Source organism: Motilimonas thetidivivens (assembly GCF_046452435.1).
GTDB lineage: Bacteria > Pseudomonadota > Gammaproteobacteria > Enterobacterales > CBDFNC01 > Motilimonas.
The window spans coordinates 1-57671 of sequence record NZ_JBKFDK010000006.1 but is presented as its reverse complement, the minus strand read 5'-3'; the positions used below and the strand labels follow the sequence as shown (position 1 = coordinate 57671).

Here is a 57671-nt window from a genome sequence, read left to right as displayed (position 1 = left end):
CCAAGGCATACATACCGCGCTCAGCGGCTTCGGCAATCAAACGGTTCACTTGCTCGGTATAACCTTGTGGGTCGGTTTCATAACCGCCTTCTTGTACATATAGCGATATCCGTAAAATATCAGCCTGCCAATCTTTAGCGAGTGCGTCTAAGGATTTCTCGGTTAAACAGTTGTTCCAGCCGTACCATTGTAAGCCGTGACTGCTCATGCCTTTTAACTGGATTGGTTGCTGCTTTTCGTTACAGAGTTTAGTGCCACAAACTGACAACTGACCATTAATTGCAACGGGCGTGTCTGTGGTATTGCCACCGCCTGTATCGCCGCCACCGGTATCTCCCCCGCCAGTGTCGCCACCACCTGTGTCACCGCCGCCCGTATCTGTGCCTGTTGAGCAGCTACCTTGCTTGCTCCACACTTGCCATGGGCCTGAGTTTTGCAAAGGATCGGCGCCTTTCGTCCACCAGTTAGCTTTATAAACTTGGCCTTGATGATCAATTAGGCTGCCACTGCCATAAGCCACATTCGCTTGCCAATCATCGGTGGCATCACAAGATGGGCCGCTTGTGTCAGTACCACCACCTGTATCTGTGCCGCCGCCCGTATCTGTGCCACCACCTGTATCCGTGCCACCACCTGTATCCGTGCCACCACCTGTATCCGTGCCGCCGCCCGTATCTGTGCCACCACCATTATCCGTGCCGCCGCCTGTATCTGTGCCGCCGCCGGTATCCGTGCCGCCGCCAGTATCCGTGCCTGCATCGCACGCACCTAGATCGCTCCAAGCACCATCGGCCGCCCAGCCGACACCCGGCTCATAAGGGCCATCGAGTGCGCACCAGCCCGGCACTTTACATTGGAATTTATTACCTTGATGGGTAACTTGTTGGCCTTGGGTATATTCGCCCTTACCTTGGTAAGCTTCAACACCCGAGCAATCTGCTGCGGCGACGCTGTGGCTAAATGCCATAGCAACACCGAGTGCAATCAGTGATTTGTTCATACATTCATCCTTGAATAAAATACGTTTTAAGTTGCTTTATTTTTAAGCAACACCATCAGTTTACGAAGGATCAAAAATTAATAAACAACCAATGATGGGATATGCGATCAGTCGCATAATGTGGATCTATCTTTGAATAACCAAATCGCTTAAATAGCAAACGAGTCATTGGGCCCCAAGCCATTTTTATATGGTCAATCTCACAAGGATGAAAAAAAATACCCACCACAGCCAATATGCACTTTATTGCATATTGATTTTGCGTATCCTAACCAAACTATTTGACACCTTTGGGCAGGATCATGGGTATTACCCGCTCCGTTATTTTTATTGCCGGTGGCCTTCTCAGCGCAAGCGCAGTGGCACAGCCGAACTTAATCAATAATCCTTGGCTAATATTTAGCGAAGACTTTGAACAACAAGCCGATTGGGTGGCCGGTTACCCCAACCCTAATGGCGTGGGTCTGCGCCCCTATGCCAATCCAGCTCCGCCGGGTTGGACCATTATTCGCACCGACCCCGCCTATGCCCCCTCTATGGGGGATACGGATCGCCATGAATCTATTGAAATCGGCGCTTTTGCAGGCAAGGCCCGCAGCGGCGAGCGCTCTGTGGTGTTTTATCGCGATGCTAAATCCGAGCCCAATTGGAAATGGTGGTCCGATGGCATCTTGGCGAAAAAATTCGACCAAGAATACGAAGAAATTTATGCCGAGTTTTACATTAAATGGGCACCCGAAAGTGACCATCCAAAGTCGTTAACCAAACTATTTCGCATCCTTTATACATGGGGTGAAGGCGGAGAAATTTTCAAAGGCTTTCGTGATGGCTTTAACGGCCCCATTGCGGGTTGGAACTATGTGCACAATAACTATGGCCTGCGCAACACCATCTGGCTGCGCGGATATCCGCCCGCAACCCATTACTACCTAGAGAGTAACCCAGTAAAAGGGCTGCCGCGGGAAATACTCAGCGGTGACATGAGTTTAAACTTTGACAATAACCTCACCGACTTAAATCAAGATCGCGTTATAGATAATCCTAATATCAAGCTAGTAGGCATGAAGTCGGGTTTGCTACTGCCTCAAGGAGGTGAGCAAGGCATGATCCATCCCACTGAATTTTTTGGTGATGAAACCATCACCGGATGGCGCAAAATGGCCTTTTACGTGAAGATGAATTCAGCCCCCGGTGAGGCAGATGGCCACTATGAACAATGGATTGATGACCAGCTGGTGTTTGCCAATTATCAAATTGCTTGGGTGGGTGCCGACGCAGACAAGATGGTGGGCTGGAACGCCATTAAGCTCGGCGGCAATGATTATATCGACAAAACCCTACCCGATAGCCTGCGATATGAAGATTGGTATGCCATGGATGATTTAGTGGTGATGACCACACATCCCCATACCCCAGCAGCACCCAGCCAATTTAGTGTAACCCGACAGCCATAAGGATATGTTCATGCCAACTCATTGTATTTTGCGCCCCGTGGCGCTTATTAGCCTAAGCTTGGCCTTAATCGCTTGTGGTGGAGGCGGTGGAGAAAGTAATGACTCCTCAGCTAACGATGGAACCAGCCAGCCAAGCATTACGCCTTCCATCACACCTTCATTAGCGCCATCGGCAGAGCCCAATTTGTGTGAAGGATTACCCGAAGGTGAGCTGCAAAGTCGCACCCGCTATCAAGCCCCTGTGGTGATTGCTCCTGAAGTTTGCCAAAGTGAGCAGCAAACGAGGCTATGTGAGCAAGGCGCGTTAACACCTTGGACTGGCAGTTTTGAATTTAGCCACTGCGAGCAACAGCAGCCCGACAATGCCAGCTTACCCTTGTGGCAAATCAGCGACATGCAATACCTTGGCGGCTTTCGTTTATCATCAGGTAAATTCGGCGACTCAGCTTACCCTAACTTGAACTACTCGCCAGCGGCGATTGCATTTAATCCCAACAATCAATCCCTGTTTGTGGTCGGTCATGACTATGAGCAAGGCATCGCCGAGTTTGCCATCCCCGAGGTGGTAAACAGTCGCGATCCCGCCGACTTTAATGTGGGCGATCAAGCGCTGCAAAATTTCGCCCCCTTTCATAATACCGACCGCGTCGATACCGGCATCGACAACTGGTTTAGGGTCAATGGCATGTATTTACTCGACGGTCAGCTCATCGTTAATTACATGAACTGGTACGATGCCGGCGGCGGCGAAACCGACACTTCGGTGCGCTTTGTCGATGCCAGCGATCTGGCCAATAGTGAAATGCACGGTCCGTATCAACTTGATGGCGCAGCCCATGTCGCAGGCTGGATAACAGATGTGCCCGAAAATTGGCAAGCTGACTTTGGTGGCACCCATATTTCAGGTCATGCCCACGGCTCTATTCACAGTCGTTTGTCGACTGGGCCATCGGGTTTTATTTGGTCGCCCAGACAAACCATGCTGCAACAAACCAATGGTCCTGTTGCCACCGAAGCGGTGCTCGATTTTCCTCATCGACGTGCGCAAATGCTTTATGACAAGACCATTTATGGTGATATGAGCATCAGCGTGCAGGATATTTTGTACAACGAAGACAGACAAAATCAGCTGTGGACCGCACTCAGTGAAGCCGCCTTTGGTGTCATTATTCCCGGTACCAATACGTATCTCACCATAGGCAATTCTGGTGGCCATGAGTCTGGCATCGGTTATAAAGCCACCCAAGATAACGGTAATTTATGCGGCGGACCTTGTAGTTTGGCCGCCGCTGATAACTACAGCTATTACTGGCTGTGGCGCGTCACCGACATGCTAAAAGTGAAAAATGGTGAAATGGAGCCTTGGGATATGCGCCCATATGACTATGGCAAACTCGACAGCATCGGCCTGATTAACCTAAAAGGAGGCGCTTATGATGCCGAGACAGGCAAACTCTATGTCGCCTTTAAAAACGCCGACACCCTCAACAATTATGCTCGTCCACCGCTCTTTCTTGTTTATCAATTACACCAGCCAGGAGGCTAAATGAAATCCTTATCTACTCTATTATTGCCACTGGCACTGCTAATCTTAACCGCCTGTGGCGGAAGCTCGAGCGACAGCGATGAAAAAACCGGTGAAAACACACCTACCGTAGCACCGACGGTAATAACAAGCGTAACGCCTTCGGTATTTCCGACCTTAACACCAACACTTGTTCCAAACGTGACACCGAGTATTGCCCCAACTGTGATACCTACGGTAACATCAACCCTGGCACCAGCCCCAACGCCTACAGTAATACCAACCGTGGCACCAACCCCAACGCCTACAGTAATACCAACCGTAGCACCAACCCTAACGCCTACTGTGACACCCTCCCTAACACCTACAGTTACGCCGACAGTGGCTCCAACTCAAGAGCCTGATACACCAGCAGTAACCGAGCGTTATTTAATTGAATGGCAAACGCCCGATTCACGCATTGATGGCAGCGAACTGTTGCCCAGTGATATAGCCAGCTACACCTTGCGCTGGACCAACAGCCATACTCAAGCCTCGGGGGAAGTGAGCATTGCAGGCGATCAAACACAATGGCAAATCGAGCTGCCCAAAGGTGACTATCAATTTGAAATAGCTAGCCTTGATAGCAATGGCCGTATCAGCCAATTTGTCAGCGCCCAATAACGAGGTAAAGCGATGCGATATTTCATTAGTTGTTTGCTGCTCATTACCAGTCTAAATGGTTGGGCTGCGCCAGCCCCTCATTTAGCCTTTAGTGATTTAGTTTCAGGGCCCAATGCAGGCTTAGGCGACGGTTTGGGAGAAGGGGCGATCGTGACGGTGTGGGGTTATCGTTTAGGCGATAATCAAGGCACCGTCTCGATCGTTGACCAACAAGGTCAATCTCACCCCGCCGCACACATCTACTACTGGAAAAAAGCCGATGGCCAATTGCCCAGTGGCCCAGCCGATTTATGGACATCGCATCAACTGTATGAAGTCGCTTTTTCGATTCCCACAAGTGTAGGACTTGGTGAAGCAAGTATTCGCCTTGTTGATGAAGCGGGTATTAGCAGTGACAACACCCTGCCCTTTACCGTACGTGAAGGTAATATTTATCATGTAAAGGCGGGCGGTAATAACCAAAACAGTGGCAGCTTTGACGACCCGTTTCAAGTGATTAATGGCATGACCTATGGTGCCCGCGCGCCGGGTAATCGTTTATTACAAGCAGGTGATATCGCTTATTCCCACGGCGTAGAAGAGATCCAAGAGCAACACCCTCTTAGCGGCGGTCAGTCCCTTGGCGCAGGCCTTTGGTTAGTCGGCCTTGAAGGCACCCAAGAAAAACAAATCGCCATTGCTAGCTATCCCAACACCCAAGCCCTTGCATCTGGGCCAATGAGAGGCATTTACCCGTATTTAAGCCGCGGTATCGTTATCTCCAAATATAAGGTGCTGGCAGGCAACCAAGAAGACATGGGCAAAGGCGCGCCGTATCAAACCGTGCCTAACCCGCAAAATTCCACCTCACAGCTATCAACCAACCAATGGGGACGCGCTGTGGGTAACGCCATTGGTGAGCGTGACGGCACGTGTTCAAACGGTTGGTCGGGGGCTATCGTCGGGGGCGGCGCAAGCAACGACAACTTCAAAGCCTTTGGTAATCAAATCACCGACATTGGTTGCGATCAAACATCACATTTTCAGCACACCACTTATTTAACCATACGTACTCCAGCCGAGGGCAACGAACCCATTAGTGGCTGGGAATTTGGCTGGAACCACTTAAACGATAACAAGGCCAAATTTGGTCTGCATTTTTACGATCAACTGAACTATGGCTATGATCTCTGCCGCGGCTTTAAACCCGGCAGCGTGCTAAAGGCGCACAACAACTACATAGTGAACCAAAAAGGCTCGGGGATTAACATTCACACCTACAGCCGCACCTACACAGACAGCAACGGAGTACAACAGCGCCCTGCTTGTTGGGAGGTGGATGCACAGGTGTATAACAATGTCATCATCAACGCAGGCCTTGGCCCCGTGGCAGAGGAAAACAATGGCACCTCTCCTTACGGCATCACCTTAGGCGGGGGCATCAAGGGGCACTTTGATGTCTACAACAACACCATTTATGATGTCTCCGATGAGTCCTCGCGCACCTATATCCGCGGCGGCAAACCCAACCATGTTGAGCCTAAAGCCATCAGCATGGGCACCGACCAAGGCGCGACCTTTAGTGTCAGCAACAATGTTATCCGCGTCAGTCATCCCATGCCCTATCTCACTTACGGTAAACGCGGTGATGCGCCAAGCTGGATAAAAGTAAGCAACAACTTACTCTATAACACCACCAGCGACAGCTGGAGTGACAAAGATCGCGCCCACTTTACCGAATGGCTGGATAGCAGCGATGAAATTGCCGATCCACAAATTGCCAGCTTAACCCCAGCCAGCCTAGAGCAAACCTCCCCCGCGCTCACTGGCGGCAGCGATAGCGTAAACCTTAGCCATGACTTTCTCGGTCAACCCGTGGCCTCGCCAATCCATCGCGGCGCATTTGCCTCGTTTGTACTGGCGCAACCAAACCCGCCAAAGCAAGTGAGGGTTACCAAGCTGTAGAAGTTAAGATGAGGAGGGATCTGCTGCTTTGTGGCAGACCCAGTTTTGTCAGAGCTACCGTTTTGTGGGAGCCGCAGTCATGCGGCGATTAATTACCAAAATCGCCCATTACTGGGGCGCCTACAAGCCCCACACTAACAAGACACCTTCCTATTGGGGAAAACAAAAAAACGCCAAAATTAAGCTTGGTATTTTTTTAACCACCGCTGTAATCGAGACTCCAACGAGCGAAACTGCTTCACCAGTGCCTCATCGACATCGACTTTAAGCCGTTTTTTCTCTTTAACTAAGTGTTTCAGCCTTTCCTTAATATGCGCCACGATCAATGGAGAGTTACGAGCTAGGGAACAAGATTCAGCGATATACTCCTGCAAGAGGTTGTTTTCCAGCCAATCGATCGGCTGCTCATTATCTAGAAATTCAACAATGTCACCCGACTGGGATGCAAGGGCAACCTTGAGCGCCTCTAGATGCCAATCGGTTTGATAACAACTTGCAAAGGCAGTGATATCATTGTGCTGCGCTGCTTGTAAGGCACATTCTTTAGGGCTGAGCTCATCATAAAAGCCTTGGGGCGCGACAACCTTAGCCCCATGCTGTTGCAAATATTCACATAACATTCGGAGGTGGGGGTGTTGCCATAACGGCGAACCATTCGGCGTGACTGAGGTTATCTGATCGGGAAAGTGCTCAAGCAATAAACGCATCTTGCGATAGCCATCGTCGTCACAAGCTTTTAAAGCATAGTTAAATACCGACATCTCGGGCTCTCGAGTAAATGTGGTATAGCCCGCTGCAATAAAGTATTTAAGGGCAGCTACACTGCCTGAAGTGATTATCTGACTAAAATGATCATCGCCTTGATCGTATCGAGTATTACGAAACTCTGGAATAACCTGATGTTTAACGAGGTGGATCAGCAGATCACTATGCGCATGCGTGTTGATTAAGCAAGTTCGCCAATTATCTCCATAAGTCATGCGTGAATAATCCACATGGGGCAGGTAGTCGTACACCTTATCGAATTCGTATGCCTCTAATAAGCGCAAACATTCCACCGTAGGGTCGGCCACCTTATGCTTTTGGTAGAAAGCCTTAAATTTAGCGGCGGTTGTCTTTTTGCCATCCAGTATGTATTGATTTTTTTCACGATAACCATCAGCAAAGGTGGTCAGCTTTATGCCATGACTAACATCAATTTGAGTTGGCTTGACCACTTCAATGAGTTCATGCATAGGGAATTTCGAGCCCAAGCAATTTATTTCTAGCTCATTGGTGAAACAATCAAAACCTTCAATATTGATGTCTTGATCGCCGGTCGCATTATGACAATCAAATAACTCTGCCAACACGTCACTTAAGTACTGACCATGGCGCTTTGGGTTTAGCTGATAAAGACGGGCTGCATCGGCAGGCTCGGGTAGCAAAATATTCACTTGGTAATAATTCATAACACATCCAAACATCACTCAAACAAGTGCGACTATCGCGCACCGTTAAAGAAGCACCATAACAAAGCTTCTGTCCCTAGCAGCAGAGTAAAAACGAAAGCTAGGGGCAACACAACAACAAAATGATTAAAATTTGACACCTGCCCAACTGTGGCAGCCGCAGTCATGCTGCGATTTATTTAGCCCTTTTTGCTTACTAGGATGTTTACGCCTGACACAACCTAGCAAAAACGAAAAGAGAGCTTGTTATGACCCCTGCTACCAACCGGATTTTTACCGTCTCGGCTTTGTCTTTGGCTCTTTGGGCTTGCGGCGGTCATACCCCCGCTAATGACAATCAATCAAATAACGCTAACCCAGCTCATGCTGAACCTGCTCATGTTGAAAGCAAAGAGACCAAACAACACAATGAAGATCAACTGGTCGAAGGCATTAACACCTTAATCGACATAGCCTCACCAATCATGACAGCCAAAACCAGCCATCTGGCCATTCAAAAAATGCCCATCGCACCGGATGTCATACCAATGGCAGAGCAAAATAGAGAAAATTACGCCTCACAAGATGAGCAAACTGTTAAACGCGTGGCCGATGAGCCTGTATCTACCTTGTCCACCGATGTGGATACCGCCAGCTACACCAATGCGCGCCGCTTTTTGAACCAAGGCCAACTCCCACCCACCGACGCCATACGCGTCGAAGAGTTTATTAACTACTTTGATTACGGCTGGCCACGCGCCAACAGCCTAGCCAAGCCGTTAGCACTAGACACCGAATGGATGCCAACGCCTTGGAATGCCGACACCCAATTAATGCGGGTGTCGCTGCAATCCTACCAATCCAGCCTCGATCAACTTGCGCCGATGAACTTAGTGTTTTTGCTGGATGTGTCAGGCTCCATGAGCGATCCCGATAAACTGCCCTTAATGCAACGCAGCTTTAACCTGCTGGTGGCGCAATTGCGCCCACAAGATCACGTCAGCATAGTGGTTTATGCGGGCGACAGTGGCGTGGTACTTGAGCCCACCTCTGGCGATCAAAAGGCCACTATCAATGCCGCGATTAATCAGCTTAAAGCTGGCGGCAGTACTCATGGCAGTGCCGGCATTGAATTGGCCTATGAACTTGCCGCCCAGCACGCTAAGCCAAACAGTTTAAACCGGGTGATAATTGGCACCGATGGCGACTTTAACGTTGGCACCACAGGTATTGACGCCCTCAAAGATCTGATCGAGCAAAAACGCGACAGCGGCATCTGTTTAAGCGTGCTGGGATTTGGCACTGGTAATTACAACGACCATCTGATGGAAACCTTGTCAAATCATGGCAACGGCAATGCGTTTTATATCGACAGCTTTAATGAAGCCAGACGCATTTTTGCGGACCAATTAACGGGCACCCTGCAAACCGTGGCCAAAGATGTCAAATTGCAAGTGGAGTTTAACCCCGCTTATGTCAGTGAATATCGCTTGATCGGCTACGAAAACCGTGTGTTAGCCCAAGAGGACTTTAACAATGATCGCGTGGATGCTGGCGATATGGGCTCAGGTCACAGCGTCACCGCGTTGTATGAAATAGTGCCAACCGCAGGCAATTTCCGCTTTAACGATCCACTGCGCTATCAAAGCCAAGAAAAAGCACCGTCTCAAGGGCAAACTAATGGCGAATGGGCGCATGTCAAAGTGCGTTATAAACAACCCGATTCAACTCAATCCCAACTGATCACCATGCCCGTGCATGCTCCTACTCAAAATCCAAGTAAGGATATGCAGCTGGCAGTGCACGTAGCTGGCTTTGCCCAGTCACTGCGTCACAGTCGTTATTTAAATGATTACACCCTAATGGATGCGCTAACAGGCGCGGAGCAAGCAGTAAAGGGGCACGAAGATAAGTGGGGATATCGCCAAGAGCTGATCCAACTGATCCGCAATGCGCAGGCGACTCAGTAAGGCCTCAATCGTTATTAACCTGACTTTCTAGGCCAGCCTTAGTCACTATGACTAGTCGTTGGCTTAGTAAGGAATTTATTGACTAATACATACGGCAACAAACTCACGAAGCAAACGAGCAACATGTGCCAAAATGAGTCCCAAAAAAGATTGCGCCATAGCCAATTTATACTCAATAAAAACATATCGTTTCATTGTGAATTGATTACTCGCTTTTTACGCAGGATCTAAGGTGATCACCAATCGCTTTTGTCCCTTTTTCAGTTGTGGCGAACGATGCACCACGCCCTTGGCTGGATTGTCGTGCCAAGCTTCCCCTTTGAGCAATAACACGTCACCAGGCTGAGCCGTGTAAATATCACTTGGTTGTTGAAGTAATCCCGATTCCTCGTCGCTTAAGCCCTGACTGCCCCAACCTAATTTGCTGCGATTAAGACAGGCATTGTCTAACCATTGCGTGCCAAGCTCGGTGTAACTTGTCACTAAGCGGCATTGCACTTTATCGGTATGAAACCTTGGACACATCGCCGTTGCTAAGGTGGCCAAGCGCACCCCTACGTTGTCGCAATCCATCAAACAACTAAACATATCTACTAATAACGCGACGTCAGCGCAAAATGCTTGCTTACCTATACCGTCAGGTAGCGCCTGCGCGAGTGTGGACGTTACCTCATCTGGACTGAGTGTTCTCGCAAAATTAATGTTGAGCTGATTAACTTGATGGGCATAACCTTGTATTTCTGCACTAAGCTGACGCTGCCAATTAATCAAGTTAAATTCTGGACAAAACAGCTGGGTCAAAATGTCAGGAGTGACACCTTGAACAAAGCTTGTCTGAGGTAAATGTTCTCGATTAGATAGCGCCATTTTATTGCTCCATTTGGCTTAATGGCGCTGGCAATAACGATGATGACAAATGCATATTCATAACGTGCGCAGCAATTAGGAAAATTGAGCCAATAACCGTAAACACTAACTCCATTGGACCATGGACAAGCGCACTTGCCACTAATCCCATGACACCAATACCGGCTATCCCCATTAGTAATACACTGCCCGTTTGCCGCCACGTTTTAGGGAAACTTAATGCCGCCATTAGCAAGGCAAAAACAAGAAACACTCGGTGCGGCCATTCCGAGGCTAATGCAAAACCAAATACTTCTGAGCCAACCAGCAAGACCAAAGCAGGCGTCAGTAAACAGTGGCCTAAACATAAACCCGAAAACATCATTCCTAATTTATCCGCCAGAGACTTGTTTATTTTTCCGGATGTGATTTTTGCTGTTTGGTTGTCCATGATAAACCCGATCAATTGATATGTTATAATATAACAAAAACTCTATGTTAATTTTGGCTTATGATCAAGCGTTACCATCAACAGAAATAAACGATGCAATAAAGAGGTGCGACCTAGCCAACAGCAGGGCAAATTCAAGCAGAAAGGGAATATAAACTAAGCGCAAAATCTGCGTCTAAAGACACATCCACTACATAGATGTTCAGCTACACTAGAACAACTAAATGGAGGAACCAACCTATGTTAACCGATAAATATGTTTGGCTTGCTGCTCTGATAGGCATTTTTGCTGCTGTGGTATTTCACTTTTATTAATTCATCTCTACTTTGGATTCATCCCCCTTGCGCCGCACATTAAGGCGCTCTGCATAAAGGTGTGGCGTTAAGATATGCCATGGCTACAGCCTCGTGGTAAATGTAAAGTTAAGTCAAACTGGTGGTGAATATATTTATCTCAGGCATAATCAAAACTTTATTTATTTTACCAACACTCATGGATGCATAATGAAACCGATTACTAAATTAAGTTTGGCCGTGTTATTTGGCGCCACACTGGCTGCTTGTAGTGAACAACCTAAAACAGCAGAGACCGCTGCAGAGAATGCAGTGACAGTAACCGAACAAGCTTCTGAAGCGAAGACTGAAGCGCCGACAGCAGAGCCAACAACTCAACCTGAAGCGGAGCAAACTGAGTCAAAAAATGATGCTGAAAAAGACGAACACGAAGGCCATGCTCATAACGAAGAAACAGTGTTAACCGAAGCCGCCATCGCGACTGCAAACGACCCCTTCCAACAAGACGTACATTATCGCGTATTAGAAACCGCTATTGCTGCGCAACCTAATGAAGTATATGAATTTTTCTGGTATGGCTGCCCAGCCTGTAAGGCAACCGAACCTTTAATGTATAAATTAAAAGATAACGAAGCGCTAAAAGTCACAGCAAACGCCTCATTACTGAACCAAAACTGGGTATTTGATGCCGTTATTTTCCAAGCATTTAAACACTTTAATGTACTAGAAAAAGCACACCCAGCTTACTTTGAAGCGCGCCAAAATGGCACAGTGAAAGATCAAGCCAGCTTTGAAGCCTTCCTTGCCGAGCAAGGTGTTGATAAAGCAAAATTTGAAGCCTACAGTCAATCTGATGAACTAAAAGCGGCACTCGATGCGTCTTTTGCTGTTGAAAGTAAGCTGCAAAGCACAGGTGTACCCACACTTGTGGTCGGTGGTAAATACGTTTTACTTAACCGTGGCTTTGACAGCATAGAGCAAATGGAGCAAGCCATTGTGTGGTTAACTGAAAAGTAAGCGACATGAGTTAAAGCCTATGCTCATATTGCATAGGCTAATGCTTCAATAGCCCTGACACAAACAGGGCTAAATTCACTCATAACGAGACTTTGTTGCCTCTTCTACCGGAATAAAAATTATCCCATCCATAATTCTTTGCGGCGGTGTTTTTTCTGGATACCCCCCGTGGTAGTAAAAATAGAGTTTGCCTGAAAATAGTTTGTTCCCAATATTAGTTTCATCAAAATCAATAAATGAGTTAGGTAACTGCATTTTGCCTAAAACACCGTTTAGGCTATCCGTCGAATGATTAAACTTATAAGTATCAACTTGCCATTGTGTATGATCGGGCGTATATGGGGCATATGTACCACCGTTATCAATAACGCCTATGCTATAGGTAGATAAGTTGGGCTGATTAACCTTCATGGTCTCAGGAACCGTATCTGCCACCTTAGAAATGTGAATGTTATGACCCCAGATGGCAGTTTGCTCTGTCGCACCAAACCAAACCTCTCTTAACCAGCGCACATTATCTGCTGAGCTAATATCAGCAATAGGATAGTAAAGATCATTATTTTGCATTTTGGCATGACCCTGCATCCCCTTCACTATTTGTAACCAAAAGCTTGCATAGTCACGGAAATCACGTGGTTGCGTAGGGTCATAGGGGGGGATCGTTTCATTGGCAATCTGAGAAGTTAACTTAGCTTGTAATGAAACTAAGGCTGATATTAGGCGACGATGCAAAGTTACGTTTCCGTTGTAAACCACTTTTGTATACCAAGGACACATCATCAGTGGAGCAATTTCGTGAATAGTCGCCATATCCTCAGTATCAATTGCTTTATCCGTTAAATAATTTTCTAGCTCGTTTAGCATGACGCTGGTACCTAGCTCAGGCTTTACAACACAAGCGGGATCACTGTTAATTCGAGCATCGAAGCCAACTAGAATAAGCGGGTCATTTACCTGATCTAAGTCATTCACATAATTTACGATTTGAGAAACACCAAGACTATGACGATGCATAAACATATAGTTGGCATCGGGACCAGTGATAGCTTCGATCAAAGGCTGCTTACCCGTTAAATAATTTTCCCATGCGACAAGCCCATCATAAAAGCCAGCTTCAAACACGATCATGTCAAGCTGCCCCTGCTGGTGTAAACCCTTTAATAAACGGCTTTTTAAAAAATGTACCACAGAGCCACTATGTGAAGGCTCACCTAAACTGACTACATCATAATTTTTAACTCTTTCTATAATAGGAGAAATATCGGTTGGATCTGATTCAATATGAGTACTAGTGAAGGCGGTGTATTCAGGTAGTTGATAGCTGTCTAACTCCCCCGAGCCGCCGCCACAAGAGCAGAGCAAAACAATAAAGCTTCCGATAAGCAACAACTTCATAACTTTAGCCTCAATCATGTGAAAGAAAATCAATATAGCTAATAAAACAACACAAAAATGTGATTTTAATTTGATACAATCACTTTTATGCTATTGATTTATTTAATTTCGATAGTTTTTTATTCGCATTGATTTGTTTTACCTTGTTCCAAGCAAGAGCTTATCCAAGCGCTAATCACGAGATCTAGATCACATTAATATAAGTAACATTCATATCTAACATTAATCTAACCCTATTCTCTTATCGGACTGTTCTCCCTAAACTGCCCCCATCAGCTCAAACGCGCCACTTAGGCTGCGAGTTACTGATTCACAATAAGAATATAAAGGTAGACAATGAAAAAATTATCTCTTGCAATCGTATTAGCTTTAACTTCAGGTGCTGTATTAGCGGGTAACCCTTACGTTGGTGGTGGTGCGGGTTTATCTCAACACGAAGACACCTGTGACCAAGTGAATGCCGCATCTTGTGACGATAAAAGCCAAAGTTTCAATGGCTTTGCGGGTTACCAATTCAATGATAACTTCGCTATTGAAGCGGGCTACAACCACTTAGGTAAAACTGAGCTACCAGGCGAAGACAGTATTCTTCAGGGTATTAACACCTCTATCATTGGTCGTTTACCGCTTACTGAAAATGTTTCTCTATTTGGTGAAGTGGGTGCATTCGGCTACCGTTCTGACTCGCTAGGTCACCGTGATGAAGGGCTATCACCACTAGGTGGTGTAGGTGCGACTTACCGCATCAATGATACCTTAGACGTACAAGCACGCTACCGTCGCATTGAAAATATTGGCCGTTCACATAACGTAAAAACCGACGTGAACAATTTTGGTATTGAGTTGGTTGCTCATTTTGGCCGAGGCCAAGAGCAAGTGATAGCCGAGCCATTACCTGTCGAGCCAGAGCCAATTGAACCATCACCCGTTTATGAAACGCGTGTTAACCAATATGCTGACGCTGTACTATTTGGTTTTGATTCTTATGCATTAACTGACACAGCAAAACAACAGCTAGACCAAGCAATTGAATTCTACCGTGCTAGCGACACCGCTAAGATCCGTTTGATCGGTGCAACAGACCACTTAGGTAATAAAGAGTATAACGAGCGTCTATCACAAGCTCGCGCCACTTCAGTACAATCTTATCTAGTACAACAAGGCATCAAGCTTGAAGACATAGATACCAACTGGAAAGGCGATACGGATGCGAAAGGCGTTGCCGAAAGCGAACGCGCCCAAGATCGTAATGTGATCATCGATATCACTGGTGAAACACTAGTTGAAGTAAAATAATTTCGATAATAAATGACGCAGCGCGGTTTCAGCGCTGCGTAAATTAAATGAGTTTATAGAATTCCCCCATCACCATTTTACTGATATGTTACCGGCAAATACCCTAATTATGTCGGAAATGAAAAACGATCCTGCCGCGCTAACCAGCTTACACCAATCAAATCTAAACTTGCTTGTTAACCTTGCAGTGCTACTCGATGAAGCTCATGTCTCGCGAGCTGCAGAGCGTCTAGGCATGACCCAATCAGCCATCAGTCATGTTTTGAATCGAGCGAGGGATTTATTCGATGATCCCTTACTGATTAAAGGCAGTAAAGGCATGATCCTGACCAATCGAGCACACTCTCTAAAACGTCAGTTAACTGAATTTGCTCAAGTAACTAGCCTTGTTTTTCAAGGCGCGGAGTTTGACGCCAGCCGCGTGCGCGGGGTGATCCGCTTTAGCATGAATGATTTAGCGGCTAGCCTTTGTATACAAGCATTGCTAAACACATTTGCAGAGCAGGCTCCATTTTTAGAGCTAGAGTTAGTCTCTCCCAGTGACCAAATGGCAATACAACTCAGTAATGGCAGTTTAGACTTCGCCATCGGCGCGTTTAGCCAATTACCCGATAATTGTCACAGCATCGCCATAGGTAATGAGGCTTGGCATCTATTGCAAGGCCAACATGCCATGACAACCACAGAGCTGACTCATGCCAGCTATGCATTAGCGGAGGATCTGGACTTTACTCAAGCAACAAAAGCTAAACAAGCGGTCAGCACGACCGGCTTTCGCTCTAGCTCGTTACTGGTCATGTTAGCTGCGCTAAAAACCGAGTATTTCAGTGCCAGCGTACCAAACTCATTACTGCACTTGTTACTGCAACAACCAAACCAAGCCAACTATCACCATCGTCCTATGGGTTATGTAGAAAATTTAATGGTTTGGCCACAGCATCTTACTCACCAGCCGATGCATGAATGGGCTCGCGCCATTTTTTTAGATATCTATCAACAGCACGTTTTGCTTGCACCACTAAAGGAAGCCAATGCTCAAATCTGATTTATTATTATTGCAGCAAACAGATATGAATCTACTGGTTGCTTTGGCCGCTCTCTTAGAAGAAAAACAAGTAGGTAAGGCCGCCGAGCGGCTACAATTAACCCAGCCCGCCATGAGTCAACGCTTGGCAAAGCTGCGCCAAATATTAGATGACCCGATTTTAATTCGCGCCAATAAACGATTTGAATTAAGTGCTAAAGCGCTTAAATTAAAACCCCATTTAGAAAGTAGTTTAGCCGTTGCACAAGATATTTTGCATCCACCACCGTTTGATCCAGCAACTGCCAGTGGTATGTTTCGCTTTAGTGCCATTGATCTTGCTGCATCGCAATTCTTGCCTGAGGTGTTAACGCAACTTCGACAATCAGCCCCCAACCTTGCGGTTGAATTTGTTTATCGACCCAAAAACATCATTGAGTTACTAGAAAATGGTGAGTTAGATCTTGTGCTAGGAGGTATGTTTGATGCGCCTGCCAATATCCACGCAAGAAAAATTGCCAGTATTAACTATCGTTTTTTTGTAATGGCAAGTCACCCATTAGCCACAAAAACCAACCTCACTTTAGCTGATACGGCTCAATACAGTCACATTCGTTACAGTCCTACCGGTGCCGTTGAGCCCATGGTGGACAATCTCTATAAACAACACAAACTGAAGCGACAAGTCGCCTTGCATACGAGCTCTATGGCAGTGTTAATTGCTGGCCTAGAAGCAGGTAAGCATATTGCGGTATTGCCCAATGAGTTCACCACTCATGCAGCAACCAAACAAAGCTTATGTGCTTTAGACATACCTTGTATTGCCGCTGTCGATTTGATGCTTTACTGGCATAGTCGAAGTCATAAAGACCCATTACATCGCTGGTTTCGTCAACGTTGGCTAGAGGTCATTAAACAATATTGCTAAGACATTGCGAATGCGAAAAATGCGAAAAACAGGTATAAAAAAACCAGCCGACATGGGCTGGTTTTTCGAACAAGCTGACCGATTAAAAAATAATGTCTTTTAATGCTTGGTCTTTGCGATCGAGATAGTGCGTTGAATGAATTCGACGTACAGTTCTTGATTTACCGCGGATCACTAAGGTTTCCGTTGTTGCCAAACGGCCTTTCACCGCCACACCTTCAAGTAAATCACCTTTAGTGATACCGGTTGCCGAGAAGATAACGTTATCGTTTTGCGCTAGCTCTTCTAGGGTCAATACTTCTTTAACTTTAATGCCTAACGCTTCACAACGTCGTTCTTCTTCTTCGCCAATGCGAATGTTTTCTTCCGTTGGCTCTTTCACTAGCGGGCGAGGTAATAAACGCGCTTGCATGTTGCCATCTAAGGCACGTACCACTGCCGCAGAAATAACCCCTTCTGGCGCGCCGCCGATACAATAAAGTAAATCCACTTCATTATCTGGCATACAGGCCATCACAGAGGCCGCCACATCGCCATCTGGAATAGCAAAAACACGTACACCTAAGCCTTGCATTTCTTTAATGGCTTTATCGTGACGCGGCTTAGCCAAGGTGGCACACGTTAACTTGTTCAGTGGCTTACCTAACGCAAATGCGATCGCTTTCAGGTTTTGTTCAAGGGAGCGATTTAGATCGATAGCATCTTTAGCATCTGGACCAACAATTAGCTTTTCCATATACATATCAGGCGCTTTTAGGAACATGCCCTTTTCTGCCACGGCAATCACCGCAACCGCATTGGATTGACCCATCGCTGTCATGCGCGTCCCTTCAATCGGGTCAACCGCAATATCTACTGCATCACCTTTACCACTACCCACATGCTCACCAATGTAAAGCATGGGGGCTTCATCAATTTCGCCTTCACCAATAACGATTTCGCCATCGATATCAATTTGGTTCAGAATGTGACGCATCGCTTCCACTGCCGCGCCATCTGCTATGTTTTTATCGCCCCGACCAACCCACTTATACGCAGCCAATGCTGCTGCTTCAGTGACTCGGGAAATTTCGATCGCTAACTCACGTCTCATCTTTCACTACTCCAAGTTGCCGCGGTCGCGATATTAGCACATAACGACCTTATAACGGCATAGTATTAGCTGCTATAAATACAGTAATAAGTCTTTCAATCTGCTTAATTCGTATAACAGCTGGATTAATCTGTTTTAACAGGCGTATCTTATACCCAAATGACGCCAATATGATCCTTTTGCGATAAATTATTGGCGATAATCTACAGTGTCTTGACCTCGTATCAGCTAAGTTAAGACGAAAAGTTAGTATATGTTAAGGAATATCTATGGCAGGTTTACAACACATGATTAACGCCGACCAAGCTTTACCCGGTCGCCCACAAGCCATTTACACTCCAAGCGAACATTTTGTTTTTAATACACAATTACAAAGTGTAGCCGATTTTAAAAAGGTCTGGTTTGGGATGGGTTGTTTCTGGGGCGCGGAGCGCCTTTTTTGGCAACAAGCCGGCGTGAAATATACCAGCGTAGGCTATGGCGGCGGTTTTACTCCCAACCCGACCTATGAAGAAGTATGCTCCGGCATGACTGGGCATACCGAGTTAGTAGAAGTGATTTATGATCCTAACGAAATTACCCTATATCAGTTATTAACCCTGTTTTGGCAGCAACACAATCCCACCCAAGGCATGCGCCAAGGTAATGATTTAGGCACCCAATACCGCAGTGCCATCTATTGTGATAATGATGCCGATTTGGCTTTGGCGAAACAAAGCCAATCCTTATTCCAGCAAGCCTTGCAAGAAAAAGGTATTAACGCTCCTATTACCACCGAAATACTGCCTTGGCAGAGCTTTTACTACGCCGAGCAATACCACCAACAGTATTTGGCGAAAAATCCCAATGGCTATTGTGGCTTAGGGGCCAATGGAGTGTGTTTGCCGCCGCAACTTTAAGGTAATCATCTCGTTATTGGGTTAATAACTTAATTAATACTGAGGTATCCGAGCGCCCTTCGCCGCGTTGTTGTAGTTCGCTGTAATAGCTATCAACTAACTCGGTGACGGGTAATTTAGCGCCATTGCGCTTGGCTTCTGCAAGGCAAAAACCCAGATCTTTACGCATCCAGTCAATGGCAAAGCCAAAATCAAACTGATTAGCATTCATGGTACTGGCGCGATTTTCCATTTGCCATGATTGCGCGGCGCCGTGGCGGATCACCTCAATCACCTGCTCGACATCAAGACCTGCCTGCTGCGCAAAATGGATGCCTTCCGACAAACCTTGTAATAAGCCCGCAATGCAAATTTGATTCACCATTTTGCATTTTTGCCCTGCGCCATGCTCACCCAGCAAGGCAACACTTTTACTATATGCTGTAATAATTGCTTTGATCTGTTCAAATTCGCCCTGCTGCCCGCCGCACATCACGGTTAAACAGCCCTTTTCAGCCCCGGCTTGACCACCGGAAACAGGCGCATCAACAAACCCAATCCCTTGCTCTGCACAAGCTAGCGCTAGCTCTTGAGCTAATTCCGCGGAAGTAGTGGTGTGGTCGACCAAGATAGCCCCCGTTTTACAACCCGCCAAGATCCCTTGCTCGCCATATACCACAGAGCGTACATCTTGATCATTACCCACACACATCAAGATCACATCGGCATCCGCAACGGCTAAGGCTGGTGTAGCTGCGTTTGCGCCTTGGTATTGAGCGCTCCACGCTTGTGCTTTCGCCTGAGTACGATTGTAAACAGTGACTTGATGACCGGCCTGCTGTAAATGCCCTGCCATTGGGTAACCCATTACCCCCAAACCAATAAATGCTAATTTCATTGCGACCTCCCGTTCATTGATGTTATTGACTATAACCCTTCAGCAATAAATCAACAGCGAAAAAAGCTGCCATTGCCACCCCTAAGGTAATACAATTTTACAAAGCGTATTACCTTAGAGATTATTTATGAGCTGGTCCCCCACGCTAACCTCTTCGCTAAAGGGCTACCGCCAGTTAGCCGAGTGCATAATTAATGATATACACGCTGGCATTCTAGCGTCGGGACAACCCTTACCTGCTATCCGCCAATTGGCCAAGCAGCTGACGATAACCCCCACCACGGTTGGTCGCGCTTATCGTTTAGTAGAGCAAAAGGGCTATCTTGTCAGTCGCGTCGGTAAAGGGACGTTTGTTGCCGGTCAGCAAGATTTGAACAATGTGATCCAAACCGGCCAACAAAGTTGTAATTTGTCCATTATTCAGCCATTACCTGAGCTCGTTCAGTCTGACTTTGACCAAGTAATGGCTAGCTTCGCTACTCAGCCCATGGCCACCTCGCTGCTAAACTATCCCGATGAGCACAGCCTAGCCCCTTATCAACATATGGCTTGCCAATGGTTACAAAGCCTTGGCGTGAATGCAGACAATCCCACGCAATTGGTTTTCAGTCACGGCGCGCAGCATGCCTTGTATTTGCTGATTTCAACCTTAACCCAAGCCGGTGATAAGATTGCTTTAGAAAAATGGGTTTATCCGGGGGCCCTAACTATCTGCCAACAGCTTGGTCGCCAAGTGGTGCCAATAGAAATGGATCAACAAGGCATGTGCCCGACTAGCTTGGCCAAGACGTGTGAACAGCACAGCATTAAACTGGTGTTAGTGGTGGCCAGTTACCAAAACCCAAGCACCGCTATCATGTCACTCAAGCGTCGCCACAAGCTAGCAGCGGTGGTAAAAAAATATCGCCTATGGCTACTTGACGATGATATCTATGGTTTTTTGAACAAGGGCCAATATCCGCCCTTGTACAACCTTGTCCCTGAACGTTGTTTTTATGTTTCCAGCTTATCTAAAGCCATCTTACCCGGCCTTAGAGTCGGCTTTATTTATGGACCTGCGCAATTTACTGCGCAGTTAAACAACCAAGTCCGCCATCAGATTTGGATGAACAACGGCCTGAGTCTCGAGTTAATGGCTCGGCTCAGCCAGCAAAGGCGACTAGAAAAAATGATGGCTCAGCAAATATCACAAGCCGAGCAAAGACAAAAAATCATGCGGCAAACCTTAGGCCAATGGCATGTTGAATCCCAACTACGCAGCTATCATTGTTGGCTGTATCTACCTGAGTATTGGAATAGTGAATCATTTCGCCAAGCTGCCAGAGCAAACGGCGTGATAGTAAGCAGCGCTGCGCATTTTAGCGTTGATAAACACCAAGCCGCCAACGCGGTTCGATTGTCATTAATGGCACCCAGTAGCCAACAAGTGCTGCGCCAAGGACTAGAAACCCTAAATCAGCTACTTAAAAATCCTCCATCCCTGTAAACACTGTTGAACTTTTAAATTGATGTTTTTGTGGGACCTGAGCTTGCTCAGGGAATAAGCGATAATTATTCGCCGAGCGAGCTCGGCTTCTACATCTCAAAATCCCCCTAAGAGGGGGCATTTTGATTGTCTGTACTGTGAAAAATCTTATCAGCATTGCCTTCAACAAAGCCGCGATATAGCTCGCCATTGGGCAAAGGATAGCGCTGGGCAAATTCATAAAAACAACTGGGTATCACATGTGTTTCATCCAGAAAGCTCACCTTGGCACTATCCGCTAAAGTGGCAGATTGTGCTAAATAAACCTCTGCCCCCCCTTTGATTTCTCCTCCAGTCGCATTCAGTGCAAAACCCGCTTGATGCAATGCTTGGTTAACCTGAGCGAGATCCGAAAACCCTGTTAAGGCATTAACGTTCACCGTAAAATGATTGGCGCGATAACCCCAAGCCGCCAGCCAAGCTGCATATTCACTTTCAGCTAAGAGCGCCTGATAACAATGATATTGGGTGCGCCACAACGCACCGCTATAGAGCATTTCGGCGGTTCCTAAGATGGCAGGATCCAGCTGAGAAACCAGATCGCGAATAATGGCTTGCACCGTTGGCGAAAACTCAGCCACCTTTAGCTCACTAATAAACACCAACGGCACCGCAGGATCGGGGTGGGAAAAATGCTGAGCATTAAGCTTCTTCTGGCTAAATTGGTAACACTCTTTGGCTTCATAACCCAAAGCCAACCAAGGTTTAGCCAGCACATTTAAATTCACCTGAGGTAAATCAAACGTACGCAATGCAATATGGTCATTTTGTAGCGGGTGACCGCGCCCAAGTAATTGATGAATTTTTTCGGCGCTGGGGGTAACCGCAATAAATTGCTGCCAAAGCTGATCGAATAAATATTGCAGAGGGCGTTCCATAAAACCTCCTAAACCACAGAAAAAAGCCGCCTCAGTACAAGGCGGCGTTGCTCAAACGCTGAGTCCGGGCACCAAGGAGTTGGGAAGACTGAGTTGCTCAGCTTCAACCGATGCCACAGGATAAGAGCAATAATCAGCAGCATAATATGCACTGGGTCGATGATTCCCGCTGGCGCCGATACCACCAAAGGGGGCGGTGCTACTTGCTCCGGTTAAGGGCTTGTTCCAGTTAACAATGCCAGCACGAATATGCTGAAAAAAAGTTTGATATAGGTTGCTATCATCTGCTAACAAACCGGCAGATAAGCCAAAGCGCGTACTGTTGGCTATCGCAATAGCTTGCTCAAAGGTTTGATAACGAATGACTTGTAGCAAGGGGCCAAAGTACTCTTCATCAGGAAGCGCCTTAATGGCGGAGACTTCAATTAAACCAGGGCTAAGTAGCCCAGTGCCTTTTCGTAGTAAAGTCATGGGGACTAAAGCCTGTCCACCCAGCGATAACAAATGTTGTTGTGCGTCAAATAATTGCTGCGCCGCATCAGCGGAAATCACCGCGCCCATAAATGGCTGTGGCTGCGCATCAAAATTGCCAACCTTAATGGTTTTAACCGCTTTAATTAATGCCGCAAGGATATGATCGCCTTGTTCATTATTGGGGAGCAGCAAGCGCCTAGCACAAGTACAACGCTGGCCTGCGGTGAGATAAGCACTTTGAATGATGTGGTAAACCGCCGCTTGTATATTTGCGACTCCGGCCACGACCAAGGGGTTATTTCCGCCCATTTCTAAGGCCAATATTTTTTCCGGCTGATGGGCAAACTGTTGGTGAATGAGATGCCCAGTTCGACTGCTACCGGTAAAAAACAAACCATCTATATCTTGATGGCTGGCCAAGGCTTGGCCTGTCGCCGCATCACCTTGTACTAAGTTAATCACCCCTTCAGGAAGGCCAGCTTGCAGCCATAAACCTAAGGTAATTTCTGCCGTTTGCGGGGTTAACTCTGATGGTTTAAATACCACGGTATTGCCTGCCAACAGGGCTGGCACTATATGACCATTGGGTAAGTGGCCGGGAAAGTTATAAGGGCCAAATACAGCCACCACACCATGGGGCTTGTGACGGACAAAAGCTCGCCCATCGGGCAGCGGATTTTCAACCTCGCCAGTTCGCGCCTTGTGTGCCGTGATCGAAATAGCTATTTTGCCTATCATGGCTGATACTTCGGTTTCGCTTTCCCATAAGGGCTTACCGGTTTCCTTAGCAATAACATTGGCCAGCATGCCCTTGGCTTTGGTTAATTTATTGGCAAATTGGGTGAGTAACGCTTCGCGCTCTGCGAGGGAAGTTTGTGACCAGGTTAAAAAGGCTTTACGAGCAGCCTGCACGGCTTGATCCACCTGATCGGCATCGGCAGAGAGATCTTGCCAACAAATATCGTTATTGGCAGGATTAACTGAGACAATAGGCTCGCCACGCCCTTCAAGCCATATTCCGTTAATTAAATGCATCATGCCTCCTTGAACTCACTAGCGAGAATTCAGAACATTGATTGCGCAATTAAAGCGGTGCTACAAGGATAAAACCCGCACCGTATCGCCAGCCACGACTTGCAAAGCTTCGGCGACCTCATTGTTTAGCACCGCTTTATGGTGTTTCAATGACACACTAATTGAAGCCACCGTTGCACGAAAGTTTCGACAAGAGATATTACTGACGATATATTCAGCTTGGTCTATTGGCGCGCCAATTTCCACCTGCAAACGCAAACATTCTCGCACCGAGCGAATATGCTCAATGGGGCATTCAACGGTGGGGCCAGCATCAAAAATGTCGATATAACCATTCCTATGGAACCCTTCACTTTCAAGTAACTTAAGTGCTGGTAAGGTTTTTTCATGGACTTGGCCGATCACTTTTTGTGCTTGTGGGCTAAGTAAACTGATATAGATAGGGTATTTGGGCATCAATTCCGCAATAAATTGCTTGTTACCTAATCCAGTTAAATGATCGACGGTAGGAAAATCGACCGAAAAGAAATGTTGCTCTAGCCACGCCCAAAACGGCGAACGCCCCTCTTGATCACTGACACCGCGCATTTCCGCAATCACAGTACGAGCAAAACGAGCTCGGTGCTCTGCCATCAATAAAAAACGACAACGAGACAGTAATCGCCCCGCATGACCGCTACGATAAGGCTCACGTAAAAACAGCGTACAAAGCTCTGAAACACCAGTGTAATCATTACTTAAGGTTAAAATCTCGACGAGATTATAAACCCCTAAGGTCGGTGACGAGTGCACGACTTTTCCAACATGGTAATTGTAAAATGGGGCATTCATTCCCACCGCAGCTTCAATCGCTGTGGTACCGACAATTTCCCCAGAAACGCTATCCTCAGCGACCATCAGATAGCCTTGATCACCGGCTTGTTTAACTTCCTGCTCAAACGAGGCCATAGAATGGGTAATTTTGCGTTGTAGCAGGGCTTCATTAACGGGAAGGGAGGTAAAGCCAACGCCTGATTCTTGCGCCATCACAAGTAGCGCGGCAAGATCTTCAGATTTTATAGGACGGATCACGAGCATACACTGTACTCCATCTTAGACACTGCTGATAAAAATCAGCATGCACTGCAGCATGCGTAAAATAGGCGCCGCGGATTTAGGCGGCGCACTGCAGATTATTTGCCTACAACCTCTGCTATCGCGGTTTGTAGACGAGCAAATCCCAACTCAATCTCTTCATCACTGATGTTTAATGCTGGCGCAAAACGCAGCACATTAGGGCCAGCAACCAATACCATTAAGCCAGCACTCGCAGCCGCCACTAAAATATCACGGGCTTTGCCATGATACTCAGTCGTTAGTTCGGCGCCAATTAACAAGCCCTTACCACGAATATCAGCAAATAAGTTAAATTGCTCATTAAGTTTGGCCAAATGGCCTTTAAACACTTGCTCTTTTTGTTTGACGCCAGCGAGCATGGCTGGGGTGTTGACCAAGTCAAATGCCGCTTCGGCCACCGCACACGCTAGTGCGTTACCGCCATAAGTGCTGCCATGAGTACCCACTTTTAGGCTTTCGGCAATCTTAGTGGTGGTGAGCATAGCCGCAATAGGGAAACCGCCACCTAAGGCCTTGGCACTGGTCAAAATATCTGGCACAACCTCGGTTCCCATATAAGCATACAACTCACCAGTTCTGCCTACACCGGTTTGCACTTCATCAAAAATCAGCAAGGCATTGTGTTTATCACATAGCGCACGCACGCCTTTGATAAACTCAACATCCGCATTGATAACACCGCCCTCACCTTGCATTGGCTCAACTAACACGGCACAGGTTTTATCGCTGATTGCCGCTTCTAATGCCGCCAAATCATTGTAGTCAACATGGGTAATGGCGCCCGGCTTAGGACCAAAGCCATCAGAGTAAATCGCTTGGCCGCCCGCCGTTACCGTGAAGAAAGTACGACCGTGAAAGCCTTGGTTAAACGCAATGATTTCAACTTTATCTTCACCAAAATGCTCGATGCTGTAACGACGCGCTAATTTAAGTGCCGCTTCATTAGCCTCGGCTCCTGAGTTAGCAAAAAAGACTTTCTCGGCAAAGGTGGCATCAACTAATTTTTTTGCTAGACGCAGTGCTGGCTCGTTGGTCCAAATATTACTAACATGCCAGATTTTCTCACCTTGCTCTTTTAGCGCATTGACCAAGGCAGGGTGTGCATGACCCAAACAGTTCACCGCAATGCCACCCGCAAAGTCGATATAATCATTGCCTTGTTGATCCCAAACTCGAGAGCCTTTACCACGAACCGGGATCACTGCAGATGGTGCATAGTTAGGCACCATTACTTCATCAAATAAGGCTCTTGAAACCGCTTCATGTTCTGACATCACTACATCCCTCTTCCTAAGCGCCCAAAAATCAGCATAAACAACCAAAACATGTTAATGATTTGTTAATTATGTGGGCAAAGTTAAAAATCAACAATATTTACGCAAAAAAATCCATCTTGAGGGCCTAAATGAAACCAACAAGAAAAACATACTTAATCACAAATTATGAATAAAATAAACACAAAAACACTTGAAAACAACAGTCAAATCCAATTAAGGATGAATAAAAATTCACAATAGACATCAACAGCCTTGAATGAAGTTATTTAATAACTGCAGGCCTTGTTGAGATAGGATACTTTCTGGATGAAATTGCACGCCTTCAACCGCTAATTGCTTATGACGTATACCCATGATCTCTTTTGGTCCCAAGTGTTCGGTATAAGCGCTGACTTGAAAACAGTCAGGTAAACTTGCCGGCTCCAGTACTAAGCTGTGATAACGGGTAACCGTTAAAGGGTTTTCAAGACCGCTAAAAACCCCTTGTCCATCATGAGAAATTGGGCAGGTTTTGCCATGCATCACTTGATTAGCACGTACCACTTTGGCACCAAATACTTGGCCGATACTTTGATGGCCTAAGCACACCCCCAAAATAGGAATTTCTCCCGCAAAACGCTCAATGGCAGCCAACGAAATGCCCGCTTCATTCGGTGTACAAGGACCGGGGGAAATGACAAGGTGATCTGGCGCCATATCGCTGATCTCAGACAAGGAGATTTGATCGTTACGTTTCACTATGACTTCAACCCCTAGCTCACCAAAATATTGGTAGAGGTTATAAGTAAAAGAATCATAATTATCGATCATTAACAGCATGAATTACCTATTTTAATTAAAGTCGCAGCCACAGCTGGCATGCGATTATCCGACTAAATGGTCGTTATCATACCCAGAATCGACTAACAACAATAGCCATATGAATAATCTCACTGTGCTAGCCTAAGCAGAGGCAAAGATATTAATCCTAGTGATCAGCTTATTCAGTTTAGATTCAGGTAAATAAGCTATGATAGAGTGCTATTAGTCTATTCCTAACTCAATACAGGACAGTAATGGGTAACATCATGAAAAAAGCCATCACTCACTTCGCCATCGGACTTTCTTGCCTTGCCCTTAGCGGCTGCCAATTTATTATTGGCGATGAAGATAATTGGAAGAATTTAAGCTATTTGCGTACAGTGAACTTAATTGCACCGCAAATCGATGTGCAAAATACCGACTCCAAAGGAACATGGACGGAAGATCTGGCGACTAACCTAAATTATGGCGATTACTCAGCTCGGATTAAATTTGATTTAGGCAGTGACGAGCAGCGCGACTACTTAATCAAAGCCATTGATTCCAACACTCGAGAAGACATAGTCGAGACTCACCGAGTTACGCTTGAGCAAGGTATGGAGTACTTACTCTATCAATACGGTGATGTTGAACAAACCGGACTCACTCGACCATCCATGCGTCGTAGCCAAATTTTCACCACGGATGTAGGCACCGATTTAATTCGATTACGCTTTATTCATACTTACCCGCAATATTGGCAAGACATTGATATCTACGTCGATGATTATAGGCGCGCCAGTGATTTGTCATACGGGCAGGTATCAACCACTAGCTATATCAATGTTAGCACCAGCGGCGGTTACCGATTACGCGTTGTGAAGGCAAACCTTAATCCGGATGTAACAGAAAATCAGCTACTTGATACTAACCTCTATCTAGACAACGAGAGCAGCTACCAAGTGTTTGTTACACCTAAATCAAGCTCGCAAAGCCAAGTCAGCCTATTGCGTTATAAAGAGCCAACGGATTAATCTCATCTCATTGATCCCTATCAGCCCTTGCTGCGTTTAAACTCTAATCGAGTTCTTAACGCAGCAAGCACTTCATGTCTCAATACCATACCCTGCGCCTGATTTTAGGCGATCAGCTCAACGCTCATCATTCTTGGTACCAAACCAAAGATAGCGGGGTGCTTTACTTGATTGCCGAGCTAAAACAAGAAACCGATTATGTGGTGCATCACGTACAAAAGGTGTGCGCGTTTTTCGCTGCGATGCAAGGCTTTGCTAACGCATTAAAGCAAGCGGGTCATCAGGTATTGCATTTAACCTTAGATGACAGCCAAACCTATCAAGACTTACCTGATTTACTCATGCAGCTATGCCAACAACATGGCATTAGCCAGTTACAGTTTCAACGCCCCGATGAATATCGATTGCGCGAGCAACTGGTTAATTTACAAATAGACAAGGTGAATATCAGTGAGTGGGACAGCGAACATTTTTTAGTGCCTTTTACCGAGCTAGGAGATTATTTCGCTCCAAACAAACACGTATTGATGGAGGGCTTTTATCGCAAGCTGCGCAAACGCTTTAACCTGCTGATGGAAGATGATGTCAAGCCTCTTGGTGGCAAGCCTATGGGTGGAAAGTGGAATTATGACGCGCAAAACCGCAATAAGTTTAAGAGCGCCGATCTCGCTAACATTCCCGCGCCACTGCTATTTGAAAATCAAATTGGTGGCATTCTCGCCCGTCTTCAACGCCATAATGTAACAACCCTAGGGGTAGCTAACGATCCTTTACCTTGGCCAGTTAACCGCCAGCAAGCACTCGCGTTATTGGATTATTTCTGCCAACACTGCTTACCCAATTTTGGCCAATTTCAAGATGCGATGACCGCCCATAGTCCGCACCAATGGAGCTTGTATCATTCGCGCTTATCCTTTGCTTTAAATGCCAAGCTCTTACATCCGATGCAAGTGCTCCAAGCTGCTATTAACGCGTTTAAGCTGCGCCCCGAACAAATCAGCTTGGCGCAAGTGGAAGGTTTTGTAAGGCAAATTTTAGGCTGGCGCGAATACGTACGCGGCGTGTATTGGGCCAATATGCCCCATTATAGCGAGCTAAATAGCCTCGATGCCCAGCGAGCCCTGCCAGCATTTTATTGGCACGGTAACACCAAGATGAACTGCATGGGCCATGCCATCAAACAATCCCTTGAAACCAGCTACGCTCATCATATTCAGCGTTTAATGATCACCGGTAATTTCGCCCTGCTCACTGGCATTCACCCCGACGCCATGGATGAGTGGTATCTAGGCATTTATATCGACGCCATTGAATGGGTGGAAATGCCCAACACCCGCGGTATGAGCCAGTTTGCCGACGGCGGCATTATTGCAACCAAGCCCTACGCCGCCAGTGGCAATTACATCAATAAAATGAGTGATTACTGCAAAGATTGCCACTATCAAGTCAAGCAACGTGATGGCGAAGGCGCCTGCCCCTTTAACAGCTTATATTGGCAATTTATGATTAAACACCGCGAGCGCTTAGCCAACAACTCACGCATTGGCATGGTGTATCGCAATTGGGATAACCAAACGCCCGAGCAACAGCAAAGTATCTTAGCTCAGGCGCAGGATTATTTAGCCAATATTGAGTCGTTATAGCCTTGTGAGAGCTGGATCTGTGGGAGCCGCAGTCATACGGCGATAAATTGTTAGACTCAACAAACCCAATCGCCCCATAACTGGGGCTTCTTGTATGCTGTACTGGTTGATCGTTGGTGGTTTTTGTAAGACCTGAGCTTGCTCAGGGAACAGGCGATGATTGCTCCCCGAGCAAGCTCTGCTTCTTATATCCTAAGTTAGCCGATTATGCGGCAACTGCTGGCACTGTGTCAGTTGGTGCGGTCTCTGGTTCATTGACTAAATTAGCTAACCAACGCTTGCCGTGGATCCGTCTTAATACCAAGACTATCTTAACGACCTCTTCGGTTAAGATTGCCATGATCACCCAAGGTAAGGGCCAACCTAGAACAAAGATGGTAAACAAGGCGATCGGAATGCCAATCCCCCATAAGCCAAAGATGTCGATAAAGGCAGCGTATTTCATGTCACCACCACTGCGCAACGCGCCCGAGATCCCCATCATGTTGAATACACGTAGCGGAATGGCAAAAGCCAAAATCAGCAGCACTTGCAGCGCCATATCTAACTCAGGTGTATTAAGCAGGACTAAGCCATGCTTGATCCAATCCAACCCAAAATAAGTCAGCGGACCAATACACACGGCCATGCCCACACCGGTAATAATTAACAGCCAAGCTTTATTCCACGCCCGTTCGTATTGCTCGGCACCGAGCTCTTGCCCGACTAGAGTCGCCGTTGCCACGCCTAGACCAAAAAAGCCAGATAAAACAAGCGATTCAATGGGGCCAAGAATACTCATTACAGCAAGGGCGCTAATGCTAATGTGGCCGAGTAAAAAACTGTAAGTGACCGTACCTAGAGCCCAGCCCCCATTTTGCAACATTGCAGGGAACGCTATGCTGAGATAACGCTGACGCGCTTTTTTCACTAAGCCATCTTTATAATCTTGCCAGCATGGTGCGTATTGGCCGCGCCATTTGTACATGTAAACCACCAGCATCAGGGTTTGCACAAAACGCGATATAGCCGTACCTATAGCAGCCCCCATCACGCCCCATTCGGGAAAGCCCCATAGGCCAAAAATTAACAACGCGTTTAAGGCAGCATTAAGTACAACGGCAAAAACACTGATATAAGTCGGCATTTTTGCTTCACCCACAGCGCGCAGCATGGACTCAATCGGCACGGCAATAGCGGTGAAAATGACAGTCCACCCGGTTAGCAATAAATACTGGGTCGCTAACTGGTTAAATTCACCTTCTCCCCCTGCCAATCCTATCACCCAGTTAGGCGCAACTAGGTAAAGCAAAGCGAAAGGCACAGTGATCAACATAGACATCATAAATGACTGAGCTAAAGTGCGCTTAACACCTGCAATATTATTTGCGCCGAAATATTGCGCCGCCAAAATAGCTACCCCAGCACTGCTACCGATAATAGCCAGTAGATTAAAAAACAGCACTCGGCCGCCAAGACCAACAGCCGCAACCGCATGGTCACCAAGGCTTGCCACCATCAACGCATCAATCAGAGCCAACATAGAAAACAGCAAAGATTGGATCGCAACAGGAATAGCTATGCTACGAACTTGACGCCAAAAGTGGCTATCTGCTGATTGAAAAAGGGCTTTCATAATGACTCCAAGTGATCATTGATACAATAAGCAATAGGATACTCTTTAGCCAAAAAAAGCGATTATGCTATACTCGCACCAAGTTATTAAAAACTATCATTAGATAAAATGCCAAACTCGCCCTGTGATTTTACAATTTCGCCAAAATGCCAGCAGAAAGTTCTTGGCGAAGAAGAACTTGCAGCATTAAGCGCTCAACAAATCATTCAGTGCGGAAGTTGTCTTGCAGTAGAAGAGTTTTCAATTTCTCGTCCAAACCCTGATTTTGTGACCTTGCTCTTCACCTTCCGTGGCAAAGGGCGACTGCACACTAAAGCACAAGACTATGACCTTGAGCCCGGTAGCTTGCTGATCATTCCATGCCATTTAGCTAATCGTATTGAACTGGCCGACAAAGAGTGGCAGCTAGCTTGGATGATGATGCAGCCCAGCGCCCCCTTAGTGCAAGGCATTAAAAAGCAAGTACAACTGTTGTATATGCCTTATGGTGAGCTGTTAAAAAACAGTATTGATGGATTAGTATTAGCACAAAGCTTGCCTGATCTGTCCCACTCAAAGCTCCAACCTTTGCTTATTGCACAGATGATCCAAGTACTATTGGCGAGCTTAGCGGAGCAATCAGCCCATGACCGCCAAGCCGTGCGTTTACGCCAAGTGTTTGACAAAGTAGAACAAAATTTGGACTGCGACTGGAGCGTTGAAGAGATGGCCAAACTGGCTCATTTTTCTGCGCCCCATTTTCATCGCTTATGTAAGCAATACTATCAACGCAGCCCGCTGCAACAAGTGATCCATTTAAGAATGACCCAAGCCAAGCGGCTATTAAGCGGTACCGATTGGCCTATTCAAGATATCGCCGAGTTGGTGGGATACAGTGAACTCACCAATTTCTCCACCCGGTTTCGCAAGCTGCATGGCGTCAGCCCCAGCGAATTTAGAAAGCAGCACGCTAGTTTTGATAAGACTGTGCTAGCCACTGCACAATCAGATTAGTCCCCTGTTCGGGCGATATGCTCGAGGTATCTAAGGTGAAGTCATAATTAAATACCTTATGCACTAGCGGGTACTCATATTCAGCCAAACCGATAGCACGATCGCCTCGTGCTAACTCCCGACGCTGAGCCTCGGCTAAATCACAATAGACACCGATAACACAAACTTGATACGGGCTGAGTAAGGTCATCAAGCTGTCCACTTCTGCGCTATCAATCCAAGCATTGTCGATAATCAGCTTGCAACCTGCATCGAGTAAACTAGGTAAGCAGCGATGATAACCATCCACCAGCTTTGCATAATCATAACCGCCTCGGGTGATGGGCTCGCCTTTCATCATGCAGGCCAAATCACTTGGTGGTAACGCATAAAGCACGCTATCAATGCTAAAGTTCAAGTATTGCTGCGCTAACTGCTCTTGCAATAGTTTAGCCACGCTGGTTTTCCCTGAGCTTCCCGTTCCATTTAATATAATGACTTGTGGCAGCATACTTTCCCTCCAATGATTGAAATTCACTCGGCCTAGTTACCAAATAAGATATTATATTCAGATGGTTAAAGAAAAGGTTATTGCAAGTCAAGTCAGTGCTAGGGGGGGGAGTGAAAGCATTGACCAATACTGTCAACGCTCCCTATGCGCAAGTTAATGCAGCCCTTAAGCCGAATGGTTAACAAGGCTAGCCGCGTTAATAACGCAATCTCGCCCCGCGCGTTTCCCCACATATAATGCGCTATCGGCTTGTTTCAGTAATGATTCGGAATCATTAATATCACTAGAATCGGCTAAGCCAATGGTAATGGTTAATACTTCTGCTGAATCATCTTGGTAGGTCAGCTGCAAGGCTTTTACCCCTTGGCGGTATTTCTCTGCGACCGCCATGGCTTCGGTTGCAGAGGTATGACGTAATATCACAATAAATTCTTCGCCGCCAAAACGCGCGACACTGTCTTGACCTTCACGCGCTAATTGAGTTAAACATTGCGCAACCCGCTGTAAGGCTTTATCGCCACCATCGTGACCACGTAAATCATTAAATTTTTTAAAATGATCTACATCTATCATCATCACGGTAAAGGGTTCATGGGTGCGCTGAGTTAAGTGCATCTCTTGTGCTAATGTTTGCTCCATTGCACGCCGATTGCCCACTTGTGTTAACGGGTCGGTTAAACTTAACTCAAATAATGACTGTTGCAGGCGGCGCTGACGATTCTCAAAAGAGACAGAAACTAACAAGATCATAAAGCTACAAAGAATCAACCAAAGTGTTCTTGAAGCGGTTTTGCCTTCATGCCAATAGCTCACGGTTAAATCTAAGTCACTAACACCGAAAAAATAGAAAGCAACCCAAATAGCACTCCACAAGAAAGTAAACACCACAGCGAGGCTAACACTGCCCATTAATATGGCAAACAGCGGGAATAACGGAGCGATGGGGCTATAGTGACTGTTAGCACCACCCGATAAAAGTAATAATGGCAGCAACATGAGTAAACAAAGCCCTAAAATGCAAACCGCGCCATAGGGCTGCCAAGTAGGACGCTTGATTAAGCGCCATAAGGTAAATAATAGAGCGCTATTAATGTAGCCAGCGATAAGAAAAAATACCGGCAATTCGGCAAGCAAGGGGCGAAAAATAGTCACAATAAGAACTATGCTTGCCAAGAAGAAACAGACTTTAGCATTAATCTCGAACTGCATCGGCGCTTCGTTAAGTGTGGATGGGACTAGCAAATCCACTCTAATTAATTCTTGTTCAATCCATTTCAACATGATTTATGCCGCGCAATTCAAAGTAACAAAATGATAACATTTAGCTCACATAATAAGCACCAATTTTGTACTATTGATATTCCCTTGGCCCCAGATCAACACCTTGACCTTGCTCTCTGGTGTTACCCAATATGTCTTTACTTGGTACCTCAGCAAATAAAACCTTAGTACCTGAAGTTAACCCCTGATCTAACCCAGCAAAGCTGCTTGGATCTGCGAGGGTCCCATCGCTGAGGTTTAATCCAGTGGGCGTGGCGCAAATATCATTGCCACCCGTAGGGCAACCTGGAAAACCACGGCTAAACTTAATGTCGCCGCCCACTAGGTTGTAATCTATTTCGTAATTCATCACCTTGGCAGGATCCGATTCGGTATAGATATAAAAGGTATTATCACCGGGTGTAGAAGCCTGAGGCTGGCCTATCATGACATTATTCACTAACGCGAGGCGATTCCCCTCCGTTAACTGTGAGCGGCGCTGACCACTGCCCAATGTAATCAAACCATCGCCAATCCCTGTAATGTAGTTATTGACTAACACGGCCTGCGCATTATCGTTAGCAAAGGACAAGGAAACACTGACACCAGAAGCGCGACAATGGGTTAAATCGGCAAGCTCTGGCTGATTTTCAAACCAATTACACTGGCCATTAATAACACTGTTGGCTATCAGCAACTGCTCACCGGCTAACTTAATTTGATTACCCGCATTGGCATAAGCTTGCAAGCCATAAAGGGTGACATTACCGTCGTTGTTGTACAGTAAATCTAAGCCATCGGAGGTATTGTGATGAATACTGCCACCTTCAAACACCCAATGACCGCCGGTATCGCCGGTGCCTAAACCATCACCATAACCCCCTGCCGTTTGTCCCCAACAGCCACGATAGCTGCCATCAAGTTGCTCGATACAGCCATTCCATGCAATTTCGCTATGTTTAAAATGCACTAAACCTGAACTTCTTGCATCCGGCCTACCATCACCTTCCCAGCCGACCCAGGCATTGCCGACAATGCGGCTTTGTTCGATGCGTACATCCGTTACCCTAGGCGCGACCACACCCGCATTGGCCATACCATGAATATTGATGTTTTTGAGTAAGATATGCTTGGCATCGGCGGCATAGACTCCGGTACTGGCCCAATCTCCCTGCGGCACGGGATCATTAATCCGCGTACAAACTTGCGCCTGCTGTTGGTAAATATCATGACTGGCGTGACTTGGATCGGCAAAGCCATGTAAATGAAACTCGCCACAGGCTTGGCCATCGGTGATTTCCAAACAATTAACCTCAACAAATTCCGCTGCCGCTAAATTCAATACGCGCTTAGCCCGCTCAACCCCTACTAATTTAGGTGGCGCTGTACAACCTTGCTGCCACGACTCACCATAAAGCCGAGTGGGCTTATCTTGTGTACCCGAGGGTAATACCGCCATAAAACAGTTCCATGGCCAATTGGCATCGCAGTCGCTAAAGCGCGAGCTATCGACTTGATTCGCTATACGTCCCAAACGATATTCACCACTGGCAATCCAAATCTTATCGCCACCTTGCATGTTCGGCGTTTCGCCCGGCGGTAATAACTCAAATAAACTTGCTAGCGCGCAAGCTTGGTTTTGCCCTGAGCCCGGATAAGCTTGATTACTTTTACCATCACATTGCCCCCATTGGCCGCCATCAGGGCGAATGTACCAATCAAACTCGACATCTTGAGCTAAAGTTTGGGGGATATTAGCGGGTGGTAAATTCACGCCTAGGTCATCAGTTGAAATGGGTGAAGGAGTCACACTGGGCGCGATTGAAGGGTCTATTGTTGGCCCAGACGTTGGCACAGACGTAGGTACGGGCGTAGGCGAACTCGATGGCTCGGGTGATACAGCGATAGGCGCTTGTGTTTGCTCAGCGCTACCACCTCCACCACCGCAACCAGAAAGCACCATCAGCGCGGTGGTACAAACGACAACAAGCTCAATCGAAACTTGCTTTTTATTGCTGTGACTATCCATCTTCCTTTTCCTGCTTATCCACTAGCACCGAGTTTATGCAACTTGTAGCACACTCAAGCGTAACTTAGTTAACGAATAAGCAACGCAAACATAAAAGTTAGACATACGTAACTCTTTTGTAATTTAACCTGCGCGGCATCAATATTGCAGGCACTTGGCTATCGCCCTTTTGGTCACTCAAGGATCGCAAAATGCAAAAGCCGGTATTCTTATTACTTGATAGCCGCCAATTCGGTGGGATTGAAAGCCACGTTTTAGAGTTGGCAAAAGGACTTAAAGCCGCAGGCGTTGGCGTCCATGTGGTGTTGCTGCAAGATTATGGCCAGCGCCACTCATTGGAAGAAGCCCTAAAGCAAGGGCTGATCCATTGTCATAAATTAAGCTCCCCCATCTCATCATTAATTGGCTTAATAGCGCGATATCAACCATGCCTACTGCATACTCACGGCTACAAAGCAGGCATTATCGGCCGCTTGCTGGGCTTGTGTTACCGCGTCCCCGTGGTCAGTAGCTTTCATGCGGGAGAAGCGGCCACAGGTAAACTGGCTATTTATGATTTTATCGACCGCTATAGCGCATGTTTGGCTAAGCAGCGCATCGCTGTCAGCCCCATCATTGCGGCGCGTTTGCCTTTTTCTAGTCATGTGGTGAATAACTTTTTAAGTCGAATTCAGCCCACCTTGAGCCAAGGCAAGCAAATTGCCTTTGTCGGCCGCCTTAGCCATGAAAAAGGCGCCGATCGCTTTGTGGGTTTGGCGCAAACCATGCCAGAGCACACTTTTCATGTTTACGGCGATGGCCCAGACGCGGCTAGGTTAACTGCCAGTGCGGGCACTAATGTGCAGTTTCATGGCCAACAGCAAATGGACGCCATTTGGCCTCAAATTGGCTTACTGGTAATGCCATCTCGATATGAAGGCTTACCTATGGCGGCAGTGGAAGCCATGGCACATGGCATACCCGTATTGGCCTATAATGTGGGCGCATTAGATAAGCTGATAGACGATAGACTCAACGGCTACTTAGTTAAGGCTGGCGAGCAAAGCGCCCTACTAAAAGCCCTACAAGATTTTCTACAGCTCCCCATGACAAGCAGACAAGAGATGCAAACGGCGGCGCAGACCAAGATTCAGGCCAATTTCAGCGCCCAAGCTATTTTGCCCACCGTTTTGCAACTTTATCAGCGCGCCCTCTGTTAATGCATTGCATTTTGCATAACGCTAACCAAGCCAATTCATAACCAACTGAAAATTAAACATTAAATAATGGCCTCTAATTTGCTCCTGATAAAGCTAACAGCCAACTAGCCTTATCTAGGAGCACAAATGGCCTCTACCGATTTTAAACCGCAAGCCCCAGCATATACGCCCAAACGCATTTTTATTTTGTTTATCCATTATGGGGACAATTGGATCCGCGGCAGCGAAGTCTGCTTACTTAACCTCATGGCCAATTTACCCGCGCCCTTTACGCCGATCCTTTGGTGTAATCAGCAATGTTTAGTGGATACGGCCAAGCTACAAGGCATAGAGCATGCTTATGCTAGCGACTCCTTAGGCCTTAATTGGCAAAACCTGCAACAAGCCAAGCAGCTTGCTGAGCGCTTCCCCATCATGTTGATCCATGCCAATAGTGCAGCACCAGTCAAGTTGGCTAGCCTGCTAGCCCGATATATTAATGTGCCTTTGCTGTGCCACCTTCATGCTCGTTATCCATTTTATCAACGCTGGGGATTTGGCCTGCCTTGGTGCAGCGCTCTTGCTGGCGTTAGCCAAGCCGTCACCGCACAGCTCCAAGAGGATGGCTTTAATCCCGCTCAAGTACATCTAATCCATAATGGCATCAACTGCAGTGAGCTATTAACCAGCGCCGATAGCACAAGCAATCTAAAACAACGGCTAGGCCTGAGTCCGAGTGATTTTTTGCTGGTCAGTGTGGGATCGCTAATCAAGCGCAAAGGCATGGATCAACTGCTGCACGCGTGCGCCACATTACGTTTACAAGGCATTCCCGCCCACCTTGCCATCATAGGTGAGGGACCAGAGCGCCAAGCACTCGAAAACTTACGCCATACCTTACAGCTTAATCAGCATGTAAGCTTTCTCGGTGAGCAGCCTGATGTGGTTAACCTTATTAGCCAAGGTGCTGATGTGTTTGTCTCAGGCGCCAGAGAGGAAGTGTTTGGTTTAGTGTTAGCCGAAGCGGGTCTGGCTAAGTTGGCCGTGGTGGCTCCGGATGTAGGGGGGATTAGCGAGGTAGTCAGCGATCAAATTTCAGGTCTGTTATATCCGTCAGGTGACATGACCGCCCTAAATCATATGCTACGTCGCTGTTATTTTTCTCCTAAGTTAAGGCTTGCACTCGGTAATCAAGGTTACCAAAAGGCAATCCGTCAATTTGACATTCATCAGCATTGTCAGCAGATGTGTAAATTGTATTTTCAGCTGTTGAGCCAACCCACCGCGCGCCAAGCTTGGCATAGTCATTGGCCCAGCTGGCACCAGCTTAATCTTGCCGCCAATCACCTAATCAACTTACTTGAACGCCGCTTACCTCGGCTTGGGAGAGCAGCATGAAAAACTCAGCACCTTTGTTATGGCTATTTGATCCTATCGACTTTCATGGCGGCTCTAAAGTCGCCACCGCCCATTTACTTAGCCAGTTGCCAGCCCATTATCAGGTCTTGGTGATCACCAGCCACGCCAATCACTGGCAAACCCTCGACCACGCAAAAGTAAGCTATCACTGCGTGAACCTGTACCAACCTAAATGGCTCAAAAATTGCGAACAAGGCTGGCGTTATTTTATCCGCCACTTAGTGCTAGCCATTCAACTTATTTGGTTGAAACTTTGTATCGGCCGCCCCGAAATGTGTGTCGGTGCATCTGGGCCGGGAGTCGATCTCGCCTTGTATTTGGCTAAGCCTTGGCTAAATTGTCCATTATTACAATGCATTCATGGCCCAGTTGCTAAATCCAACACCATAGCCAAAGCCTTACTCAGATGTGATTTACTGTTTTATTTAGCATCGACCAAACAATCCCTTGAGCATTGCTTGAGTTTAAAATTATCCAATATCGAAACCTCCGATTTTTTCGCTCAAGCCCATTGCCACTTAATGCAAAATGGCATTCCCGACAGTGCTTGGCCACGCCCCCGCCAGCAAGGTGCTAAAGGCGTTTTATGGGCGGCGTCGCTGCTAAAATGGAAAGGCTTGTCACTGTTCTTACAAGCCAGTCAGCAACTGGCCATTCCCACTCCTTGCACGGTTTGCTATATCCGCCCACAAAACAGTCAATTGGCTGTCGATGAAGCGCCGATCAATCTGCCCTATGTGCGCTGGTACGAAGCGCCAAATCATCTCGATGAGATCCGATCGCAGCACCAAATTTTTGTATCCACCAGCCAGCAAGAGCCATTTGGTTTATCGATTTTAGAGGCCATGGCCGCGGGCTTGTGCCCAGTTATTCCCGATGATGGCGCATGGTGGCACCAGCAGCTAAGTCATGGTCACAACTGTATTGTCTATCGCGCTAACGATGCCCAAGACTTGGCGCACAAGCTCAATTATTTACAGCAACATCCTGAGCGCCAAAAAGCGATAGGTTATGCCGCGCAACAGGTCGCCGAGCAATATCGCGCCGAAGTGTGCTATCGCCCCTTGGTATTCAAAATGCTTCGAGCCATGGCTTGGCAACACCTAGGAGGCGATCAATATGCGCAGCACTAAGGTAATTCGATGGTTGCAAACGAGCTGGCAACGCTACCGCCATATACTCAATCAAACCCTATTTTATGGTGCCAGCGTGGCGTTAATGAAGGGCATCTCGTTATTTATGCTGCCTTTTATCGCTCATCAGTTAACGCCCGCCGAGTTTGGCCGCTTAGAAACCTTAACCACCTTGGCCATTTTATGCAGTATCATTTTCGCAGCTGGCTTAGAGGACACCTTATACAAGCATGTCGGCTTTGCCAGCAGCCCAGCTGCAAAGCGCCAACAAGCAGCCAATATTTACGGTTTAAGTTGTGCGCTGGTGGCGCTAGTGCTGGTGTCTATACCTTGGTTAAGCCAGCTGGCAAAACACGGGTTACCCGGTGAATTAGCCTTACTGGATATTCAACTTATTTTGCTACAAGTTGCGCTAGAAGCCTGTATTGCCGTGCCCCTTGGCTGGCTCAGGCTAACCGACAAAGCTGGGTTATTTTTTGGTTTCGCCGTTGGCCGCGCCCTATTACAAGCCGTGCTCACTTTGGTGCTACTTCATACTATCGGTGGCATTCGCAGCATTTTACTGGCGGGCCTGATAGCCGCAGCATGCCAAGCCATAGGATTAGCTTATTACCAATTAAAAAGCAGTGGCATTCGTTTAAATTTAAACTTAGTGAAACCTGTGCTGATCTATGCCTTGCCCGTGATCGCCAGTGGTTTGGTGAACTTTCCTTTGGCGGGTTTAGATCGCTGGCTAATTGCGGCCTATGGCGATGAAGCTACCTTGGCGCAAGTGGCGATTGCAGCTAAGTTTGCTTTGGCTGGGGTGTTATTGTTACAACCCTTTACCATGTGGTGGTCGCCCAAACGTTTTACTGTGCTGGCGGACGTGAATGGCCAGCAAAATGCACTTAAGTTTCAATTATTGGGGCTTATCTTGCTCTCGGCTATTTGCATTACCGTGGCCTTCGTCGCACCACTACTCATCGCATGGCTGTTACCCCCTCAATATCACAGTGCAGTGACTGTGTTACCCTTTTTACTTAGCGTGGTGTTTTTTAAAGAAGCCTGCGAATTAGTCAATATTGGCTGCTTCAGCGGTCAGCACACCCATACCCAATTTAAGATAAATGCCTGTACTGCACTGTTTTGCGCCGCCTTGATGTGGCTAAGTTGCTATCTTAGCCAGTGGCTTGCTCCTAATCATCCGCAATGGCTGGTAATGGCGGTGCTGTCGAGTTTAATGTTGGGACAATTCGCCCGATTAGCCTTGTTTTATTATTTTAGCCAACAAGCTTTACCCCTTAATTATCCAATAAAATGGCTGGTGTTGGCGGGCGTGTTTACTATTTTAGCCTTATTTAGTGCCGCATTTTGGGTTTCCGTTAAAAGCGTCTTGGTCTATCTCGGTTTAGGCTTTATTTTGAGTCTATGCTTAAGTTTTGCTTGGCAGCAAAGCAGAGCCTCTATGCAGCCCACGCGAGCCCAACACGATGCCTAATTTTGACTTTACCCACCGCGCTAAGCTCAATCTCACCAACCACAAGGGTTGGCAGATTGCCTTAGCTAGCGTGAGCTGTGTGATGCTAGCGGTCATTTGGTGGTTTGCCCCAAATCCCCTTGTCGCGTTAGCGCTTGCCATCGCGCCTTTGGCCATTTTATTTGTGCTTAATGTGCCTTTTTTAATGGTGGTGCTGTTTGTTGCTTTTTCCTTCTTTCGCTTACATGAAGTGTTCCCGGTGATTTACAACTTTAAAATCCCCTTGATGTTATCGCTGGGCGCCATTGCCGCCTTGGGCTGGCATTTGTTGATTAGCCAACAAATTCAGCCATATTGGAACAAGGAGCTGGCCACCGTCAGTGTGTTTTTTGCTTTAGTGGTCATCGGGGTTATTTTTGCCGGTAACCGCCCCGTCGCCATCGCCTATTTTAATAACATCTACTGGAAAATCGCCCTAATGACCTTTGCCATTAGCTGGCTAACCAGAGAAGCCAAACATTTTGCTTTTTCCAGCCATATCAATGTTATTGCAGGCATCATGGTGGCGCTGGTGGCACTGAGTAACAAAGCCAATGGTATCGGCTTGGTGGAAGAAACTCGGGTGACCATAGGCCGTGAGCTAGGCTCTGTGCTGGGCGATCCTAATGATTTAGCCTTGGTATTAATGTTTCCCGCTGCGTTTGCGGCTAGTTTGTGCGTATCACCTAAGCTCAGTGCTTGGTCACGCATACTGGGCTTAGTCGGTTTAATCGCCGTCTTTGCTGCCGTAATCGCCACCCAAAGTCGCGGCGGCCTGCTCGGTATCGTTACTGTGCTGGCAGTGTTTGGTTATCGCTATATCAAATCAAAAGCCCTGCTGGGTTTAATTGGCACTCTGGGTCTTGCCATTCTTTATCTTGTTGCGGGGATTTCTGATCGCGCCTCGGGCGGCGCGGCGGAATCGGGCGTTGACGAGTCGGCCATGGGACGCTTATATGCGTGGGAAGCCGCGTTTAATATGGCGCTGGATCACCCGATTCTGGGCATGGGGCTGGATAATTTTTATTACAATTATTACTACTACAGCCCCCATTGGGATGGCTTAAATCATGCTGTGCACAGCACTTGGTTTGGTGTGTTAGCGGAAACCGGTTTCCTTGGCCTTGGCGTTTTTATTTATATGATAGTGGTGATGATCCGCTCATCCCTTCATTCGTTAAAACAAATCGCTAGCCACATGGAGCAAGTGCCTCCTGCCGTGTTTGCCACCGCTCAAGCTATTTTGGCAGGCTTATTAGGTACTGTGGTATCGGGTACGTTTTTAACTCAAGGTTTTACTTGGCCCATCTATATATTGATTGCACTGGTTGCCGCGATGAGCGAATGGTGTCGCAGCCATTTGCCAGAGTCATAGCCTAGTAGGAGCTGCAGTCATGCAGCGATTATTTTCACCAATCTAAAAACCTATCGGCTATTCCCTGAGCGAACTCAGGTCCTACAAATAACCAACAAGTCGAAAAATCAAAACATAAGGCACAAAAAAAGCAGCCGAAGCTGCTTTTTCTATTAGCCGAAGTGAATGATTACTTCTTCTTAACCGCTTTAGGGTTAGGAAGGTCGGTAATTGAACCTTCGTAAACTTCTGCTGCTAGACCCACAGACTCGTGTAGTGTTGGGTGAGCATGGATAGTTAGGGCGATGTCTTCAGCGTCCGCACCTAGCTCGATAGCTAGACCGATTTCACCAAGTAGTTCACCTGCGTTAGTACCCACAACCGCACCACCGATCACGCGATGAGTGTCTTTATCAAAGATCAGCTTAGTCATACCGTCAGAGCAGTCAGATGCAATTGCGCGACCAGAAGCAGCCCATGGGAATACCGCTTTCTCGTAGTTAACGCCTTGCTCTTTGGCTTCTTTCTCGGTTAAACCAACCCAAGCCACTTCTGGCTCAGTGTATGCAATTGATGGGATCACTTTAGGATCGAAGTAGTGCTTCTTACCCGCGATAACTTCAGCCGCTACGTGGCCTTCATGCACACCTTTGTGCGCTAGCATAGGTTGACCTACGATATCACCGATAGCATGGATGTGTGGCACGTTAGTACGCATTTGCTTATCAACCTCGATAAAGCCACGCTCAGTCACGTTAACACCGGCTTTTTCTGCATCTAGGCTTAGACCATTTGGTACACGGCCAACCGCAACTAATACCGCATCGTAAGCTTTTGGCTCAGCAGGTGCGTTCTTACCTTCAAAAGTAACGTAAATCGCATCTTCTTTAGCTTCAACCGCCACCACTTTCGTTTCTAGCATGATGTCGAATTTCTTCTTCACACGCTTAGTGTAAACTTGGATGATGTCTTTATCGGCAGCAGGAATTAGCTGGTCTGCAAATTCAACTACGTCAATGTTTGAACCTAGCGCGCTGTACACTTGGCCCATTTCTAGACCGATAATACCACCACCTAAAACAAGTAGACGCTCAGGTACGGTTTTCAGCTCTAGGGCACCCGTTGAGTCCCAAATACGTGGATCATCGTGAGGAATAAATGGCAACTTAACTGGACGTGAGCCCGCAGCTATAATCGCGTTATCAAAGTTAACTGTGGTTTTACCGTTTTTGCCTTCAACTTCAATCGAGTTAGGGCCAGTAAATTTACCAAAACCTTCAACCACTTTAACCTTACGCATCTTAGCCATACCGCCAAGACCACCGGTTAGTTGGCTAACTACTTTGTCTTTCCAGATACGAATTTTGTCGATATCGGTTTGCGCTTCACCAAAGATAACACCGTGCTCAGCAAGGGCTTTGGCTTCTTCAATTACTTTTGCAACGTGTAACAAGGCTTTAGAAGGAATACAGCCTACGTTAAGACATACGCCACCTAGGGTAGAGTATTTTTCAATTAACACAGTTTCCAAACCTAAATCTGCAGCGCGAAACGCGGCAGAATATCCGGCAGGGCCGGATCCTAGCACAACGACTTGTGCTTTCACTTCGTTACTCATTCTGGCCTCTTATTCTTTTGGCTTGTCGGGGTACAAAAAATCCCAACAAGTTTACAATCATGTTAAGAAAATGGAAGTAAAAAGGTCGGCAAACGCCGACCTCTTAACATTTACAGGACTAATTTACGTAAATCAGACAGTAAACCATTGATGGTGGTGATAAAGCGAGCACCATCCGCACCGTCAATAACACGGTGATCGTAAGAAAGAGCCAGTGGAACCATTAAGCGTGGTTCAAACTCTTTGCCGTTCCATTTTGGTTTCATATCAGACTTAGAAACACCTAGGATAGCCACTTCTGGCGCGTTTACGATTGGCGTAAACTGAGTACCACCGATACCACCAAGGCTAGAGATACTCATAGAGCCACCTTGCATGTCTTTACCGGTTAGCTTGCCATCGCGTGCTTTCTTAGAGATTTCTGCCAAGTCGCGGCTTAACTCGTGAATGCCTTTGATGTTAGCGTCTCTTACCACAGGTACCACTAGACCGTTTGGCGTATCTACCGCCACACCTATGTTGATGTACTTCTTGTAGATGATGCTTTCGCCATCTTCAGCCAATGAAGTGTTGAACTTGGGATGTAGCTCAAGCGCTTTAGCCACCGCTTTGATGATGAAGATAAGCGGGCTGATCTTGATGCCGTTACCTAGCTTCGCATTCATCGCGTTTTCACTTTGACGGAATGCTTCTAGATCTGTGATATCCGCTTCGTCAAATTGCGTAACGTGAGGAATAGTCACCCAGTTGCGGTGCAGCGCAGGGCCAGAAATCTTCTGGATACGAGACATCTCTACTGTTTCGATTTCACCAAATTTAGAGAAATCAACTTTCGGCGCTTTAACTACTTGCAGACCGTTACCACCGCCTACCGACGTTGCTGCGGTTGCTTTAGGACGCGATAGTTCGTATTTCACATACGCTTGTACGTCTTCTTTGATGATGCGACCTTTACGGCCTGAGCCTTTAACCTTAGTTAAATCAACACCAAATTCGCGCGCTAAACGGCGTACCGAAGGTGAAGCGTGCACTAGGCCTGAACCTTTTTGCTCCGCTGCACTTGGGTGATGCGGCACAGGTGGCGGCTTAGGCGCAGCTTGTTGCGGCGCTGCTTGTGCCGGAGCTGGTGCCGGTGCAGGCGCTGCTGCAACTGGCGCAGGAGCACCCGCTACCGTCACTTCAACGATAGCCACTAGGCTGCCTTCAGAAACCTTGTCACCCACGTTAAGCTTAATTTCTTTTACCACGCCCGCGAACGGTGCAGGTACTTCCATTGACGCTTTATCGCCTTCCACGGTAATTAAGCCCGCTTCTTCTTCGATGCTATCGCCAACAGCAACCAAAATTTCAGTTACCGCCACTTCGTCACCGCCGATATCCGGTACGTGAACTTCTTTTAGCTCTGTAGTTGAAGCAGCTGGTGCAGCCTCAACAACAGGCGCTGGAGCCGCAGCGGCTTGAGCCACTGGCGCGCTAGCAGGTGCCGCTGAGCCAGACTCAACCACAACAATCAAAGTACCTTCAGATACCTTATCGCCAACAGCAACTTTAATTTCTTTCACTACACCAGCAAAAGGTGCAGGTACTTCCATTGAGGCTTTATCGCCTTCAACAGAAATCAGACCTTGCTCTTCTTCAATGGTGTCGCCAACCGCAACCAAAATTTCAGTTACGTCAACTTCATCAGCGCCAATATCTGGCACTGTAATTTCACGAAGTTCACTGGCGCCCGTTGGCGCAGCCGCTGGCGCTGCTGCAGGAGCTGCAACTGGAGCTGGCTCGGCTGCGGGAGCAGGTGCTGCGGCACCGCCCGCTGCTGCAACGGTAATGATCAATGTGCCTTCAGACACCTTGTCACCGACCGCCACTTTAATTTCTTTTACTACGCCACCAAAAGGGGCTGGTACTTCCATTGAAGCTTTATCACCTTCAACGGAAATTAGGCCTTGCTCTTCTTCGATGGTGTCACCCACGGCGACTAAAATCTCGGTTACATCGACTTCGTCTGCGCCAATGTCAGGAACCAGAATTTCTTTAATATCAGACATTCTCTTAATACCTATTGTTATGCGTGCAGTGGGTTAACTTTGTTTACATCTATGTTGTACTTAGCGATAGCTTCAGCAACAACCGATTTCTCAACGCTGCCTTGCTTAGCAAGTTCAGTCAGCGCCGCAACCACAACGTAAGAAGCATTAACTTCAAAGTGACGACGTAGATTTTCACGGCTATCACTGCGGCCGAAACCATCTGTACCTAGTACCTTGTATGGACCTGGTACGTAAGCACGTACTTGGTCAGCATAGGCTTTCATGTAGTCGGTAGCCGCAACAGTAGGTACGCCCGCTTCAAGTACGGTAGTGATGTAAGGTACTTTTTCTTCAGCTAATGGGTTTAGCATGTTTTCACGCTCAACCGCTTGGCCTTCACGTGCTAGTTCGTTGAACGAAGTGGCACTGAATACCGTTGCATCAACGCCGTACTCTTCGGCTAGAATGCGCGCCGCTTCACGAACTTGCAGCATGATAGTACCTGAGCTTAGAAGCTGGATCTTAGCTTTGCCTTGACCTTTCACTTCGTCTAGCTTGTAGATACCTTTACGAATACCTTCTTCTACGCCAGCAGGCATTTCAGGCTGCTCGTAGTTTTCATTCATTACCGTTAGGTAGTAATAAATGTTTTCGTTGTCTTCGTACATGCGCTTCATACCGTCTTGGATCACCACGGCCAACTCATAACCATAAGTTGGGTCGTAAGTAATACAGTTCGGGATCACGTTCGCTTGAATGTGCGAATGACCATCTTCGTGCTGTAGACCTTCACCGTTTAGGGTTGTACGACCTGCCGTACCACCAATCACGAAACCACGCGCTTGTTGGTCACCTGCTAACCATGCCATGTCACCAACACGTTGGAAACCAAACATAGAGTAGTAGATGTAGAATGGGATCATCGGGCTGTTGTTGGTGCTGTAAGACGTTGCCGCCGCTAACCAATCCGCTTTCGCGCCTAGCTCGTTAATACCTTCTTGTAGTACTTGACCCTTGATGTCTTCTTTGTAGTAAGCCACTTGGTCTTTATCTTGTGGCGTGTACTTCTGACCTTGACGCGAGTAGATACCTACTTGACGGAACAAGCCTTCCATACCAAAGGTACGCGCTTCATCAGGGATAATAGGTACAATGCGCTTACCGATTTGCTTATCTTTTAGCAATACCGTCAAGATACGCACAAATGCCATGGTAGTAGAAATATCACGACCACCTGAGCCTTTCAGTACCGCATCAAATGCGCTTAATGGCGGTGTTGGCATTTCGATATCAGAATTAATGCGACGCTGTGGCAAAAAGCCTTTTAGCGCTTCACGGCGTGCCTTCATGTAGCGCACTTCTTCCGAATCAGGACCTGGGTTGTAGTATGGGATGTTTGGTAGATCTTCATCCGAAATTGGAATGTTGAAACGATCGCGGTAATGTTTGATCGCATCAAGGTCCATTTTCTTAACGCCGTGCGCGATGTTCTTACCTTCGCCCGCTGCGCCCATGCCGTAACCTTTAACGGTTTTAGCTAGAATAACCGTTGGACGGCCTTTGGTTTCTGCGGCTTTCTTGTAGGCTGCGTAAACCTTGTATGGGTCGTGACCACCACGGTTTAGACGCCAGATGTCTTCATCTGACATGTTAGCAACCATTTCAGCTGTTTCTGGGTGCTTACCAAAGAAGTGCTCACGGGTGTAAGCGCCGCCTTTAGCTTTGAAGTTTTGGTATTCACCGTCAACGGTTTCTTCCATTAACTGCAGTAGTTTACCTGACTTATCTTGTGCTAATAGTGGATCCCAGTAACGACCCCAGATAACCTTAATCACTTCCCAACCTGCGCCGCGGAAAGTACCTTCAAGCTCTTGAATAATCTTAGAGTTACCACGAACAGGACCGTCAAGACGTTGTAGGTTACAGTTGATAACAAAACATAGGTTATCTAGGCCTTCACGTGCCGCCATGCCAATAGCACCCAATGATTCTGGCTCATCACACTCACCGTCACCTAGGTAACAGTAAACACGCTGCTGTGAACAGTCTTTAATGCCGCGATCCGTTAGGTATTTCAAGAAACGCGCTTGGTAAATCGCAGAAATTGGGCCTAGACCCATAGATACCGTTGGGAACTGCCAGAAGTCAGGCATTAATTTAGGGTGTGGATATGAAGGTAAGCCTTTACCGTCTACTTCTTGGCGGAAGTGATCAAGCTGCTCTTCGGTCAAACGACCTTCTAGGAATGCACGAGAGTAGATACCCGGTGAAATGTGACCTTGGAAATAAACCAAGTCACCGCCGTCTTGCTCGTTTGGACCACGGAAAAAATGGTTAAAACCTACATCGTAAAGGGTTGCAGAAGACGCAAAACTTGAGATGTGACCACCTAAGTCTAAGTCTTTCTTCGATGCACGTAGCACCATAGCTAACGCATTCCAACGCACGATAGCGCGAATACGACGCTCTAGAACCATGTCACCCGGCATGTGCGGCTCTTGACCCGGTGGAATGGTGTTAACGTATGCTGTGGTTGCATCAAACGGTAAATGACCACCGCTACGACGTGTTTTATCAGCAAGTTTTTCAAGTAGGTAGTGAGCGCGCTCAGCACCTTCTTCTGAAATGACCGCTTCTAAAGCCTCTAACCATTCCGCAGTTTCCTGTGGGTCGAGATCTTGCTTCTGGATATCTGACATGGCAGTTTCCTATATGTTATTCACGATAACGTGACTGCTTTGGCACGTACAAACGAAAGTGTGTTTAACTTTATATTTGGTTAAATTACACCCAGTTATTCTTTTTGTTGCTGAACTCGGCGTAAAGAGCGCTCAAGGCGATTTTCTTCACGACTGATTTCCAGCAGGGTTTCTTCAATAAAAACCAGATGGCGATCTGACGCGTCTCTGGCTTTTTTAGGCGCTTTGCCCAAAATCGCATCAAGCAGCATTTTCCGGTGTTCGCTAATCGCTTTGGCAATGTCCGGTTTACGCTGCAATTGTTTTAAATTGTGTAATACATTTTGCTCTAACAAAGGTAGCAAACCGCGCATTAAATGCATTAAAACAAGGTTGTGCGATGATTCCACGATAGCCAAGTAAAAGGCTACCACAACCTTAGCTTCTGCCTCTAAATCTTGCCCATCTTGCTGTACTTTTTCGATATCAGCAAAGGCTTGACGAATTTGTGAAAAATCTGCTTCGGTGCCGCGTAACGCCGCATAAAAAGCAGAGATCCCTTCAAGAGCATGACGAAATTCAAGTAAGTCATATTGCGATTCAGGCGTGGAGTTGAGTAACTCATACAAAGGATCGGTTAACCCTTGACGTAACTCAGCACCAACAAATGTACCGCCACCATGGCGTCTTGTGAGTAAGCCACGTGCTTCAAGGCGTTGAATCGCCTCGCGCAGTGATGGCCTAGAAACATCAAACTGCTTAGCCAATTCACGCTCAGGCGGCAGCTTCTGACCGGGATTTAAACTTCCCTCCAGAATCATGCTTTCTAATTGCGCTTCTATCACATCGGCAATTTTAGGCTGTTTAATTTTTTGATAGGCCATGCTTTCTCGTTCAAGCTCATGTTTAGAGCAATTGGTATTACCAATTTCATTTGGCGCAAAAAATAGCAAAGCTCTAACATTTTGTCCACCAAAAAGCTGATCCTGATCAAAGGATTTTAGCCAAAAAACGACATTTGGGGTAAAAAAGGTCAGACCAATGCACTTTTCGTTACATATATCCAACCCTAACAATACATTTTGACAACTATGTTAAGAAAATGATGTTGCCCGCAAAAGCCGGTGGGAAACCGAGCTTTGTAAGAGCTATCACAAGATTTTTGCCTAGTGGTTAGTTTGTGGGACCTGAGCTTGCTCAGGGAATGGCGATGATAATTCGCCGAGCTAACTCGGCTTTCACAAGATTCCTGCCTAGTGGTTAGTCTGTGGAGCCTGAGCTTACTCAGGGAATGGCTATGATAATTCGCCGAGCTCGGCCGCTACAGGCCCTGCAAACTGGCCAAATACCTAGGCCAATCAAACCCACTACCAGGGTCGGTCTTACGCCCCGGCGCGATATCACTATGGCCGGTGATCCGCTGCGCGGTGATCAAAGGATAATACTTTATGATTTGTTCTGTAAGCTGAGTTAAGGTGTGATATTGGGCATAGGTAAACTCGCTGTCATCGGTGCCTTCTAGTTCAATACCGATAGAAAAATCGTTACATTTTTCGCGTCCCTGAAAATGGGATACGCCCGCATGCCATGCGCGTTTGGTTAACGGCACGTATTGCACTAATTCCCCATCGCGACGTATCAAGGCATGAGCAGAAACTTTAAATTGATGAATAATTTCAAAATAAGGATGCTCAGTCGGGTTAAGCCGACCGGTAAACAGCTGGTCAATATAGGGGCCGCCATATTGAGCGGGCGGCAAACTAATGGAGTGGATCACCAATAAGGAAATGGCTTCGCCCACAGGCCGAGCATCACAAAAGGGCGATGCCACTTGACGCGCACCGTCAATTTCACCTTGTTGATTTATCTTATATTTCATAATCTTCTCTATTATTGTGCCATTTCAACACGCGATGCGTATTATAAGCATATAAAACAACGCGTGAGCAGCCGAAGTAGGAGCGAGATGAATTCTGCCAATCCCACCAAAAAAATCAGTAAATGGATGTGGTTAATTGCATGGCTTTGCCTTGGCGCGCTACTTATTCAATATTTTAATAGCAAGTTAGCCAACCAATACAACCCGAATCAAGGGTTAAGTCAGCAAGGCCAAAGCATCACCTTGGTGCAAAACCGCCAAGCCCATTACGTGGTCAATGGTTTGATAAACGGCCAACAAGTTACCTTTATGCTCGACACCGGCGCAACCTCTACCGTGGTTCCCGCCCATATCGCCGAGCAGTTAGGTTTACAGCAGGGTTATCCCAGCTGGGTCAGTACCGCCAATGGCAATATTGAGGTGTATTCAACCATGATTAAAAGCTTGAGCTTAGGCCCGCTAACATTGTACGATCTACGCGCTCAAATTAATCCTTATATGAAGGATGACACCATCTTGCTCGGCATGAATGTGTTAAAGCAATTTAAAATGGTGCAACAAGGCAACCAGCTAACCTTAAGTTTTTACTAGTCGCTTCTTAACAGTGCGCGCCACAGGACTCAGCATGAACCAGCAAGAAATCGCCCACAGTGTCACCCTCGCCCTCACCGAAGATTTAAATGGCCTAAGCGCAGAGCAAGGCGATATTACCGCAAACCTGATTGCGCCCGACACTCAAGCCAAGGCAAGTATTATCAGTCGTGAGCCAGCCGTGTTTTGTGGTCAGGCTTGGGCCGATGAAGTGTTTAAGCAGCTGGGCAATACCGTTGTCATTGACTGGCAAGTTAAGGATGGCGATAAGGTAGCGCCTAACCAAGTGCTTTGTTACTTATCCGGCCCAGCGCGTACCTTGTTAACCGGTGAGCGCAGCGCGTTAAACTTTATTCAAACCTTATCGGGCATCGCCAGTGCAACGCACAAATACGCCAGCTTAATTGCCCACACTTCATGTCAACTGCTGGATACGCGCAAAACCCTGCCCGGTTTGCGCAATGCATCAAAATATGCCGTCACCTGCGGCGGCGGCCATAACCACAGGATCGGTTTATATGACGCTTATTTGATCAAAGAAAACCACATCATAGCCTGTGGCGGCATTAACCAAGCGGTAAGCCAAGCCAAGACGCTAAATCCCAATGTAAAAGTGGAAGTGGAAGTGGAAAACCTTGATGAGCTACAACAAGCCCTTGATGCCAAAGCCGATGTGGTCATGCTAGATAACTTTAGCGTGGCCATGATGCAACAAGCCGTCGCCCTCAACAACACCGCGACTAAATTAGAAGTGTCCGGCAATGTGGATACCAGCACTATCGTTACTTACGCCGAAACTGGGGTTGATTTTATATCAGTAGGTGCCCTCACCAAGCATGTGCAAGCCGTGGACTTATCGATGCGCTTTGTGGGTTAGCCTCTGCTTTTGTGGAGCCGAGCTCGCTCGGCGAATATCTCCCCCATTCCCTGAGCAAGCTCAGGTCCTACAAGAGCCTGAATCAACTAGCCGAGCCTTGTGGGTAGTTCTATTTTTATGGGATTCTCAGCTTTTGTGGGAGCCGAGCTCGCTCGGCGAATATCCCCCCATTCCCTGAGCGAGCTCAGGTCCTACAGGGCGGGGCTCCATACTTTTTCCTTATATATCAATATTTAAATTTTGCGATGTAAAGTCGCAATTTTGTCATATTGGCACGAAAGTGCTTGATAAAAAGGTGAGCCTTTCATTAGAATCGCTGCGTTGCTAACTATCAACACAGGAGTGATTAACCTAAGCCTGCTTATTTGCGATACAAATAATGCATAACTCAGGTAATTCGCGACTGTTTAAACTGATTGCTGATGAGCAAGAATGCAGCAAGGTGTGATTGCCTTAACAGAGTAAAACGAAACTTAACTGCGTTTATCTTTGCAAAGTGTGAAATACGCCACTGTGGACTAAAGTTTAAGTGTGAAAACATGATCTAGCTAACTTGTGTTAGATCAATTTTCTTGAGATGTTACAACACAGGTAATGGAGCATTAAATAAACTCCGGTTACCTACCCTTATCCCTAATAAAAACCGTAAGTGAAGGAAGTCCTTTATGAACAAGCAAATGAACAAAGCACAACAGGGTTTTACCCTAATCGAACTATTGATCGTGGTAGCGATCATCGGTATTTTGGCAGCGATTGCATTGCCGGCTTACCAAACTTATACCCAAAAAGCTAAGTTTTCTGAAATTGTTGCAGCTGCTCAGCCTTACAAAAGCTCGGTTGAAACCTGTGTACAAACACAAAGTCCAGCGGGCTTATGTCAACCAAACTCAGCAAATGTAAACCCTGATATTACAGCTGCAGGCACAGGTCGTGCGAAACCATATGGTGATATAGCGTTAGCAGCGTTGACTACCGATGCTGCAGCAACTGATACAGCTGATGGTAAAAAATGGACTATTACGATAACAGCTACAACTGCTTCTGGCCTAGTCGATGGAGCAGGTGCTGGCCTAACATACATTTTGGTTGGTACTGGTGATGCAGCTGGGCGCCTAAATTGGGAACAAAACCCAACTGCTACTCCTGGTTCATGTGTAGCAGCAGGCGTTTGTTAATTTAATTTATGTCAATAACACAATCCACGAGCGGTCTGTTAGCTAATCTAGCCGCTCGTGGCTTTTTCCCCAAAGAAAAAGCCCAAACTATTCTTGTTGCCACCAAGTCTGAAAAACTCCCGTTAGTCAGCTATTTAGTGCAAAACAAAATTATCAGCTCCAAAGAGCTGGCTGATTTTTGTGAAGCGGAATACGGCATTCCCTTACTGGATCTCGACTCTTTTCATTTAGACGATATTCCCGATAAGTTTGTTAATGAAAAACTAATCGAAAAGCATCACGCGCTGCCGATTTACACCCAAGGCCATACCCTGTACATTGCCATGTCTGATCCTACTAATGTGGGTGCACTGGAAGACTTTGGCTTTAGCTTTGCTATGCATACCGAAGCCTTGCTGGTTGAGGAAGATAAGCTACAAAAGGCGATTGAGAAGCTCACTGAGGATGATACCTCAGCCCTTGGCGATCTGGATGAAAGCGAAATCGGCGATATCGATGTCGATGACAGTGAATCGCGCCTCGATGAAGCGCAAAATATGGGCGATGATGACGCCCCGATAGTTAAATACATCAACAAAATTCTGTCCGATGCCATTCGCAAGGGCGCATCGGATATTCACTTTGAGCCTTATGAAAAAAAATACCGGGTACGCCTGCGTATCGATGGTATTTTAACCGAAGTCGCCACACCACCGGTGAATTTAACCAACCGCTTTTCTGCTCGATTAAAGGTCATGTCTAAGCTTGATATTGCCGAGCGCCGTATTCCCCAAGATGGTCGGATTAAGTTAAAGCTATCGAAAAATAAATCCATGGATTTGCGTGTTTCTACCCTACCAACCATGTGGGGCGAAAAAATCGTAATGCGGATTTTGGACAGCTCGGCGGCTAAGCTAGATATTCACGCCTTAGGCTACAGCGAAAAACAAAAAAAGCAGTATTTGGATGCAATTAGTAAACCTCAAGGCATGATATTAATTACTGGGCCGACCGGCTCGGGTAAAACCGTTTCCCTATATACTGGCTTAAATATCCTTAATACGCCCGAGCGTAATATTTCTACCGCAGAAGATCCGGTAGAGATTAACTTAGAAGGCATTAACCAAGTACAAGTCAACCCCAAGGCGGGCTTAACCTTTGCCAGTGCCCTGCGCTCATTCCTGCGTCAAGATCCAGATATCGTGATGGTGGGTGAGATCCGTGACCTTGAAACCGCCGAAATTGGTATTAAAGCGGCGCAAACGGGTCACTTGGTCCTATCGACCTTACATACTAACTCAGCATCAGAAACCTTAACTCGACTCTTAAATATGGGCGTGCCTGCCTTTAACGTAGCCAGCTCGGTGACCCTGATTATGGCGCAGCGTCTTGCCCGAAGATTATGCGAGCATTGTAAAGTGCCAGAGCAAATCCCTAACCACGAATTGTTAGAGCTTGGCTTTACCCAAGCTCAAGTGGCCAAAGGCATAACCACTTATAAAGCGGTCGGTTGTGATAAGTGTACCGATGGTTATAAAGGTCGGGTGGGCATTTATGAAGTGATGGTGATGTCGGAAACCCTCAGCCGCGCTATTTTAGATAATGCCAATGCTATGCAACTTAACGATATCGCGCAAAAAGAAGGCATGCATACGCTGCGACAATCAGCCCTGATTAAGGCCGTGGAAGGAGTCACTAGCCTTTCAGAAGTGACCCGCGTCACCAATAATTAGTCTTTATTAGCCAACAAGTTAAACTCACCTTATACTCTATACTCATATCAGTTGGTGCAGACATTTGGCTGCATCAAATAGCACAGTCATTTGTCGCATTGAGCTTAGCAAGGAATTTATATGGCAGTAGCAACTAAAGCCAAAAGTGCCCCCAAAATCCATACCTTTAAGTGGAGCGGCGTCAACCGCAAGGGCAAAAAAGTTTCCGGTGAAATGCAATCGGAATCGGCCGCTCAACTAAAAGCGGAGATGCGACGCCAAGGCGTAAATATTACTAAGGTGACTAAAAAGACCGAGTCTTTTTTAAGTAGCATAGGCAACAAAGTCAAGCCGATGGATATCGCCGTGATCTCAAGGCAAATTGCGACCATGTTACAAGCCGGTGTGCCTTTAGTTCAAACGCTGCAAATGATAGGTAAAAGTAACGAAAAGCCAGCCATGCGGGATCTAATCGGTCAGATCACATCGGAAGTAGAAACCGGTACGCCTCTTTCTGATTCCCTGCGTAAACATCCAAAATATTTTGACGATCTTTATTGCGACCTAGTACAAGCCGGTGAGCAATCGGGAGCATTGGAAACTTTATTTGATCGCATTGCGATATATAAAGAAAAGGCCGAGGCGTTAAAATCAAAAATTAAAAAAGCCATGTTTTACCCAGCCATGGTTGTCTTTGTTGCCATCACGGTTACCTGTATCTTATTACTATTTGTTATTCCACAATTTGAAGACATCTTTAACGGCTTTGGTGCAGAACTTCCTGCCTTTACCCAATTTGTTATTGGCTTATCGCATTTACTGCAAAAATGGTGGTATATCGTTTTTGCAGCTATTGCTATCGGGGTGTTTTTATTTAAAAAGGCGCATACTAAGTCTGAAAGCGTCCGTGACAACACAGATAAATTTATCCTTAAGCTTCCCGTAGTGAATACGATTTTACATAAAAGCGCCATGGCGCGCTTTGCTCGTACCCTGTCAACTACCTTTGCCGCCGGTATCCCACTGATAGATGCCTTATTATCAGCTGCTGGCGCATCGGGTAACTATGTTTATCGCAGTGCGATTTTAAATATTCGCAATGAGGTTATTGCGGGTATGCAGATGCATGTGGCTATGCGCACCACGGGCGTATTTCCTGATATGGTGACGCAAATGATCATGATAGGTGAAGAATCGGGTGATCTTGATGGCATGCTGACCAAAGTCGCTGATATTTATGAGCGCGAGGTAGATGATGCTGTTGATGCGTTAACCAGCTTGATTGAACCTATGATTATGGTGGTATTAGGCGTAGTCGTTGGTGGCCTAGTAATCGCTATGTACTTACCTATCTTTAGCCTAGGCTCGGTCGTTGGCTAACTTGTTATAACTCGGATAATGTTAATGCAAGATGTAATTTTAGTAATGGAGGCCTACCCCGCCTCCATTATTGTGTTTGCAGGGGTATTAGGCTTAATGGTCGGTTCATTTTTAAATGTGGTGATCCATCGCCTGCCAATTATGACGCAACAAGAATGGCAATCAGAGTGCCGTATTCTGTTGGCTGATGAATTAAAAACCCAACCAAAAGAGCAACCTAAAACCATCTACAACCTGGTTGTACCTCGCTCAGCTTGCCCTAAATGTGGCCATAAGATCACGGCGCTTGAAAATATTCCGGTGATCAGCTGGTTAGTATTGAAAGGCAAGTGCAGTGAATGTGCTAACCCGATTTCTGCTCGCTACCCTAGTATTGAGCTACTGACGGGATTAATGTCGGTTGCCGTTGCTTTTGTGGTACCGTTTGGTTGGCCGCTGATGCTGGCGCTGACCTTAACCTGGTTTTTAGTGGCAATGACCTTTATCGATCTTGATACCATGCTACTACCGGATCAATTAACCTTGCCGCTATTATGGCTTGGCTTGTTGGCCAATATATTTGGCACCTTTACCGACCTGCAAAGTGCAGTGCTTGGCGCAGCCGCCGGTTATTTGAGCCTGTGGAGCATTTACTGGGCATTTAAATTACTCACAGGTAAGGAAGGCATGGGCTATGGTGACTTTAAGCTGCTTGCGGCCTTAGGCGCTTGGTTTGGTTGGGTGTCGCTGCCTGTGATTATTTTGCTATCGTCCTTTGTCGGCGCGATAGCGGGTATCGCGTTAATGGTATTGGCAAAAAATGGCCGTGGCCAAGCAATCCCATTTGGCCCCTATCTGGCTGGAGCGGGCTGGCTGTATTTGGTTTATGGCGAACAATTAATCGAGATGTATTTTTCGTTTATTCTTTAGTCTGTT

General features: G+C 46.8%; 46 protein-coding genes (1 of these 46 running past the window's edge). 25 read left to right on the top strand and 21 right to left on the bottom strand.

Annotation, left to right across the window (positions count from 1 at the left end):
• A protein-coding gene (locus tag ACK8OT_RS06440) for a cellulase family glycosylhydrolase (RefSeq protein ID WP_410195677.1) crosses the window boundary here: on the bottom strand, positions 1 to 1000 show its 5' portion. It extends 629 nt beyond the left edge of the window; the window shows 1000 of its 1629 coding nt (coding positions 1–1000); it begins with the start codon at positions 998 to 1000; its stop codon lies off the left edge, out of view.
• A 302-nt stretch (positions 1001 to 1302) separates the two neighbouring features.
• Between ACK8OT_RS06440 and ACK8OT_RS06435 the strand changes: the two genes are divergently transcribed.
• Genes ACK8OT_RS06435 through ACK8OT_RS06420 form a run of 4 tightly spaced genes read left to right on the top strand, consistent with a single transcriptional unit; the run spans position 1303 to position 6586 of the window.
• Positions 1303 to 2454 (top strand): hypothetical protein, encoded by a 1152-nt coding sequence (locus tag ACK8OT_RS06435; protein ID WP_410195676.1) that lies wholly within the window; start codon positions 1303 to 1305, stop codon positions 2452 to 2454.
• A 10-nt stretch (positions 2455 to 2464) separates the two neighbouring features.
• Positions 2465 to 4000 (top strand): hypothetical protein, encoded by a 1536-nt coding sequence (locus ACK8OT_RS06430; protein ID WP_410195675.1) that lies wholly within the window; start codon positions 2465 to 2467, stop codon positions 3998 to 4000.
• A complete protein-coding gene (locus ACK8OT_RS06425; protein WP_410195674.1) occupies positions 4001 to 4642 on the top strand; it encodes a hypothetical protein in 642 nt (213 codons plus the stop codon).
• 12 nt (positions 4643 to 4654) lie between these two features.
• Positions 4655 to 6586, top strand: a complete 1932-nt coding sequence (locus ACK8OT_RS06420) for a hypothetical protein (RefSeq protein ID WP_410195673.1) — start codon at positions 4655 to 4657, stop codon at positions 6584 to 6586.
• A 179-nt stretch (positions 6587 to 6765) separates the two neighbouring features.
• On the opposite strand, the gene ACK8OT_RS06415 is transcribed toward ACK8OT_RS06420, so the two are convergent.
• Complete coding sequence (locus tag ACK8OT_RS06415; protein WP_410195672.1) at positions 6766 to 8037, bottom strand: hypothetical protein; 1272 nt, start codon at positions 8035 to 8037, stop codon at positions 6766 to 6768.
• A 248-nt stretch (positions 8038 to 8285) separates the two neighbouring features.
• On the opposite strand from ACK8OT_RS06415, the gene ACK8OT_RS06410 reads away from it, so the two are divergent.
• Entirely contained in the window at positions 8286 to 9986 is a 1701-nt protein-coding gene (locus ACK8OT_RS06410; RefSeq protein ID WP_410195671.1) for a vWA domain-containing protein, read from the top strand.
• Positions 9987 to 10202: 216 nt separating this feature from the next.
• Here ACK8OT_RS06410 and ACK8OT_RS06405 read toward each other — a convergent pair whose 3' ends face one another.
• Together ACK8OT_RS06405 and ACK8OT_RS06400 are read right to left on the bottom strand one after the other, a co-directional pair.
• Positions 10203 to 10853 (bottom strand): DUF1826 domain-containing protein, encoded by a 651-nt coding sequence (locus ACK8OT_RS06405; protein ID WP_410195670.1) that lies wholly within the window; start codon positions 10851 to 10853, stop codon positions 10203 to 10205.
• A 1-nt stretch (position 10854) separates the two neighbouring features.
• The gene (locus ACK8OT_RS06400; RefSeq protein ID WP_410195669.1) at positions 10855 to 11283 is read right to left on the bottom strand and encodes a MerC domain-containing protein; all 429 of its coding nucleotides are present in this window, start codon (positions 11281 to 11283) and stop codon (positions 10855 to 10857) included.
• 504 nt (positions 11284 to 11787) lie between these two features.
• Between ACK8OT_RS06400 and ACK8OT_RS06395 the strand changes: the two genes are divergently transcribed.
• A complete protein-coding gene (locus ACK8OT_RS06395) occupies positions 11788 to 12594 on the top strand; it encodes a DsbA family protein (protein WP_410195668.1) in 807 nt (268 codons plus the stop codon).
• Between the two features lie 75 nt (positions 12595 to 12669).
• Here ACK8OT_RS06395 and ACK8OT_RS06390 read toward each other — a convergent pair whose 3' ends face one another.
• On the bottom strand, positions 12670 to 13989 hold the full coding sequence (locus ACK8OT_RS06390) for a hypothetical protein (protein ID WP_410195667.1): 1320 nt from the start codon (positions 13987 to 13989) through the stop codon (positions 12670 to 12672).
• Between the two features lie 336 nt (positions 13990 to 14325).
• Between ACK8OT_RS06390 and ACK8OT_RS06385 the strand changes: the two genes are divergently transcribed.
• The 3 genes from ACK8OT_RS06385 to ACK8OT_RS06375 all read left to right on the top strand — a co-directional run bounded on the left by ACK8OT_RS06385 (position 14326) and on the right by ACK8OT_RS06375 (position 17237).
• Positions 14326 to 15285 (top strand): OmpA family protein, encoded by a 960-nt coding sequence (locus tag ACK8OT_RS06385; protein ID WP_410195666.1) that lies wholly within the window; start codon positions 14326 to 14328, stop codon positions 15283 to 15285.
• 109 nt (positions 15286 to 15394) lie between these two features.
• The gene (locus ACK8OT_RS06380) at positions 15395 to 16330 is read left to right on the top strand and encodes a LysR family transcriptional regulator (protein ID WP_410195665.1); all 936 of its coding nucleotides are present in this window, start codon (positions 15395 to 15397) and stop codon (positions 16328 to 16330) included.
• Positions 16317 to 17237 carry a LysR family transcriptional regulator gene (locus ACK8OT_RS06375; protein ID WP_410195664.1) on the top strand — a complete coding sequence of 307 codons (921 nt, stop codon included), beginning with the start codon at positions 16317 to 16319 and terminating at the stop codon, positions 17235 to 17237. The genes ACK8OT_RS06380 and ACK8OT_RS06375 overlap by 14 nt, the downstream gene beginning before the upstream one ends.
• A gap of 82 nt (positions 17238 to 17319) precedes the next feature.
• Here ACK8OT_RS06375 and glpX read toward each other — a convergent pair whose 3' ends face one another.
• Positions 17320 to 18330, bottom strand: coding sequence for a class II fructose-bisphosphatase (glpX, locus tag ACK8OT_RS06370; RefSeq protein ID WP_410195663.1), 1011 nt, complete (start codon positions 18328 to 18330; stop codon positions 17320 to 17322).
• A 269-nt stretch (positions 18331 to 18599) separates the two neighbouring features.
• On the opposite strand from glpX, the gene msrA reads away from it, so the two are divergent.
• Positions 18600 to 19229 carry a peptide-methionine (S)-S-oxide reductase MsrA gene (gene msrA, locus ACK8OT_RS06365; RefSeq protein WP_410195662.1) on the top strand — a complete coding sequence of 210 codons (630 nt, stop codon included), beginning with the start codon at positions 18600 to 18602 and terminating at the stop codon, positions 19227 to 19229.
• Positions 19230 to 19242: 13 nt separating this feature from the next.
• On the opposite strand, the gene ACK8OT_RS06360 is transcribed toward msrA, so the two are convergent.
• Positions 19243 to 20106 carry an NAD(P)-dependent oxidoreductase gene (locus ACK8OT_RS06360; RefSeq protein ID WP_410195661.1) on the bottom strand — a complete coding sequence of 288 codons (864 nt, stop codon included), beginning with the start codon at positions 20104 to 20106 and terminating at the stop codon, positions 19243 to 19245.
• Between the two features lie 127 nt (positions 20107 to 20233).
• Here ACK8OT_RS06360 and ACK8OT_RS06355 point away from each other — a divergent pair, with 127 nt between their 5' ends.
• Entirely contained in the window at positions 20234 to 21592 is a 1359-nt protein-coding gene (locus ACK8OT_RS06355; RefSeq protein ID WP_410195660.1) for an aminotransferase-like domain-containing protein, read from the top strand.
• 107 nt (positions 21593 to 21699) lie between these two features.
• Here ACK8OT_RS06355 and ACK8OT_RS06350 read toward each other — a convergent pair whose 3' ends face one another.
• The 5 genes from ACK8OT_RS06350 to ACK8OT_RS06330 form a co-directional block, all read right to left on the bottom strand.
• On the bottom strand, positions 21700 to 22509 hold the full coding sequence (locus ACK8OT_RS06350; RefSeq protein ID WP_410195659.1) for a DUF1338 domain-containing protein: 810 nt from the start codon (positions 22507 to 22509) through the stop codon (positions 21700 to 21702).
• A gap of 51 nt (positions 22510 to 22560) precedes the next feature.
• Positions 22561 to 24021, bottom strand: coding sequence for a succinylglutamate-semialdehyde dehydrogenase (gene astD / locus ACK8OT_RS06345; protein WP_410195658.1), 1461 nt, complete (start codon positions 24019 to 24021; stop codon positions 22561 to 22563).
• Between the two features lie 57 nt (positions 24022 to 24078).
• Positions 24079 to 25095 (bottom strand): arginine N-succinyltransferase, encoded by a 1017-nt coding sequence (astA, locus tag ACK8OT_RS06340; RefSeq protein WP_410195657.1) that lies wholly within the window; start codon positions 25093 to 25095, stop codon positions 24079 to 24081.
• Between the two features lie 95 nt (positions 25096 to 25190).
• On the bottom strand, positions 25191 to 26408 hold the full coding sequence (locus ACK8OT_RS06335; RefSeq protein ID WP_410195656.1) for an aspartate aminotransferase family protein: 1218 nt from the start codon (positions 26406 to 26408) through the stop codon (positions 25191 to 25193).
• Between the two features lie 246 nt (positions 26409 to 26654).
• The gene (locus ACK8OT_RS06330) at positions 26655 to 27230 is read right to left on the bottom strand and encodes an anthranilate synthase component II (RefSeq protein WP_410195655.1); all 576 of its coding nucleotides are present in this window, start codon (positions 27228 to 27230) and stop codon (positions 26655 to 26657) included.
• A 248-nt stretch (positions 27231 to 27478) separates the two neighbouring features.
• On the opposite strand from ACK8OT_RS06330, the gene ACK8OT_RS06325 reads away from it, so the two are divergent.
• Both ACK8OT_RS06325 and ACK8OT_RS06320 read left to right on the top strand, forming a co-directional pair.
• Complete coding sequence (locus ACK8OT_RS06325; RefSeq protein WP_410195654.1) at positions 27479 to 28225, top strand: DUF4397 domain-containing protein; 747 nt, start codon at positions 27479 to 27481, stop codon at positions 28223 to 28225.
• 74 nt (positions 28226 to 28299) lie between these two features.
• Positions 28300 to 29868: a cryptochrome/photolyase family protein gene (locus ACK8OT_RS06320; protein WP_410195653.1), complete on the top strand. Its 1569-nt coding sequence runs from the start codon at positions 28300 to 28302 to the stop codon at positions 29866 to 29868.
• A gap of 205 nt (positions 29869 to 30073) precedes the next feature.
• Here ACK8OT_RS06320 and ACK8OT_RS06315 read toward each other — a convergent pair whose 3' ends face one another.
• Positions 30074 to 31483 carry an MATE family efflux transporter gene (locus tag ACK8OT_RS06315; RefSeq protein WP_410195652.1) on the bottom strand — a complete coding sequence of 470 codons (1410 nt, stop codon included), beginning with the start codon at positions 31481 to 31483 and terminating at the stop codon, positions 30074 to 30076.
• 108 nt (positions 31484 to 31591) lie between these two features.
• On the opposite strand from ACK8OT_RS06315, the gene ACK8OT_RS06310 reads away from it, so the two are divergent.
• Complete coding sequence (locus tag ACK8OT_RS06310) at positions 31592 to 32476, top strand: AraC family transcriptional regulator (protein WP_410195651.1); 885 nt, start codon at positions 31592 to 31594, stop codon at positions 32474 to 32476.
• Here ACK8OT_RS06310 and ACK8OT_RS06305 read toward each other — a convergent pair.
• From ACK8OT_RS06305 to ACK8OT_RS06295, 3 genes are all read right to left on the bottom strand, one after another.
• Entirely contained in the window at positions 32433 to 32966 is a 534-nt protein-coding gene (locus tag ACK8OT_RS06305) for a chloramphenicol phosphotransferase CPT family protein (protein ID WP_410195650.1), read from the bottom strand. The two genes, ACK8OT_RS06310 and ACK8OT_RS06305, sit on opposite strands and share 44 nt — an antisense overlap.
• Before the next feature lie 165 nt (positions 32967 to 33131).
• Entirely contained in the window at positions 33132 to 34247 is a 1116-nt protein-coding gene (locus ACK8OT_RS06300; RefSeq protein WP_410195649.1) for a GGDEF domain-containing protein, read from the bottom strand.
• A gap of 70 nt (positions 34248 to 34317) precedes the next feature.
• Positions 34318 to 36255 (bottom strand): hypothetical protein, encoded by a 1938-nt coding sequence (locus ACK8OT_RS06295; protein WP_410195648.1) that lies wholly within the window; start codon positions 36253 to 36255, stop codon positions 34318 to 34320.
• A gap of 191 nt (positions 36256 to 36446) precedes the next feature.
• Here ACK8OT_RS06295 and ACK8OT_RS06290 point away from each other — a divergent pair, with 191 nt between their 5' ends.
• From ACK8OT_RS06290 to ACK8OT_RS06270, 5 genes are all read left to right on the top strand, one after another.
• The gene (locus tag ACK8OT_RS06290; protein WP_410195647.1) at positions 36447 to 37454 is read left to right on the top strand and encodes a glycosyltransferase family 4 protein; all 1008 of its coding nucleotides are present in this window, start codon (positions 36447 to 36449) and stop codon (positions 37452 to 37454) included.
• Between the two features lie 126 nt (positions 37455 to 37580).
• Positions 37581 to 38831 (top strand): glycosyltransferase, encoded by a 1251-nt coding sequence (locus tag ACK8OT_RS06285; protein WP_410195646.1) that lies wholly within the window; start codon positions 37581 to 37583, stop codon positions 38829 to 38831.
• Positions 38828 to 39985 (top strand): glycosyltransferase family 4 protein, encoded by a 1158-nt coding sequence (locus ACK8OT_RS06280; RefSeq protein ID WP_410195645.1) that lies wholly within the window; start codon positions 38828 to 38830, stop codon positions 39983 to 39985. Before ACK8OT_RS06285 ends, ACK8OT_RS06280 begins: the two co-directional genes overlap by 4 nt.
• Positions 39972 to 41465 carry a lipopolysaccharide biosynthesis protein gene (locus ACK8OT_RS06275; RefSeq protein ID WP_410195644.1) on the top strand — a complete coding sequence of 498 codons (1494 nt, stop codon included), beginning with the start codon at positions 39972 to 39974 and terminating at the stop codon, positions 41463 to 41465. The genes ACK8OT_RS06280 and ACK8OT_RS06275 overlap by 14 nt, the downstream gene beginning before the upstream one ends.
• Positions 41458 to 42858 (top strand): O-antigen ligase family protein, encoded by a 1401-nt coding sequence (locus ACK8OT_RS06270; protein ID WP_410195643.1) that lies wholly within the window; start codon positions 41458 to 41460, stop codon positions 42856 to 42858. Before ACK8OT_RS06275 ends, ACK8OT_RS06270 begins: the two co-directional genes overlap by 8 nt.
• A gap of 169 nt (positions 42859 to 43027) precedes the next feature.
• Here the strand turns inward: ACK8OT_RS06270 and lpdA are convergent, their stop codons facing one another.
• The 5 genes from lpdA to ampD form a co-directional block, all read right to left on the bottom strand.
• Positions 43028 to 44455, bottom strand: a complete 1428-nt coding sequence (gene lpdA, locus ACK8OT_RS06265) for a dihydrolipoyl dehydrogenase (RefSeq protein ID WP_410195642.1) — start codon at positions 44453 to 44455, stop codon at positions 43028 to 43030.
• Positions 44456 to 44565: 110 nt separating this feature from the next.
• Positions 44566 to 46503, bottom strand: a complete 1938-nt coding sequence (gene aceF, locus ACK8OT_RS06260) for a pyruvate dehydrogenase complex dihydrolipoyllysine-residue acetyltransferase (protein WP_410195641.1) — start codon at positions 46501 to 46503, stop codon at positions 44566 to 44568.
• A gap of 17 nt (positions 46504 to 46520) precedes the next feature.
• On the bottom strand, positions 46521 to 49184 hold the full coding sequence (gene aceE / locus ACK8OT_RS06255; protein ID WP_410195640.1) for a pyruvate dehydrogenase (acetyl-transferring), homodimeric type: 2664 nt from the start codon (positions 49182 to 49184) through the stop codon (positions 46521 to 46523).
• Between the two features lie 95 nt (positions 49185 to 49279).
• Entirely contained in the window at positions 49280 to 50047 is a 768-nt protein-coding gene (gene pdhR / locus ACK8OT_RS06250) for a pyruvate dehydrogenase complex transcriptional repressor PdhR (RefSeq protein ID WP_410195639.1), read from the bottom strand.
• Between the two features lie 437 nt (positions 50048 to 50484).
• Positions 50485 to 51042 carry a 1,6-anhydro-N-acetylmuramyl-L-alanine amidase AmpD gene (gene ampD / locus ACK8OT_RS06245; RefSeq protein WP_410195638.1) on the bottom strand — a complete coding sequence of 186 codons (558 nt, stop codon included), beginning with the start codon at positions 51040 to 51042 and terminating at the stop codon, positions 50485 to 50487.
• Between the two features lie 87 nt (positions 51043 to 51129).
• On the opposite strand from ampD, the gene ACK8OT_RS06240 reads away from it, so the two are divergent.
• From ACK8OT_RS06240 to ACK8OT_RS06215, 6 genes are all read left to right on the top strand, one after another.
• Positions 51130 to 51633, top strand: a complete 504-nt coding sequence (locus ACK8OT_RS06240; protein ID WP_410195637.1) for a retropepsin-like aspartic protease family protein — start codon at positions 51130 to 51132, stop codon at positions 51631 to 51633.
• Between the two features lie 34 nt (positions 51634 to 51667).
• Entirely contained in the window at positions 51668 to 52510 is an 843-nt protein-coding gene (gene nadC, locus ACK8OT_RS06235; RefSeq protein ID WP_410195636.1) for a carboxylating nicotinate-nucleotide diphosphorylase, read from the top strand.
• A gap of 665 nt (positions 52511 to 53175) precedes the next feature.
• Positions 53176 to 53685 carry a pilin gene (locus ACK8OT_RS06230; RefSeq protein WP_410195635.1) on the top strand — a complete coding sequence of 170 codons (510 nt, stop codon included), beginning with the start codon at positions 53176 to 53178 and terminating at the stop codon, positions 53683 to 53685.
• A gap of 8 nt (positions 53686 to 53693) precedes the next feature.
• The gene (gene pilB / locus ACK8OT_RS06225) at positions 53694 to 55397 is read left to right on the top strand and encodes a type IV-A pilus assembly ATPase PilB (protein WP_410195634.1); all 1704 of its coding nucleotides are present in this window, start codon (positions 53694 to 53696) and stop codon (positions 55395 to 55397) included.
• Between the two features lie 120 nt (positions 55398 to 55517).
• Entirely contained in the window at positions 55518 to 56756 is a 1239-nt protein-coding gene (locus ACK8OT_RS06220; RefSeq protein ID WP_410195633.1) for a type II secretion system F family protein, read from the top strand.
• A gap of 24 nt (positions 56757 to 56780) precedes the next feature.
• Positions 56781 to 57665 carry a prepilin peptidase gene (locus tag ACK8OT_RS06215; RefSeq protein WP_410195632.1) on the top strand — a complete coding sequence of 295 codons (885 nt, stop codon included), beginning with the start codon at positions 56781 to 56783 and terminating at the stop codon, positions 57663 to 57665.
• The last annotated feature ends 6 nt before the right edge of the window (positions 57666 to 57671 follow it).

Coding starts and splice junctions, on each gene's coding strand:
- pdhR (WP_410195639.1), bottom strand. CDS start 50,047: ATGGCCTATCAAAAAATTAAACAGCCTAAAATTGCCGATGTGATAGAA.
- aceE (WP_410195640.1), bottom strand. CDS start 49,184: ATGTCAGATATCCAGAAGCAAGATCTCGACCCACAGGAAACTGCGGAA.
- ACK8OT_RS06310 (WP_410195651.1), top strand. CDS start 31,592: ATGCCAAACTCGCCCTGTGATTTTACAATTTCGCCAAAATGCCAGCAG.
- ACK8OT_RS06285 (WP_410195646.1), top strand. CDS start 37,581: ATGGCCTCTACCGATTTTAAACCGCAAGCCCCAGCATATACGCCCAAA.
- ACK8OT_RS06410 (WP_410195671.1), top strand. CDS start 8,286: ATGACCCCTGCTACCAACCGGATTTTTACCGTCTCGGCTTTGTCTTTG.
- ACK8OT_RS06420 (WP_410195673.1), top strand. CDS start 4,655: ATGCGATATTTCATTAGTTGTTTGCTGCTCATTACCAGTCTAAATGGT.
- ACK8OT_RS06430 (WP_410195675.1), top strand. CDS start 2,465: ATGCCAACTCATTGTATTTTGCGCCCCGTGGCGCTTATTAGCCTAAGC.
- msrA (WP_410195662.1), top strand. CDS start 18,600: ATGGCAGGTTTACAACACATGATTAACGCCGACCAAGCTTTACCCGGT.
- ACK8OT_RS06320 (WP_410195653.1), top strand. CDS start 28,300: ATGTCTCAATACCATACCCTGCGCCTGATTTTAGGCGATCAGCTCAAC.
- ACK8OT_RS06425 (WP_410195674.1), top strand. CDS start 4,001: ATGAAATCCTTATCTACTCTATTATTGCCACTGGCACTGCTAATCTTA.
- ACK8OT_RS06330 (WP_410195655.1), bottom strand. CDS start 27,230: ATGCTGTTAATGATCGATAATTATGATTCTTTTACTTATAACCTCTAC.
- ACK8OT_RS06240 (WP_410195637.1), top strand. CDS start 51,130: ATGAATTCTGCCAATCCCACCAAAAAAATCAGTAAATGGATGTGGTTA.
- ACK8OT_RS06290 (WP_410195647.1), top strand. CDS start 36,447: ATGCAAAAGCCGGTATTCTTATTACTTGATAGCCGCCAATTCGGTGGG.
- ACK8OT_RS06390 (WP_410195667.1), bottom strand. CDS start 13,989: ATGAAGTTGTTGCTTATCGGAAGCTTTATTGTTTTGCTCTGCTCTTGT.
- ampD (WP_410195638.1), bottom strand. CDS start 51,042: ATGAAATATAAGATAAATCAACAAGGTGAAATTGACGGTGCGCGTCAA.
- astD (WP_410195658.1), bottom strand. CDS start 24,021: ATGATGCATTTAATTAACGGAATATGGCTTGAAGGGCGTGGCGAGCCT.
- aceF (WP_410195641.1), bottom strand. CDS start 46,503: ATGTCTGATATTAAAGAAATTCTGGTTCCTGACATTGGCGCAGACGAA.
- ACK8OT_RS06405 (WP_410195670.1), bottom strand. CDS start 10,853: ATGGCGCTATCTAATCGAGAACATTTACCTCAGACAAGCTTTGTTCAA.
- ACK8OT_RS06350 (WP_410195659.1), bottom strand. CDS start 22,509: ATGGAACGCCCTCTGCAATATTTATTCGATCAGCTTTGGCAGCAATTT.
- ACK8OT_RS06395 (WP_410195668.1), top strand. CDS start 11,788: ATGAAACCGATTACTAAATTAAGTTTGGCCGTGTTATTTGGCGCCACA.
- ACK8OT_RS06360 (WP_410195661.1), bottom strand. CDS start 20,106: ATGAAATTAGCATTTATTGGTTTGGGGGTAATGGGTTACCCAATGGCA.
- ACK8OT_RS06275 (WP_410195644.1), top strand. CDS start 39,972: ATGCGCAGCACTAAGGTAATTCGATGGTTGCAAACGAGCTGGCAACGC.
- lpdA (WP_410195642.1), bottom strand. CDS start 44,455: ATGAGTAACGAAGTGAAAGCACAAGTCGTTGTGCTAGGATCCGGCCCT.
- ACK8OT_RS06220 (WP_410195633.1), top strand. CDS start 55,518: ATGGCAGTAGCAACTAAAGCCAAAAGTGCCCCCAAAATCCATACCTTT.
- ACK8OT_RS06355 (WP_410195660.1), top strand. CDS start 20,234: ATGAGCTGGTCCCCCACGCTAACCTCTTCGCTAAAGGGCTACCGCCAG.
- glpX (WP_410195663.1), bottom strand. CDS start 18,330: ATGAGACGTGAGTTAGCGATCGAAATTTCCCGAGTCACTGAAGCAGCA.
- ACK8OT_RS06230 (WP_410195635.1), top strand. CDS start 53,176: ATGAACAAGCAAATGAACAAAGCACAACAGGGTTTTACCCTAATCGAA.
- ACK8OT_RS06380 (WP_410195665.1), top strand. CDS start 15,395: ATGTCGGAAATGAAAAACGATCCTGCCGCGCTAACCAGCTTACACCAA.
- ACK8OT_RS06270 (WP_410195643.1), top strand. CDS start 41,458: ATGCCTAATTTTGACTTTACCCACCGCGCTAAGCTCAATCTCACCAAC.
- ACK8OT_RS06280 (WP_410195645.1), top strand. CDS start 38,828: ATGAAAAACTCAGCACCTTTGTTATGGCTATTTGATCCTATCGACTTT.
- ACK8OT_RS06295 (WP_410195648.1), bottom strand. CDS start 36,255: ATGGATAGTCACAGCAATAAAAAGCAAGTTTCGATTGAGCTTGTTGTC.
- pilB (WP_410195634.1), top strand. CDS start 53,694: ATGTCAATAACACAATCCACGAGCGGTCTGTTAGCTAATCTAGCCGCT.
- ACK8OT_RS06385 (WP_410195666.1), top strand. CDS start 14,326: ATGAAAAAATTATCTCTTGCAATCGTATTAGCTTTAACTTCAGGTGCT.
- ACK8OT_RS06215 (WP_410195632.1), top strand. CDS start 56,781: ATGCAAGATGTAATTTTAGTAATGGAGGCCTACCCCGCCTCCATTATT.
- ACK8OT_RS06305 (WP_410195650.1), bottom strand. CDS start 32,966: ATGCTGCCACAAGTCATTATATTAAATGGAACGGGAAGCTCAGGGAAA.
- astA (WP_410195657.1), bottom strand. CDS start 25,095: ATGCTCGTGATCCGTCCTATAAAATCTGAAGATCTTGCCGCGCTACTT.
- ACK8OT_RS06415 (WP_410195672.1), bottom strand. CDS start 8,037: ATGAATTATTACCAAGTGAATATTTTGCTACCCGAGCCTGCCGATGCA.
- ACK8OT_RS06435 (WP_410195676.1), top strand. CDS start 1,303: ATGGGTATTACCCGCTCCGTTATTTTTATTGCCGGTGGCCTTCTCAGC.
- ACK8OT_RS06375 (WP_410195664.1), top strand. CDS start 16,317: ATGCTCAAATCTGATTTATTATTATTGCAGCAAACAGATATGAATCTA.
- ACK8OT_RS06315 (WP_410195652.1), bottom strand. CDS start 31,483: ATGAAAGCCCTTTTTCAATCAGCAGATAGCCACTTTTGGCGTCAAGTT.
- ACK8OT_RS06400 (WP_410195669.1), bottom strand. CDS start 11,283: ATGGACAACCAAACAGCAAAAATCACATCCGGAAAAATAAACAAGTCT.
- ACK8OT_RS06335 (WP_410195656.1), bottom strand. CDS start 26,408: ATGTCAGAACATGAAGCGGTTTCAAGAGCCTTATTTGATGAAGTAATG.
- ACK8OT_RS06325 (WP_410195654.1), top strand. CDS start 27,479: ATGAAAAAAGCCATCACTCACTTCGCCATCGGACTTTCTTGCCTTGCC.
- ACK8OT_RS06300 (WP_410195649.1), bottom strand. CDS start 34,247: ATGTTGAAATGGATTGAACAAGAATTAATTAGAGTGGATTTGCTAGTC.
- nadC (WP_410195636.1), top strand. CDS start 51,668: ATGAACCAGCAAGAAATCGCCCACAGTGTCACCCTCGCCCTCACCGAA.